A 57,671-nucleotide genomic window follows, 5' to 3' on the forward strand; every position below is an offset into this window, starting at 1 on the left:
GAAGGACGAGTACGCCCCGCTCGACGCGGCGGAGCAGGGCGCGACCACCGGCAACCAGCAGACGGCGAACCGGGAGACCCGGCGCCGGCGACGCGGCAACTGCCGGGACCGCAAGCGAAGGATGCTCACATGACCGGGGCGAACGGCTTCCAGGTCTCCGGCTACGGACCCGAGCGAGCGGGCTGGACCCGCCTGTTCGCCCGGGACTCCGTCGCCCGCCGGCTGGACTGGCCGATACTGCTGGCCGCCACCGCGCTGTCACTGATGGGCACCCTGCTGGTCTACTCCGCGACCCGCAACCGCACCGAACTGAACCAGGGCGACCCCTACTTCTTCCTCCTGCGGCACCTGCTCAACACCGGCATCGGCATCGCCCTGATGATCGGCATCGTCTGGGTCGGCCACCGCACCCTGCGCACGGCCGTACCCCTGCTGTACGGCGCCTCCCTGTTCCTGATCCTGCTGGTGCTCACCCCGCTCGGCTCGACCGTCAACGGCGCGCACTCCTGGATCAAGCTCCCCGGCGGTTTCTCCCTCCAGCCCTCGGAGTTCGTGAAACTCACGATCATCCTCGGCATGGCGATGCTGCTGGCCACCCGCGTCGACGCCGGCGACAAGCAGTACCCCGACCACCGCACGGTCCTCCAGGCGCTGGGCCTTGCCGTCGTCCCCATGCTGATCGTGATGCTCATGCCCGACCTCGGGTCGGTCATGGTCATGGTCATCATCGTGCTGGGCGTCCTGCTCGCCTCCGGAGCCACCAACCGGTGGGTCTTCGGACTGCTCGGCGCCGGCACCCTCGGCGCCCTCGCGGTCTGGCAGCTCGGCATCCTGGACGACTACCAGATCAACCGCTTCGCCGCCTTCGCCAACCCCGAACTCGACCCGGCGGGCGTCGGCTACAACACCAACCAGGCCCGGATCGCCATCGGCTCCGGCGGCCTCACCGGCTCCGGCCTCTTCCACGGCTCGCAGACCACCGGCCAGTTCGTGCCCGAGCAGCAGACCGACTTCGTCTTCACGGTCGCCGGCGAGGAACTCGGCTTCCTCGGCGCCGGACTGATCATCGTGCTGCTGGGCGTGGTGCTCTGGCGCGCCTGCCGCATCGCCCGCGACACGCCCGACCTGTACGGCACGATCGTCGCCGCCGGCATCGTCGCCTGGTTCGCCTTCCAGGCGTTCGAGAACATCGGGATGACCCTCGGCATCATGCCGGTCACCGGCCTGCCACTGCCGTTCGTCTCCTACGGCGGCACATCGATGTTCGCGGTCTGGATGGCGGTGGGCCTGCTGCAGTCGATCACGGTCCAACGGCCCATGTCGGCGTAGCACCCTCCGGCCAGAGGCGCCCGCATCCCGTTTCGGTTCGCGAACCGGGGCTAGATACACCATATGACGAAGACAAAGCGGGAGATCGAGCGGAAGTACGAGACCGACGACGGCGCCCTGCCCGACCTCACCGCGGTGCCCGGCGCGGCGTCCGTCGTCGGCAAGGGCGTCACCCACCTCGACGCCACGTACTACGACACCGCCGACGAACGCCTCGCCGCCGGCGGCATCACCCTGCGCCGCCGCACCGGCGGCCACGACTCCGGCTGGCACCTGAAGCTCCCGGTCGCCCCCGGCGTCCGCGACGAGATCCACGCCCCGCTGAGCGACGAGATCCCCCGCGCCCTCGCCGCCCTGGTCCGCTCCCGCGTCCGTGGCAGCGCCCTGCTGCCCGTCGTCCGGCTCCGCTCCGAGCGCGACGCGCACCACCTCGTCGACGCCGACGGCACCCTGCTGGCCGAGGCGAGCACCGACACCGTCACCGCCGAACGGCTCAACCGCGCCGGCGGGAGCACCCGGTGGACCGAGATCGAGGTGGAACTCGCGGACGACGGCGACCCCGCCTTCCTCGACAAGGTCGAGAAGCGGCTGCGCAAGGCGGGCGCCCGCCGTTCGCAGTCGACGTCGAAACTGGCCCGGGCCCTGGAGGAGACCGGCTCCCCCCGGCCCCGGGCCGCCGGCCGCGCCGAACCCGTGACCGCGGGCGACCACGTCCTCGCCTATGTGCGCGCCCAGCGCGACGCGATCGTCGAGTACGACCCCGCCGTCCGCCGGGACGTACCGGACGCCGTCCACAAGATGCGGGTGGCCACCCGCCGGATGCGCAGCACCTTCCGCAGCTTCGGCACCGTCCTGGACCGGGCCGCCACCGACCCGGTCGCCGCCGAACTGAAGTGGCTGGCCGGGGAGCTGGGCGCCGACCGCGACCAGGAGGTCCTGGCCGAACGGCTCACCACCGCCCTCGCCGGCCTGCCCGCCGTCGTGACCACCGAACCGGCCCGCCGCCGGCTGGCGGCCTGGGCCGGCGCCGAGCACCGCAGCAACCACGCCCACCTGCTCGCCGTCCTGGACTCCGCGCGCTACCTGGCCCTGCTCGACGCCGTCGACGCCCTCCTCGCCGACCCGCCGCTGCTCCCGGCGGGCACCGGGAAACCGCGGAAGGTGCTCGCCAAGGCCGTACGCAAGGACCTCGCCAAGATCTCCCGGCTGGTCACCGAGGCCCTGGAGCTGCCGTCCGGACCGGACCGCGATGTCGCGGTGCACGAGGCCCGCAAGAAGGCCAAGCGCGGCCGGTACGCGGCCGAGGCGACCTCCCCGGCCCTCGGCGGCCCGGCCCGCGCCCTGGGCAAGGCGCTGAAGACCCTGACCGGCGAACTCGGCGACCACCAGGACAGCGTCATGGCCCGCACCACCCTGCGCGAGCTGTCCGCGGTGGCGCACGCGGCGGGGGAGAACGCGTTCCCCTACGGCGTGCTGTACGCCAGGGAGGAGGCCCGCGCGGCGGCCACCGAGAACGAGCTGCCGGCGCTCTGGAAGAAGATCCACACCGGGGCGTCCGTCTGAGCGTACGGGGCACCCCGCCGATCGGGTTAGGCTGGATGGTCACCCGCCCCCAGCCTCCGGCCGGGGGGACCCCAGTCAGCACACGAAGGTTCCGCGAGATGCCTGCCGAAGCCGCCGAGTCCGTGTCGTCTGTGCCGTCCGAGCCGTCCGTGTCATCCATGGCGTCTGTGTTTCCGCAGCTCGAAGCCCTGCTCCCGCATGTGCAGAAGCCGATCCAGTACGTCGGCGGAGAGCTGAACTCCACGGTCAAGGACTGGGACTCCTGCGACGTCCGCTGGGCGCTGATGTACCCGGACGCCTACGAGGTCGGACTCCCCAACCAGGGCGTCATGATCCTCTACGAGGTGCTCAACGAGCAGGAGGGCGTCCTCGCCGAGCGCACCTACAGCGTGTGGCCGGACCTGGAGGCCCTCATGCGGGAGCACGAGGTCCCGCAGTTCACCGTGGACGGCCACCGCCCGGTGAAGGCGTTCGACGTGTTCGGCCTCTCCTTCTCCACGGAGCTGGGCTACACCAACATGCTCGCCGCCCTCGACCTGGCCGGCATCCCGCTGGAGGCCAGGGACCGCGGCCTCGACGACCCGATCGTCATGGCAGGCGGCCACGCGGCGTTCAACCCCGAGCCGATCGCCGACTTCATCGACTGCGCCGTGCTCGGCGACGGCGAGCAGGCCGTCCTGGAGGTCACCGCCCTCGTCCGCGCCTGGAAGGCGGAGGGCCGCCCCGGCGGCCGCGAGGAACTCCTCTTCCGCCTGTCCCGCACCGGCGGCGTCTACGTCCCCCGTTTCTACGACGTCGAGTACCTCCCCGACGGCCGTATCGCCCGCGTCGTCCCGAACCGCTCCGGCGTCCCGTGGCGCGTCTCCAAGCACACCGTCATGGACCTCGACGAGTGGCCCTACCCCAAGCAGCCCCTCGTCCCGCTCGCCGAGACCGTCCACGAGCGCATGTCCGTGGAGATCTTCCGCGGCTGCACCCGGGGCTGCCGCTTCTGCCAGGCCGGCATGATCACCCGCCCGGTGCGCGAGCGCTCGATCACCGGCATCGGCGAGATGGTCGACAAGGGCCTGAAGGCGACCGGCTTCGAGGAGGTCGGCCTGCTCTCCCTGTCCTCCGCCGACCACTCCGAGATCGGTGACGTGGCCAAGGGCCTGGCCGACCGCTACACGGACGACAAGATCGGCCTCTCGCTCCCCTCCACCCGCGTCGACGCCTTCAACATCGACCTCGCCAACGAGCTGACCCGCAACGGCCGCCGCTCCGGCCTCACCTTCGCCCCCGAGGGCGGCTCGGAGCGCATCCGCAAGGTCATCAACAAGATGGTCTCCGAGGACGACCTGATCAGGACCGTCGCCACCGCCTACGGCAACGGCTGGCGGCAGGTGAAGCTGTACTTCATGTGCGGCCTGCCGACCGAGACCGACGACGACGTCCTGCAGATCGCCGACATGGCCACCCGCGTCATCCAGAAGGGCCGCGAGGTCTCCGGCGCCGGCGACATCCGCTGCACGGTCTCCATCGGCGGCTTCGTCCCCAAGCCGCACACCCCCTTCCAGTGGGCCCCGCAGCTCTCCGCCGAGGAGACCGACGCCCGCCTGACCAAGCTCCGCGACAAGATCCGCGGCGACAAGAAGTACGGCCGTTCCATCGGCTTCCGCTACCACGACGGCAAGCCCGGCATCATCGAGGGCCTGCTCTCCCGGGGTGACCGCCGCGTCGGCGCCGTCATCCGCGCCGTCTACGACGACGGCGGCCGTTTCGACGGCTGGCGCGAACACTTCTCCTACGACCGCTGGAGGGCCTGCGCCGGCAAGGCCCTGGAACCGTTCGGCGTCGACGTCGACTGGTACACCACGCGCGAGCGCGGCTACGAGGAGGTCCTCCCCTGGGACCACCTCGACTCCGGCCTCGACAAGGACTGGCTCTGGGAGGACTGGCAGGACTCCCTCGACGAGACGGAGGTCGAGGACTGCCGCTGGACTCCGTGCTTCGACTGCGGGGTGTGCCCGCAGATGGACACGTCCATCCAGATCGGCCCCACCGGCAAGAAGCTGCTGCCGCTGACGGTGAAGCAGCCCGCGGCCGGCGGGCACGCGCACTGAGAGACCGTGGACGCCCGGGAACCTTCCGGTGCCGGCACACGTACTCTTGGTAGTAGTACGACCGCTCTCACGAAGGACTGAACGACACTGGGCAAGCGACAGCCCGAAGGCCCGCCGCCGGTTCCTGCGGTGCAGCGCATCCGACTGCGCTACACCAAGCGTGGCCGCCTCCGGTTCACCAGCCACCGTGACTTCCAGCGCGCCTTCGAGCGTGCGCTGCGCCGCGCCGAGGTGCCGATGGCCTACTCGGCGGGGTTCACCCCGCACCCCAAGGTGTCGTACGCCAATGCCGCACCCACCGGCACGGGCAGTGAGGCCGAGTACCTGGAGATCGCGCTCACCCAGGCGCGCGACCCGGACCAGCTCCGGACGCTCCTCGACGAGTCGCTGCCCACCGGTCTCGACGTCGTCGACGCGGTCGAGGCCCGTACCTCAGGGCTCGCCGACCGGCTGACGGCTTCCGAGTGGGAGCTGCGGCTGGCGGGCGTGGACCCGGCCGACGCGCACCGCGCGGTCGAGGCCTTCAACGAGGCCGGCACGGTCGAGGTCCAGCGCAAGACGAAGAACGGCGTGCGCACCTTCGACGCCCGTTCCGCGGTCGTCCGGCTGGAGAGCACGGAAGGGCTCGGTGGGCCGGCTGATAGGCCGACCGACCTGCCCTGTGCGATACTGCGGCTGGTTGTTCGGCACGTGACGCCTGCCGTACGACCCGACGACGTCCTGTCCGGTCTCCGCGCCGTGGCCGACCTGGCGCCGCCGGTCCCCGTAGCGGTGACCAGGCTGGCGCAGGGGCTGCTCGATGAAGAGACCGGCACGGTGACCGACCCGCTCGCGCCCGACCGCGAGGCAGTGGCGACCGAGCCGCAGACGGCCGCCGCCACTGCCGCCGCGACGGCGCCGGTGTAAGGAAGGTCCCGCGTAGGGACGGATGTCGTAAGCGTCGCCCTCGAACTCGGGAGCCACCTGGGTCGGGCAGCGCACTCCAACACAAGACTTTCGCCAGGCCGTGCACGCCAAGGTGTACGGAACCGGCGAGACAGGACACAGACAGCTCCCGAGTGGCGCTCGCGCCCCGGACGGCGGCACCCGCGCAGCGCGCGAGCCGCGGACGTCACCGGCGGTCGACACAGTCGATGCCGGACCAGGTGCGGCGCCCGGGAGCCCTGACGGGAGCTACGCCCGCATGCTCGAACCGACCACCGAGACCGCGCAGACCGCGACGGGATCCGAATCCGACAACACCCCCAGCGACACCCTGCCGCCGCGACGCCGGCGCCGTGCCGCGTCCCGGCCGGCGGGCCCGCCGGCCGGCCCCTCCGACGTCGCCGCGGAGACCGTGGAGCCGACCGTCGCCGTCGCGGAGCCCGACCCCGGGCCCGACGCCGTCGACGAGACGGAGCAGGCACCCGAGGCCGCGCCCGCGGTCCAGGAGCCGGAACCCGCGCCCGCGGGCCGTCGCCGCCGCGCCGTACGCCGTGCCTCCGCGCCCGCCGGGGCACCCGCCGCGGCGGAGGCCGCCGAGACCGTCGTCCCCGCGACGCCCGCCGCCGAGATCCCCGCCGAGCCCGAGGCCGCCGCGCCCGCCGCCGAGGAGAGCCCGGCCCCGCGCCGCAGCCGCCGCCGCGCGACCCGCAGCGTGTCCGCCCCCGCGGCGGTGGAGAGCGCGCCGGAGACCGACACCGTCGCGCCCCCCGCGACCCCCACGACTTCCGAGGCCGAGGCCGCCGGGACGCCTGCCGTCACCGAGGGCGCCGCCTCGCAGCACCCCGAGACCACTGCGGACGCCGAGACCACCGGGAACGCCGAGGACGCCGCGCCGCGTCGTTCCCGTCGCCGGGCCACCCGCCGCGCGACCGCTCCCGCCGAGACGCCCCAGGGCGCCGAGGCGGTCGAGTCCGCCGGTGCGCGGGAGGCCGCCGTGCCGGAGGCCGCCGCGCCCGCCGAGCCGGAGCGGGCCGCCAGGTCCGACCAGGCCGACGAGGCCCCCGCGCCCGTGGACGAGGCCGCTCCGCGCCGCGGCCGCCGCCGGGCCGTGCGCAAGGCCGCCACCGGCTTCGCCGAGCCCGCCCGGGGTGCCGGCGCCGAGGCCGCCGAGGCGGAGACGCCGTCCCGTCCCAAGCGCCCGGCCGTGGCGCTGTTCCAGGCGCCCGTGTTCGCCGAGCCGAAGTTCCAGTTCCAGACGCCCGAGCGGGCCGCCGCCGAGGCCGCCGCCGTGGCCGCAGGCCCCGCCGAGGAGCCGGAGGAGACCGCGCGGCCCGTAGCCGCCGAGGAGCCCCCGGCCGAGGAGCAGCCCGCCGGTTCGCGCCGCCGCCGGCGCCGTAAGGGCGCCGCCGACGAGACCCCGGAGGCGCCCGCCGTTCCCGAGGTCCCCGCGACGACCCCCGAGGCCGCCGACGCCGACGAGCCGGAGGCCGACGCGGAGGAGCCCGAGGAGCAGGCCGAGGACGCCGACGAGGCCGACGCCGAGGAGGGCGGTTCGCGCCGCCGCCGTCGCCGGGGCGGCCGTCGCCGCCGCCGCGGGGACGCCACCGACGCCGACCTGGCGGACGACTCCGACGGTTACGCCGCCGAGCGGGGCGCGCAGGACACCGACGACGACACCGCCGAGCAGGTCGAGCAGGCCGGCGAAGACGCCGCGGGTGACTCCGAGGAGGACGAGCACGACGGGCGCGGCGAGGAGGGCGGCGGTTCGCTGAGCAGCCGTCGTCGCCGGCGCCGTCGCCGCCGCGCCGGGGACGGCTCGGGCGGCGAGGCCGACCCGTCCGCCGACGACCCCGAGCGCACGGTCGTCAAGGTCCGCGAGCCCCGCAAGGCGGTCGAGTCGTCCTCGGCGGACTTCCAGGACGCCGTGCAGTCCATCAAGGGCTCGACCCGTCTGGAGGCGAAGAAGCAGCGCCGCCGCGAGGGCCGCGAGCAGGGCCGCCGGCGGGTGCCGATCATCACCGAGGCCGAGTTCCTCGCCCGCCGCGAGGCCGTCGAGCGCGTCATGGTCGTGCGCCAGCACGGCGAGCGCACGCAGATCGGCGTCCTGGAGGACGACGTGCTCGTCGAGCACTACGTCAACAAGGAGCAGGCGACCTCGTACGTCGGCAATGTCTACCTCGGCAAGGTGCAGAACGTCCTGCCGTCGATGGAGGCCGCCTTCATCGACATCGGCAAGGGCCGCAACGCCGTGCTCTACGCCGGCGAGGTCAACTTCGAGGCGCTCGGCATGGGCCACGGCCCGCGCCGTATCGAGGCCGCCCTCAAGTCCGGGCAGTCGGTCCTCGTGCAGGTGACGAAGGACCCGATCGGCCACAAGGGCGCCCGCCTCACCAGCCAGGTCTCCCTCCCCGGCCGCTACCTGGTCTACGTGCCCGAGGGCTCGATGACCGGTATCAGCCGCAAGCTGCCCGACACCGAGCGGGCGCGGCTGAAGACCATCCTCAAGAAGATCGTCCCCGAGGACGCGGGCGTCATCGTGCGCACCGCCGCCGAGGGCGCGAGCGAGGACGAGCTGCGCCGGGACGTCGAGCGGCTCCAGGCGCAGTGGGAGGAGATCCAGAAGAAGGCCAAGAGCGGCAACGCCCCGACGGTGCTCTACGGCGAGCCGGACATGACCGTCCGGGTCGTGCGGGACATCTTCAACGAGGACTTCACCAAGGTCGTCGTCAGCGGCGAGGAGGCGTGGCAGACCGTCCACGGTTACGTCGCGCACGTCGCGCCCGACCTGACCGACCGCCTCCAGAAGTGGACGAGCGAGGTCGACGTCTTCGCCACGTACCGGATCGACGAGCAGCTCGCGAAGGCGCTGGACCGCAAGGTCTGGCTGCCCAGCGGCGGTTCGCTGGTGATCGACCGGACCGAGGCGATGATCGTCGTCGACGTCAACACCGGCAAGTTCACCGGCCAGGGCGGCAACCTGGAGGAGACGGTCACCAGGAACAACCTGGAGGCGGCCGAGGAGATCGTGCGCCAGCTCCGGCTGCGCGACCTCGGCGGCATCATCGTGATCGACTTCATCGACATGGTCCTGGAGTCCAACCGGGACCTGGTGCTGCGGCGCCTGCTGGAGGCCCTCGGCCGCGACCGTACGAAGCACCAGGTCGCCGAGGTGACCTCGCTGGGGCTCGTGCAGATGACCCGTAAGCGGGTCGGCCAGGGCCTGCTGGAGTCGTTCTCCGAGACCTGCGTGCACTGCAACGGCCGCGGGGTCATCGTCCACATGGAGCAGCCGACCGCGATCGGCGGCGGCGGTGGCGGCAAGCGCCGCAAGCGCGCCCGTGCCGGTGGCGGCGAGCAGCCGCACGAGCACGAGACGGCTCTGGACAGCGGTCCGACGGCGGAGCAGGAGGCCGAGACCGAGACCGAGTACGAGGTGGCCGCCGAGGCGGCCGAGCCGGCCGCGCTGCCGGCGCCCGACTTCGGGGACGACGAGGAACTGTTCAGCAGCGTCGCCGAGGCGGAGGCCTCCGCCAAGCGCGGACGGACGCGGCGCCGGGCGAGCCGGCGGGCGTCGGCCCCGGCGGGCGCGCCCCGCGGCGAGGCGGCACGGCCGGAGAACGGCCACCGCCGGTCCGAGGACGGGCAGCCGCAGGCCGAGGTGGCGACGGCGCAGGACGTGACGGCCGAGGAGTCCGCCGCGCGTCCGGTGCGTCCGGAGCCGGCCGCCGAGGTGCTGGCCGCGCCCGCGGCCGTCGAGGACGCGGTCGTGGAGACCCCGGTCGCCGCGACCCCGGCCCCCGCGACCTCGGCTGTCGAGGCCCCGGACGCCGAGGTGCCGGAGGCGACGGCGCCCGCCGAGGACGCCGCCGCGCCCAAGGGCCGTGGCCGCCGTCGGGCCACCCGCAAGGTGTCCGCGCCCGCCGGTTCGCCGGCCGGTGCGGAGGCCGCCGTCGTGACGGTCGCGGAGACCGCCCCGGTGGAGCGGGCCGAGGAGCCGGCGCAGCCCGCGCCCGCCGCCCCGGCCGAGCAGCCGGAGCCGGCCGCCGAGGCCGCGCCCCCGGCCCGCCAGCGGCGCCGTGCCGTGCGCAAGGCCACCGCGCCGACCGCTTCGGCGGAGGCGGCCGTCGTGGTCGTCCCGTCGGTGACCGAGGTCCCGGCCGAGACGCTGTCCGAGGTCCCGGCTGCGGCCCCGGCCGAGGTCGCGGCGGCGGCCGCCGAAGCCCCTGCCGAGGCCGTGCAGGCCCCGGAGAGCGCCGACGCGGCCGAGGAGGCAGCCCCGGCGAAGAAGACCGCCCGCAAGGCGGTCAAGAAGGCCCCGGCGAAGAAGGCCGCCACCAAGAAGACGGCGGCCACCAAGACGGCCGCCGCGAAGAAGACGGTGGCCAAGAAGACGACGGCCAAGAAGACGGCGGCGAAGACCACCAAGACGGCCGCCAAGAAGACCACGTCGAAGAAGACCGCGGCGGCCGAGCAGTCGGCGCCGTCCGTGTCCGCCACGACGGAGGACTGACGGGTCCGGTGCCGCGGGCGGGCACCGTGCACCACCGGGGCGCCGGCGGAACCCAGGGTCGAAGACCGACCCCAGGGTCCGCCGGCGCCCCGCGTCGTCCGCCGCGACCAGCGTCCGGCACCCGCGTCCCGCACCCGCCCACGGCACCGCCCGGCCCTGGTCGGACCGGTCCGGTTTGACCGTAGGGCGCGCGCCCTCGTAACCTTGACCGTCGGCGTGTCGAATGACGCGTCACATCCCCGTAAACCTCTTCCTTCCGGGTGCCACGGCGTCCGGGAGAGGTCGTCCGTGTGTCGTGCCGGGTGACTGGCCTGCGGGGGTGCCGTTCTCCGAGCGAAAGAGAGATCCGCGTGTACGCCATCGTGCGCAGCGGTGGCCGCCAGCACAAGGTTGCTGTCGGTGACATCGTTGAGGTTGACAAGATTCCCACTGCCAAGGTTGGCGACACGGTCGAGCTCTCGACCCTGCTCGTTGTCGACGGCGACGCTGTGACCAGCGACCCGTGGGTGCTGGGCGGCATCAAGGTCCAGGCCGAGGTCGTGGACCACCACAAGGGCCAGAAGATCGACATTCTGCGCTACAAGAACAAGACCGGCTACCGCCGTCGTCAGGGCCACCGCCAGCAGTACACGGCGATCAAGGTCACTGAGATCCCCGCGGCTGCGAAGTAAGGGACTGAGGAGAGATGGCACACAAGAAGGGCGCATCGTCCACCCGGAACGGTCGCGACTCGAATGCCCAGCGGCTCGGCGTGAAGCGCTTCGGCGGTCAGGTCGTGAACGCCGGTGAGATCCTGGTCCGTCAGCGTGGCACCCACTTCCACCCGGGCGCGGGCGTCGGCCGTGGCGGCGACGACACGCTGTTCGCGCTGCTGCCGGGTTCGGTGCAGTTCGGCACCAACCGTGGCCGCAAGGTCGTGAACATCGTTCCGGTCGCCTGATCGGAAGCTTTCGCGAGGCGGACCTCACTTCCCTCACGGGAAGCGGGTCCGCCTTTCGCGTGTTGATCCAAGCACCATTCCGTATGTAACTGGAGGCACATCCCATGACCACCTTCGTGGACCGCGTCGAGCTGCATGTCGCCGCGGGTAACGGAGGCCACGGCTGTGCCTCCGTGCACCGGGAGAAGTTCAAGCCGCTGGGCGGCCCGGACGGCGGCAACGGCGGCCGTGGCGGCGACGTCATCCTCACCGTCGACCAGTCCGTGACCACCCTGCTCGACTACCACCACTCCCCGCACCGCAAGGCCACCAACGGCAAGCCCGGCGAGGGCGGCAACCGCTCCGGCAAGGACGGCCAGGACCTGGTCCTGCCGGTGCCGGACGGCACCGTCGTCCTGGACAAGGCGGGCAACGTCCTCGCCGACCTGGTCGGCCACGGCACCTCCTTCGTCGCCGCCCAGGGCGGGCGCGGCGGGCTCGGCAACGCGGCGCTGGCCTCGGCCCGGCGCAAGGCCCCCGGCTTCGCGCTGCTCGGCGTGCCCGGTGACCTCCAGGACGTGGTCCTGGAGCTGAAGACCGTCGCCGACGTGGCGCTCGTGGGCTACCCCAGCGCGGGCAAGTCCTCCCTGATCTCGGTGCTCTCGGCCGCCAAGCCGAAGATCGCCGACTACCCGTTCACGACCCTGGTGCCGAACCTGGGCGTGGTCACCGCCGGCTCCACCGTGTACACGATCGCGGACGTGCCCGGCCTCATCCCCGGCGCCAGCCAGGGCCGCGGCCTGGGCCTGGAGTTCCTGCGGCACGTGGAGCGGTGCAGCGTCCTGGTGCACGTCCTGGACACCGCCACCCTGGAGTCCGACCGCGACCCCACCTCCGACCTCGACACCATCGAGGAGGAGCTGCGGCAGTACGGCGGGCTCGACAACCGGCCCCGGATGGTGGTGCTGAACAAGACCGACGTTCCCGACGGCCGGGAGCTGGCCGAGATGGTGCGGCCCGAGCTGGAGGCGCGCGGCTACCGCGTCTTCGAGGTGTCGGCCGTGGCGCACCTCGGGCTCAAGGAACTCTCCTTCGCGCTCGCCGACCTGGTGGCGACCTCGCGGGCGGCCAAGCCCAAGGAGGAGGCCACCCGGATCGTGATCCGGCCCAAGGCCGTCGACGACTCCGGCTTCACGGTGACCCAGGAGGAGGACGGCCTGTTTCGGGTGCGCGGCGAGAAGCCCGAGCGCTGGGTGCGGCAGACCGACTTCAACAACGACGAGGCCGTGGGCTACCTCGCCGACCGCCTCAACCGGCTCGGCGTCGAGGAGAAGCTGATGAAGGCGGGCGCCCGCAACGGCGACGGCGTCGCCATCGGCCCCGAGGACAACGCGGTCGTCTTCGACTGGGAGCCGACCGTCACGGCCGGCGCCGAGATGCTCGGCCGCCGCGGTGAGGACCACCGCTTCGAGGCTCCGCGCCCCGCGACCCAGCGCCGCCGGGACAAGCAGGCCGAGCGGGACGAGTCGGACCAGGAGTTCGACGGCTTCAAGCCGTTCTGACCCACCGGGCCTGCCCTGCCCCGCCGGGCGCGACCCGCCGGGCCTGCCCTGCCGGGCTGGACCCGCCGGGCCTGGCTCGCACGGGCCCGGTCGCGCCGGCTCTGGCCCGCCCCGGGCCGGTCGCGCTCCGGCGTTTCCCGGCTGACCGTCCGGGCTCCGGCGTTCGCCCGCTGAACACCCTGTGGACCCGTCACGGCAAGGGAGCGTTCCCGTGCCGCGGCGGGTTTCCCGTTGTCTCTCTTCTTGTCATGCCCTCGCCTTGCCTGGTTCAGCGGGCCGTCCGGCCCGGCATGGGAGCTTCCGGTTGTTCAAGAGGCTGCCGCGGCAAGGGAGTTGCGCCGAATGACCGAAGTGACCGGACCTTCCCCCACGTCCACCCCGGGCCCCGGCCGGCGCCGGGTGCTGACCGGCGGCGCCGCCGCGCTCGGCGCCGCGGCCTCGGCCCAGCTCTGGCTGCCGTCCGCCGCCCACGCGGCCGAACCGGCGCTCGCCGAGAACGTGTTCAGCCTGGGCGTCGCCTCCGGTGACCCGCTCCCGGACGGCGTCGTCCTGTGGACGCGGCTCGCCCCCGACCCGCTGACCGGCGGCGGCATGCCCGACCGCCCGGTCTCCGTGCGGTGGCAGGTCGCCGAGGACTCCCGGTTCGCGAAGGTCGTGCGCACCGGTACCGCCCAGGCCCGCCCCGAGTACGGGCACAGCGTCCACGTCGACGTACGCGGGCTGCGTCCGGGCCGCGCCTACTGGTACCGCTTCAAGGCCGGCGGCCGGCTCTCGCCCACCGGCCGCACCCGTACCGCCCCCGAGCCCCTCGCCACCGGCGGCAGCCTGCGCATCGCGCTGGCCTCCTGCCAGAACTGGCAGCACGGGTACTTCACGCCGTACGCCGACATGCTCGACCAGGACCCGGACGTGGTGCTGTTCGTCGGCGACTACATCTACGAGTCCGCGCCGTCGGCGACCGCGGTCCGCCGGCACGAGGGCAGCGGCGAGCCGTACAGCGTGGAGCAGTACCGCAACCGCTACGCCCAGTACCGCAGCGACCCCGACCTCGCCGCGATGCACGCGGCCGCGCCCTTCGTCGTCACCTTCGACGACCACGAGGTCGACAACGACTACGCGGGCCAGGACCCGCAGGACCCCGACAAGCAGGCCCACGACGCCTTCGTGGCCCGGCTGACCGCGGCCTACCAGGCGTACTACGAGCACATGCCGGTCCGGGCCACCGCCGTGCCCGACGGCCCGCACATCCGCATGTACCGCCGCCTGGAGTTCGGGCGTCTGGCCCGGCTGAACGTACTGGACACCCGGCAGTTCCGCAGCGACCAGGCCACCACCCAGGCCGGTGCCCAGGACCCGTCGATGACCATGCTCGGCGCCCGGCAGAAGCAGTGGCTGATCGACGGGCTGCGCCGCTCGCCCGCCCGCTGGAACCTGATCGCCTCGCAGATCATGATGGCCGAGACCGACCTCAAGATCGGCGCGGGCAAGCTCTGGTACTACGACGCCTGGGACGGATACCAGGCCGAACGCAACGCGCTGCTCGCGGAGTTGAAGCGGACGCAGAACCCCGTCGTGCTCACCGGCGACCGCCACCTCACCATGGTCAGCGACCTCAAGGAGGACTACGCGCGGCCCGGTTCCGCGGTGGTCGGCGCCGAGTTCGTCGGCACCTCCATCTCCAGCAACGGCAACCAGGACCAGGCCGCCTTCCGCAAGGAGTGGGACCCGCGCATGGCGGACAACCCGCACTGGAAGCTGCTCGACGCCCACCGCGGCTACCACCTCTTCGACGTCCGCCACGACCGGATCGACGCGCGGGTGCGGGTCGTGGACACCGTGACGAAGCCCACGGCCAGCCCCCGCACGCTGGCCTCGCTGCGGGTACGGGCCGGCCGCCCCGGCGTCGACCTGGTCTGAGACCGCGTCGACCTGGTCCGAGCGACCGGGACGTCACCCCCAGGGCCTGGCACTCATCGGGGTCCCAGGCCCTTCTCAGCTTCCCCTCAGCAACGCCCCTTACCGTCCCTTGACCATGGAGACGGACTGTACGAGAGACGAGAACCGGGTGAACGCGGGCCTCGCGCCGCTGCCCGCCGGCACCCGGCTGCTGCACATCGGGCCGCACAAGACGGGCACCACCGCCGTGCAGGGCGCGCTGTTCGCCGCGAAGGACGTGCTGCCCGGCCACGGCGTCGTCTTCCCGGCGCACACCCGGCACCCGATGGAGGCCGCCCTCGCCGCCTGCGCCCGGCCCGCGATGATGGGCGACACCGCGCCGACCGAACAGCACTGGACGCGCCTCCTCGACCAGGTACGGGCGGCCGGCCGGCGCACCTCGGTGATCAGCAGCGAGTTCTTCGCCGACGCCGAGGACGACGAGACGATCGCCCGGATCGTGGCCCAGCTCGGCGGCGACCGCGTGCACGTCCTGGTGACCCTGCGCCCGCTGGCCCGCGTCATGCCCTCGCAGTGGCAGCAGTACGTGCAGAACGGCCTGCGCATGGGCTACGAGGAGTGGCTGGAGCACATGCTCCGCAGGCCGCCGTACCAGGAGCCGAACCCCAGCTTCTGGCGCCGCCACCGCCACGACCGGCTGGTCGAGCGGTGGGCCCGCGCGGTCGGGCCCGGCCGGGTCACCGTCGTCGTGGTCGACGACCGGGACCGCGGCGCGCTGATGCGGACCTTCGAGACGCTGCTCGGACTTCCGGCGAATCTCCTGCAACCCGTCCCGGACAGTGCGAATCGGTCACTCACGCTCGCCGAAACGGAAATGCTGCGCAGCCTCAACAAGGAATTCCGCAGCAATGACCTCCCGGCAGAGCTGTATTCCCGACTCGTCCGCAATGGTGCCGTCGTCCACATGAAGAATTCGTGCAGTCCCTCGCCCCTCGACGTGCGGATCGCGACGCCCGGGTGGGCCGTCGAGGCCGCGGCCGAGGCCGGCGCCGAGGCGGCCGGGCGGATCGCCGCCTCGGGCGTGCGCGTCGTCGGTGACCTGCGCCTGCTGTCGGCGGTGCCGAAGCCCGCGCCCGCCGTGCCCGGCGAGGCCCGGGTGGCCCCGGAGGTGGCGGCGCAGGCGCTGTACGGAGCGCTCGCCGCGGCGGCTTCGGCGCCCGTGCGGCACACCGCCCCCGCCAAGTCGCGCACCGTGCACCAGACCTCCTCGAAGGAACTGGTGAAGGTGCTCGGACACCGCTGCCTGCGGCGCCTGCGCAGGCGCTGAGAAGACGCCCGGGGCGGGGCTGAGAAGACGCCGGCGGCGGCGCCGGGCCGCGATCGTCCGGCGATCTCCATCGCGAACCGGACTTCTTGTGGACATACTCACAGCAATTACCCCGGTGCGCGGGAACCGTTCCCGCCTTTGCGACCATCACCAGGAGTCCCAGGTGAATGAAGGGTTGCGCGCACATATGCGGCGGTGAAAGCTCACCTTGCACTGCGGTAACCACAAGTGGGACCATCTCGAAGTTCCCTGTCGCCCCAAGGTAGGTCACGCGTGTCACAGCACATAGCCAAGCCCCGTACCACCGCAGTGATCCTGGCCGGTGGCACCGGCCAGCGGGTGGGTCTGTCGATCCCCAAGCAACTGCTGAAGATCGCCGGCAAGGCAGTCATCGAGCACACACTGACCACCTTCGAGAAGGCCGACTCCGTCGACGACGTGATCGTGCTGATGGCGCAGGGATATGTGCCCGACATCGAGAAGATCGTGGCCAAGGCCGGCTTCACGAAGGTGAAGAAGGTCATCGAGGGCGGCTCGACGCGCAACGAGACCACCGAGCGCGCCATCGCCGCCCTCGGCGAGGGCCTGGCCGAGGGCGAGGACGCCAACGTCCTCTTCCACGACGCCGTGCGCCCGCTGCTCTCGCAGCGCGTCATCGACGACTGCGTGGCGGCGCTGGAGCGCTACGAGGCCGTCGACGTCGCCATCCCGTCCGCGGACACCATCATCGTGACCCGCACCCACGGCTCGGACGGCGAGTTCATCACCGACGTCCCGGACCGCGCCCGGCTGCGCCGCGGCCAGACGCCCCAGGCGTTCAAGCTCTCCACGATCCGCCGCGCCTACCAGGTCGCCGCCGGTGACCCCAACTTCCAGGCCACCGACGACTGCTCGGTCGTGCTCAAGTACCTCCCCGACGTGCCGATCCACGTCGTCGCGGGCGACGAGTACAACATGAAGGTCACCCAGCCCGTCGACGTCTTCATCGCCGACAAGCTCTTCCAGCTCGCCTCCGGCGCCGCCCCCGAGCAGGTGAGCGAGGAGGCCTACCGCGACCTGCTCACGGGGAAGACGATGGTGGTCTTCGGCGGTTCCTACGGCATCGGCAAGGACATCGGCGAACTCGCCGAGTCCTACGGCGCCAAGGTGTACGCGCTGGGCCGCTCCACCACCGGCACCCACGTGGAGAACCCGGAGGAGGTCGACGACGCCCTGTCCAAGGCGTACGCCGAGTCCGGGCGGATCGACTACGTGGTCAACACCGCGGGCGTGCTGCGCATAGGCAGGCTCGCGGAGACCGACAACGCCACCATCGAGGAGGCGCTGAAGGTCAACTACCTGGCCCCGGTGCAGATCGCCCGGTCCTCCTACAAGTACCTGGCCGAGACCAACGGCCAGCTCCTGCTGTACACCTCCAGCAGCTACACCCGCGGCCGCGCCGAGTACAGCCTGTACTCCTCCACCAAGGCCGCCATGGTCAACCTCACGCAGGCGCTCTCCGACGAGTGGGCCGGCGACGGCATCCGCGTCAACTGCGTCAACCCCGAGCGCACCGCGACCCCGATGCGCACCAAGGCGTTCGGCCAGGAGCCCGAGGGCAGCCTGCTCTCCTCGGCGGCCGTCGCCCGCGCCTCCCTCGACGTACTGCTCTCCGAGCTGACCGGCCACGTCATCGACGTCCGCCAGCAGGACCCGACGGCCGGCGCGGCCCGCGCCTCCGGGTTCGAGCAGGCGCTCGCCGCCGTCCTGGACCGGCAGGACGGCGTGTAATATTCGTCGATAATAAGATGCACGGAATTCAGGCCCCTGCAGCCGCTCATTCATGGAGCGTTTGCAGGGGCCTGAATCCTTACCTTCACCCGTCGCTCACATTGCGGCAGCGCACCAGCACAAAGCCGAGACTTCTCCTTCACCAAGCAGGTTCTCCGTGATATCCACCGCTCTTCGCGTCGCCCGGGTGGGCAGCGCGGCCGAACTGGCCGCGGCGGTCCTCATGATGCTGGGCTTCCCCTGCCTCATGCTGGCCGCGCTGGTCCCGAGCGTTCCCGCCTTCGCGGCCGCCGCCGCCGTGACGTACCTGGCGGACCACTATCTGCACCGCAGGGGCAGTTACCTGATCAACCGCCTCGGCAAGGTCCGCGCGGGGCTGTCGATCCGGTTCCTGATCCGGCAACTGCTGCTGGTGCTGCTGCTGGCCCGGCTCTCGCTGGCCGACAACCTCATCTCCTACGGCGCCATCGCCTGCTTCATCGCCTTCTTCGGCCTCCAGGCCCCGCACGGCGCCCTGACCACGCTGATCCGCAACCGCCGCCGGATGCCGGTCGCCACCCGCAACATCGACCTGGCCTCGCGCATCCGCATCCCGGACGCGCCCCCGCGCGGCCTGCTGCACCGCTCCTCGGAGAAGATGCTCCACCTCGACCTGGCGGCCGTCGCCGGCGTCCTGGCCGCCGCCTACACCGAGCACCCCGTGATCGGGTTCGCCGGCATCGGCGTCACCATGGTCCTCGCCGTCGGCTACGTCCTGGCGCTGGTGCCCCTGGTCCGCGGCCGGCGCATCCCGCCGAACGCCGAGAAGGTGCTCGCCGCGGTCGACGACTGGCTGGCCGAGTACCGCCCCGAGACGGTCCTGTACTTCTCCGGCTCCAGGGACTCCGCCTACCAGGTCAACATGTGGCTGGAGACGATGGAGCAGCTCGGCTCCCGGCCGCTGGTCGTCCTGCGCGAGCGGGTCATCCTGAGCAACCTGGCGCCCACCACGGTCCCCGTGCTCTGCGTGCCCGGCGGCGTGCACCTGATGAACATGGACCTGTCCTCGGTACGGGTCGCGCTCTACGCGGCCAACGTCGGCAAGAACATCCACCTGCTGCGCGTCCCCACCATGAAGCACGTCTTCATCGGCCACGGCGACAGCGACAAGCTCGCCAGCGTCAACCCGTTCAGCAAGGTCTACGACGAGGTGTGGACGGCCGGCCGCGCGGGCCGCGACCGCTACGCCATCGCCGACGTCGGTGTCCGCGACGACGACATCGTCGAGGTCGGCCGCCCGCAGCTCGCCCCCATCCGGACCGGCGTCCCCGCGGGCCCCGGCCGCTGCCCGACCGTGCTGTACGCCCCCACCTGGGAGGGCTGGGACGACAACCCCGGCAACACCTCGATCCTGCTGGCCGGCGAGAACATCGTCCGCACCCTGGTGACCGCCGACCCGCCGGTCCGGGTCCTGTACAAGCCGCACCCCTTCACCGGCACCCGCAGCGCCCAGGCCAAGGCCGCCCACCGGCGGATCACCGCCCTGGTCGAACAGTCCGCCGCCGCCCGCGCCGGCGACGCCCGCTTCACCGCCGACGCCGCCGCGCAGACCGCCGCCAAGGCCGAGCTGGCCCGGATCGAGGCCCGGATCGCGGAGCTGACCGGCACCGCCGACCGCGGCGACGAGGCCGAGGCCAGCCGCGACGGCGTGGTCGACGTGGCCAAGCACACCGAGGTCGCCCGGCTGCGCGCCGAGTGGGACGACGCCTACTGGCGCTCGTTCCCCGCCTGGGAGCACCGGGTCATCACCGGCGCCCAGCCGCGCCTGTACGACTGCTTCAACGTCTCCGACGCGATGGTCTCCGACATCTCCAGCGTGGTCTCCGACTTCATCGCCAGCGGCAAGCCGTACGCGGTCACCGACTCGGCGGAGCTGGGCGCGGAGGAGTTCAAGCGGCAGAACACCGCCGTGCGCGCCGCGGTGATCCTCAGCAACGACGCCACCGAACTGGGCGGGCTGCTCGCCGCCGTCCGCGACCCGGCCGGCGACGCCCTCGCCGACGACCGCGGGGAGCTGAAGCGCTACCTGCTCGGCCCCGACGAGCCGACCTCCCGGGAGCAGTTCGACGCCGCCGTCGCCGCGCTCGCGGGCAAGGCGGAGACGCGCAACGCCGGGCAGGAGTCGCGGATCGTGGTCGGCGGCCCGGACGTGGAGCCGGCCGACGCGCTGCCCGCCCAGCGGACCGGGTCCGTCGGTGACACGGACAGTGTCGGCGCGGGCTGACCGCCCCGAAGCGCACGGCCCGGCCCCCGAGGATCGCTCCTCGGGGGCCATCTCCTTTTCCCGCGGAAGCGGCCGCCGAAAAGTGAAGCGCGTCACAAGATCGCGCACCGGAAGCAACCCTTCGCCCCCGGTACCCGTCTAACAGGCAGCGAATGAGGTGATACGGGGGAAATGCCGGATGACGAGGGGGAGAACGTGACCGTGACCGAACCGGATGTGACCGTGGTCATCGGGGCGTACGAGGGGATGCCGTACCTGGTCGAGTGCCTGGCCTCGGTCGAGGCGCAGACCCTCGACCCGGCACGCGTCGAGGTCGTCGCCGTGGACGACGGTTCGACGGACGGCACGGGGGAGTACCTGGAGGAGTTCGCCGCCCGCGCGCCGATGGCGGTCACCGTGATCCGGCAGCGGAACTCCGGCGGCCCCAGCGGTCCGCGCAACGTCGGCCTGGCCAGGGCCACCGGGCGGTACGTCTTCTTCCTCGACGCCGACGACCGGCTCGGACCCGAGGCGCTCCAGCGGATGGTCGCGGTCGCCGACCGGGCCGGCACCGATGTGGTCCTCGGCCGCGTCGAGGGCGTCAACCGCGGTGCCCCCAAGTCGATGTGGCACAAGTCGCTGGACCGCACCGACGTCTTCTCCTCCCACATCAAGTACACGCTCAGCGCCCAGAAGCTCTTCCGCCGCGCCCTGCTGGAACGGCACGGCATGCGCTTCGACGAGTCCCTGTTCACGGGCGAGGACGCGCTGTTCACCATGGAGGCGTACCTGCGCGCGGACGGCGTCTCCGTGGTCGCCGACCACACCTGCTACTACCTGGTCGGCCGCGACGACGGCAAGCACGTGACCAAGGGCGGCGGCTACGCCCTGCGCTTCGACTCCGCGCGCTCCCTGATGAGGCTGATCGCCGACCTGGTCCCGGCGGGCGAGCGGCGCGACCTGCTCATGGTCCGCCCCTTCGTCGTCACCCTGCTGCCCCAGTTCGGCCCCCGCTGGCTCAAGGACAGCGAGGAGGTCCGGCGCCACAAACTCGAACTGGCGAAGCCGCTCATGGACGCCTACTGGTCCGCGGGCGTCTCCCGGCTGCTGAAGGTCCACGAGCGGCTGCGGCTGCACCTGGTGGCCGCCGGACGCCCGGACCTGCTGACCGACGTCGTCAAGTTCCTCCGCGCCGACAAGCAGGCGGCCGCCCTCCTGGAGAAGGGCGGCCGGCACCTCTACCTCGTCTACCCGCACTTCCGGGACCGGAAGGCGGGCGTCCCCGACGAGGTCTACCGCGCCGGGGAACGCGAGGCGCGCCCCTTCCTCGGCTGGGTCGAACAGCCCGCCGGCTCGCTGCTGCGCCGGGCGGTGCGCAAGGCCCGCCAGGCCCTGCCGGCCGCCCGTGACCTCAACCGGGACGACCGGACCGCGGCGGCCTGACGGCGCCGGGGCCCGCCGCGACCCCCTGCCGCTGACCGGGGAGCTGCCCGGGGTGTCGGCCGGGAAGCTCCCCGGGAGGCTCCGCGGCCGGCCGCCCGTCCCGGCGTGCCCGGCGCTCCGCGGCCGCCGCGCACAGCGCCCGCACGGCCGCGCCGAACCGCTCCCGCGCGGGCGGCTCGGCCGGGCCGAGCAGCCGCCGCGCCAGCGCCGCCCGGGCCTCGGCGTACCCGTCCTCACGTGGGTGCCGCACCGCCCGCAGCAGGGCCGGCACCCCGGCCGCGTCCGGTGTCAGCACGGTCGCCGCCGCCACCGTCGGGAAGGCCGCGCGGAACGCCTTCTCGTCCAGCGGCCCGGTGTTGGCGACCGCGTACGGCTTCCCGCTGGCCAGGAAGTCGCTGATCACGCTCGACACATCGCTGATCAGCAGGTCGGCCCGGTTGAAACAGGAGTACAGGGCGGGCCGGGCACCGGTGACGACCCGGTGCTCCCCGGCGGGCAGCGCCGCCCAGTACGCCTCGTCCCAGGCCGCCGCCGCCCGCGCCACCGCCTGGGCCCGGCCCGGCTCCGGCGCCGTCCGGGTGAGCATCCGCTCCACCTGGTCGGCCCCGGCCCGGGAGACGGACCTGGTGAGCCGGTCCCACTCCGCCGCGCACCGGACCAGTTCGGCGGCGGCTGCGGGCCGCGCTCCGGGCCGCTGCCGGCCGGCCGCCCGGATCAGCTCCCGGATCCGCAGGTCGGCGGCGCCGGCCCGGGGGTCCACCGACCCGGTCAGCGGGTGCGGCTTGTACAGCAGCCGCACCCCGGGGTCGGCCAGCAGCGCCCGCACCAGGTTCTCGCCGGCCGTGACCACCGAGGTGTTGCCGGGGACGCCGTCCCAGCCCTCCCAGGTCGGCGCGTACAGCACGGTCGTGTACGGGCCGGCCGGCGGTCCCGCGTACGGCCGCACCGCGTCCAGTTGCGGGCGGCCGATCTCGACCACGTCCTTGTCCTCGACGCCGACCTCGGCCAGCGCGTACCGCTCCCGCGCCGCGGGCCCGGCCACCCACACCTGGTCGTACGCCTTCGCGTACGGGTTGCACGAGGACGGCTTGTCGCTCTCGCCGTGGTTGACGAAGGCGTGCTTGAGGGTGGGGATGCGCAGCACCTGCGAGGTCTTCCCGGAGTTCGAGGGGTGCAGGAGGACCTGGAGCGAGGAGTGTTCCAGGCGCATCAGCGTGGACACCTTCGGCAGGCACACGATCGGGAGGTCGGTCGCCGCGAGCCGGTGCACCATGGACCGCTCCCGCAGCACGACCACCGGCCGGCCGCCGAGCCGGGCCAGCGGCTCCAGCCACATGTCCGCCTGGTACGCGGAGGCGGCGCCGCCGGAGAAGTACAGCCCGACGGTCGGCCGGTACGCCGCCAGCCACGCGTCGAACCAGTCGAGGACCTCCCGCTCACCGGCCGGCCGCCGGCCCGGCAGCAGCCGCAGCAGCAGCGCGCCGAGCCCGGCCCCCGAGAGCGCCAGTGTCACGGACAGGCCCGCCGCGCCGTACACCGGGGCGTCGGCCGCCACCGTGGCCAGCAGCCCGGCCGTCGCCGGCAGGCCGAAGACGAGCAGGCGGTGGCCGGGGCGGCGCAGCAGGACGGGCGCGGCGGGGGAGAGCCGCAGCGCCGAGGCGTCGATGTTCCGGGTCACCACCGGCAGCGTCCGGCTGCGCCGGACCAGGACGGAGACCGCCTGGATCGCGCAGTGCAGCGCGTAGCAGGCGAGCAGTCCGGCGACCAGCGGCGCGTACACCGTCTCGCGCGGCTGCTCGCCCAGCCGCAGCAGGCCCACCACGAGCAGCAGGTCGCGCAGGACGTGCCGGACGGTGATGTCCGCGTGCGACTTGGCGAACAGCGACACCATGGAACGCTGCCACCGGTACAGCACCCCCTCGGCGGCCAGCGCGGCGGCGGTGGCGCCCAGCAGCAGCGGAACGTGCGGCAGCAGCGCGCCGACGGCCTGGGCGGCGAAGGCCGCCGCCAGCCCGGCGAGGACGAGCAGCTTGACGGTGATCCGGCGGCGGCGGGGCCGCGCCGTGCGCGACCGGCGGGAGGAGGGTTCGGGCACGGCGGTCGCTCCAGGGTCGTCTAGGACGGACGCCCGGGTTAACGCGCGCCGCCCTCACGACGACACGCGCGTGTCCCGGACCCTGGAGCGCCCGGACCGGCTGGAGCGCCCGGACCGGCTGTGGACTTTCCCGCCGGGGCCGGGGGCTACTTGCCGCCCTGGAGGGCGCGGCGCAGCGGCCGGCCCACCACCCGCCGGGCGCGGCGGATCACCGAGGACCTCGACTGCGCCGGCGCGACGGCCTTCTTGGCCGCGGGCTTGGCCGCGCCCGTCCTCGCCTTGGCCAGGTCCTGCTTCAGCTTGGCGTTGGCGGCGGTCAGCTCCGAGACCCGGCCGTAGAGCCAGCCCGTCCGCGCCGCCATGGCGGCGGGGTCGGAGTCGATCCAGGGGCGGACGCCCGCCGGGAACGACAGCGTGCGCATCCGCTCCTCGAAGGCCGCGCCCTGGTCGCCGTGGGTGAAGGTGTTCTCCAGGCCGTTGCTGTCCAGGAACGCGGCGAACCGCTCGAAGCGCTCCGGGTGGTTGCCGCAGAGCGGGCCGAAGTCCGCCTCCTCGTACAGCTCCGCCGGGTCGAGGTCCTCGGTCAGCTTGTCGATGCGCCGGTGCGGGATCTCGAAGTACCGGCACAGCTCCAGCGTCCGGGAGTCGCCGGTCAGCACGGTCGCGGGGGTGCCGGCCAGCAGGGCGGCGATGTTGCCGTGGATCCGGGAGCCGAAGGAGAAGTCGAACTCGCGCAGGTCGTCGATCCAGGTGACCGGGTCGATGTAGACCCGCGCCTTGTCCTCGCCGTACATCGGGTGGTCCGGGTGGGTCGGCATGTCGGTGACGCGGGCGTTCGGGTCCGACAGGTCCCGCCAGTGCAACTGCTTGGCGTCGCTGAGGTTCTGGCCTATGTAGCGCAGGTGGGGGTAGCGCGCGTGGGTGCGCCGGATCAGCTTGTTCAGGCCCTGCTTCTCGACCGCGTTGTGGGAGCCGTTGATCGCGATCCGCGACTCGGCCGTGAGCGCGGGGACCCGCTTCTCCACGACCAGTTCCTTGCCCCACATGAACATCGACGGGCAGCCGATGACCTCGACGTCCCTGAAGCCCATGTCCTTCAGGTACTGCTCGGTGAACTCGCCGCGCACGCCGATCGAGGCGCTGTGGTCGAGCACCGCCGAGACGAACTCGCGCACCGCCGGCTCCATCGGCTTCAGCCGCGCCGGGTCGTAACCCAGTCCGGTCTGCGCGCCGACGCCCACCACCACGACGGGGATGCGGAGCTTGCCGATCAGCCGGGACAGCCGCCGCAACTGCGGTTCGAAGGACGGCCGGAAGGCGTTCGCCAGGGGGACGACGAAGGCGTCGTACTGCTCGTTGATCCGCGCCGCCGCGTTCACATCGGTCCTGATCCCGTTGGAGACCACTTCGGTGTGCGGCGTCTGCAGGATCTTGTGCGCGGCGTCGCTGAAGATCAGGTTGCCGGAGTTGGTGGCGATGACGTCCCGGTGGAGGGCTTCCTCGACGGGAACCGCGTCGAAGGGGCTCTTCCCCGAACGGAGCAGGATGCGCTTCACGGGGCGGGCTGGGCGGGCTGCGGGGTCTGATGGTGACACAGGGTTCACCATATGTTTATCCGACCTTTGATTTCTACGGGCAACCAATACAGCGATTTTGCCATAAGCGTTACGTAAGCGGTCACTTACTCACTGAGCGTCGCCGGATGTCGCGGGCCGGTGCGGTGGCGGCCCGGGAGCTGTCCGGGGACTGGACCGTCCGGCACCGCCCGTCCCGGTTCGCGTAGATTGCGGACAGAACCGGGACCGAGGGGAAGAGTGCAGGTGGCAGGCGTGAGGCAGGCCGTGGGCGAAGCCCGCAGGATCGTCGTCAAGGTCGGCTCCTCCTCGCTGACGACCGCGGCGGGCGGCCTGGACGCCGACCGGGTGGACGCCCTCGTGGACGTCCTCGCCAAGGTGCGCGGCCAGGGTGAGCGGGAGGTGATCCTCGTCTCCTCCGGCGCCATCGCCGCGGGCCTGGCGCCGCTGGGCCTGAGCCGGCGCCCCCGCGACCTGGCCCGCCAGCAGGCCGCCGCCAGTGTCGGACAGGGCCTCCTGGTCGCCCGCTACACCGCCTCCTTCGCCCGCTACGGCGTCCGCGTCGGCCAGGTCCTCCTCACCTCCTACGACATGAGTCACCGCTCCCACCACCGCAACGCCGCGCGCACCCTGGACAAGCTCCTCGCGATGGGCGCGTTCCCGGTCGTCAACGAGAACGACACCGTCGCCACCGACGAGATCCGCTTCGGCGACAACGACCGGCTCGCCGCCCTCGTCGCCCACCTCGTCCGCGCCGACCTGCTGGTCCTCCTCTCCGACGTGGACGGCGTCTACGACGGCGACCCGGCCCGCCCCGGCACCTCCCGGATCGCCGAGGTGCGCGGCCCGGCCGACCTGGCGGACGTCGAGATCGGCAGCGCCGGCAAGGCCGGGGTCGGCACCGGCGGCATGGTCACCAAGGTCGAGGCGGCCCGGATCGCCGCCGCCGCCGGCATCCCGGTGGTGCTCACCAGCGCGGTGCACGCCGCCGACGCCCTCACCGGCGCGGACACCGGCACCCACTTCCACCCCACCGGCAGGCGCTCCGCCGACCGGCTGCTCTGGCTCCAGCACGCCTCCGCCCCGCAGGGCGCCCTCACCCTGGACGACGGGGCGGTACGGGCCGTGGTGGAGGGCCGCAAGTCGCTGCTGCCGGCCGGGATCGACGCGGTCGAGGGCGAGTTCAACGCCGGCGACCCGGTCGAACTGCGGGACGGCCGGGGCCGCGCGGTCGCCCGTGGCCTGGTCACCTTCGACGCCCGGGAGATCCCGAAGCTGATCGGCCGCTCCACCCGCGAACTGGCCCGCGAACTCGGACCCGCGTACGAACGAGAGGTCGTACACAGGGACGATCTGGTGATCCTTCACCCGTAATGGGTCGAAACGTCCCCGCACCGGTGGTGGACGTTCCGAAAAAACCGCCACGCGATCCCTGTCGGCCTGCTCAACTTTGTCCGAGGGACGACAATCCCGTGTGTTCGACGGGCGACGCTCCCGGCCGACCGCCGGGAGCGGACGCGTGCGAGAAGGAGGCCGTCGTGAGGCGAGTGCGCTCGGGGGCGACGGCGTCCTGCGGCGGTCCCGGCTCCCGCACGTCCGGCGCCCTGACCAGCGTCGCGGCCGGGGAACGGTTCCGGGGCGAGGAACCCGAGGACACCCCGCGCCTGTGGCACGTCACCCTCAGCGTCTCCGGCACGCGCTCCCCGCTCCCCGAGGTGCGGCGCGCCCTGGAACAGCTCGCCCACGACCATCCCTTCCTCCTGACCAGCAGATACGCCGAGGACCACGCCGAGATCCGGTACTGGGAGGAGGCCCGCGACCTGCACGACGCCGCCGCCGTCGCGCTGCGCCTGTGGGGCGAGCACCGGCAGACCGCGGGACTGCCGCCCTGGGAGATCGTCGGCCTGGAGGTCATCGACCGCGTCACCTACCACCAGCGCATCGCCGCCGGCTACGGCCCGGCACCGGCCACCCCCGTCGGCGTGCACCCCTTCTGAAAACCGCCCCGGGCCTCCCGTTCCACGGGGCGGCAAGGGCCGTCTCGGGCTCTGGGACAGCCGGTGGACGCCCTGCGACGGCGCATTACGCTTCCCCCATGACCACGCTCTCGCCGTACGACTCGATGTCCCCGGTCGCCCGGGCCGCCTACCGGTCCAAGGCCGCCGCCGCCGACCTCGCGCCGCTGCCGCGGGCCGCCAAGGACGACGCGCTGCTCGCCGTCGCGGACGCCCTGGAGGTCCGTACCAGCGAGATCGTCGAGGCGAACGCCCAGGACGTGGCCAAGGCCCGGGCCGCCGGGATCTCCGAGGCGATCGTCGACCGGCTGACCCTGACCCCCGAGCGGGTCCGGGCCATCGCCTCCGACGTGCGGGACGTGGCCGCGCTGCCCGACCCGGTCGGCGAGGTCGTCCGCGGCTCCACCCTCCCCAACGGCATCGACCTGCGCCAGGTCCGCGTCCCGCTCGGCGTGGTCGGCATCATCTACGAGGGCCGGCCCAACGTCACCGTCGACGCCGCCGCCCTCTGCCTGAAGTCCGGCAACGCGGTGCTGCTGCGCGGCTCCTCCTCCGCCTACCGGTCGAACACCGCTCTCGTCCGGGTGATCCGCGACGCCGTCGGCGGCGCCGGACTGCCCGCCGACGCCGTACAGCTCGTGCCCGGGGAGAGCCGGGAGAGCGTGCGCGAGCTGATGCGCGCCCGCGGCCTGGTCGACGTGATCGTCCCGCGCGGCGGCGCCTCCCTGATCAACACGGTCGTCCAGGAGTCCACCGTCCCCGTCATCGAGACCGGCACCGGCAACTGCCACGTCTACGTCGACGCCGCCGCCGACCTCGACATGGCCGTCGACATCCTGGTCAACTCCAAGGCCCAGCGGGTCGGTGTCTGCAACGCCGCCGAGACCCTCCTGGTCCACCAGGACATCGCCGCCGCGTTCCTGCCCCGCGCCCTGGACGCGCTCGCCGAGGCCGGGGTCACCGTCCACGCCGACGAGCGGGTGCGGGCCCACGCCCAGGGCTCCAAGGCCACCGTGGTCGAGGCGACGCCGGAGGACTGGGAGACCGAGTACCTGTCCCACGACATCGCCGCCGCGGTCGTCGACTCCCTGGACAAGGCCGTCGAGCACATCCGGCTGTGGACCTCCGGCCACACCGAGGCCATCGTCACCACCTCGCAGCAGGCCGCCCGCCGCTTCACCCAGTTGGTCGACTCCACCACGGTCGCCGTGAACGCCTCCACGCGCTTCACCGACGGCGGCCAGTTCGGCTTCGGCGCCGAGATCGGCATCTCCACCCAGAAGCTGCACGCGAGGGGCCCGATGGGCCTGCCGGAACTGACCAGCACCAAGTACATCGTCACCGGCGACGGGCACGTACGGCGCTGACCGGACCGGGCGCCCGGCCGGCCGCGGGGCAGATGAATTTCCCTGCCGTCTGCCCAGAACGACCCCCCAGGTCTACTCTGGATCCGTGCCGGAGGACGTGGGGGGTTCGCCGTTCCCTGACGGCTGGGAGCCCGACGACGACCACGACCGCGGGGTGTCGGACGAAGAGTTCGCCTCCGTGGTCTTCGACGAGGACTTCGTACGGGCGGCCGAGGTCCACGAACCGACCGCGGTCGAACGCCTCCTCGCCGCCGCCCGGGCCCGCGCCGAGGCGTCCGAGGCGGAGGCCCGCCGGACCCACACCCGGGGCGAGCGCCGGGACGACGGGTACGGCGGCTTCGGCCACGACCCGGACGGCTACGACGACGCCGACCCGCTCGACCGGCCGTACGGCGCCCCCGCTTCCTACGGCAAGCAGGTCCGCTGGCACCGTCCCGTCGCCTGGCTGCTCGCCCTCGTGATGGGCATCGGCATGGTCGCGCTGGCCTTCGCGGCCGTCTACCGGGGCGCTTCCTCGACCCCCGACCGGGACCAGGGCCCCCCGCCCGCCTCCACCGTCCCCGAGCAGAGCGGCACCGCCCGCGCCCCCTCCGCCTCGGCGGACCACCCCCAGCCGGCCGTCCCGGTGCTTCCGCGCAGCCCCTGACCGGCGCGCTCACCGCCTCTCCCGCCCCGGCCGCCCCGGCGGGAAACCGCCGCAACTTGACGCGTACCGGGGCGTTTACCGGAGCGTCCGGCGACCTACTCTGAAGATATGGGAGGGCCTTCGGACCCGCCTGAGGGGCCACCCGAGGGCGCCTCCGCGGGCGGAGAGGACGAGTACCGGTCCGTCGTCTTCGACGAATCGTTCGTCCGCGCTGCCCGGCTCCAGGAGTTCTCCGCCCGGGAGCGCATCACCGACCACGCGCCCGCCGTCCGCCGCCTGCCGCCGCTGCGCCGGGGACTGCCCCGGCAGGCCCTCCTGCTCGTCGTGCTGATCGCCCTCGCCTTCGGCACCGCGCTCTACATGGGCGTACGGGACCCCTACGAGACCCGGGCCGCGCGGCTGCGCGCCGACCCGCTGCGGACGACCGTCGTCCCGCTGGCCCCGCCCGGCCGGGTGCCCGGCGCCGCCGACGTCGAACAGCTCTACGCGCACAGCCCGGCGGCGGCCTTCCGGGCCGGCGCCGCGGGCGTCCCGCTGCCGCCCGCCCGCTCCACCGCCCACTTCGCGGACGAGCAGGTCATGAGCGCCCTGACGACGGCCCAGAGCTACGTCGTCCGCTCGGCGCTCGACCCGGAGGTGCTGGTCGGCGGGGAGACCCGGTCCGTGCGGGTGCTGCTCGATCCCGAACAGCTCGCCCAGTTCGACGAGAGCCTGGCGAGCCCCGCCGCCGACGGGCACCACGCGGTCACCGGCTGGCTGGTGCGCCTCGATCCCTCCCGGGCCGCTCTGGCCGCCTCCGAGATCCGGGTCCGCGGCTCCCTGCGGGTGGTGGAGAGCGACTCCGCCACCCTGGAGGTCGTCGCCGACCACACCGTCGTCTACCCGCTGCGGCCCGCCGGCGACGACCGGGCCGAGGCGTCCTTGTTCACCGTCCGGCGCGAGCTGCACTTCCGCTTCGACCGGGACGACCTGCGGCTGCGCCAGGCCCGGCTCACCCTCTCCTACGTCCAGGCCGGGCCGCTGTCCTGCGCCGAGGACTCCGCGGGGTACCTGCGCCCGCTGCTCGCCGGCCAGACCGCCAAGGAGGGCGGCCCGGCGGGCACCGACCCGTACACCAGCGAGAGCGCCACGGCGCTGTGCGGCTCCCTGGCGGGCGGCGCGCAGCCGACGCCGTGAGCCGCCGCCCGGCCGGCGGATCAGACCCCGTCGCGCGGGGGCGAGTCCGGGCCGCCCCGCGGACCGCCACTCCCGTCCGGGCCGCCCGGCCCGCCCGCCGAGCCGTTCGAACGGCCGTCCGTGCCGTCCGTGCCGTCCGTGCCGTCGGGGTCTCGCGGCGGCTTCGGCTGCGCGGCCGTGAACCCGCCGAAGCCCCGCCGCATCCGCTCGCCGAGGTCGCCGGCGCCGCCCGCGATGTCGTTCACCAGCCGCATCAGCGGGTCCTTGGAGCCGCGCACGTGGGTGGCGTAGCTGGAGGCCGACTCGCGGAAGGAGTCCCGGACCGAGGTGTCCTTGTCCTCCTCGCGCCGCGGATAGTGGCCGTCCATGATCCGCTGGTAGTCGCGGGACGCCTCCCACTTCTTCAGCTCGGCGGCGCGCACCGTGGTGAAGGGGTGGGAGCGGGGCAGTACGTTCAGGATCTTCAGCACCGAGTCGCGCAGGTCGCCCCCGGCCTCGTACTCCTCGGCCTGCTCCAGGAAGGCGTCCACGTTCATCTCGTGCAGGTGGTTGCCGCCCGCGATCTTCATCAGGCCGCGCATGGACGCCTGGAGGTCCTGGCCCACCAGCAGCCCCGCCCGGTCGGCGGACAGCTCCGACTTGCGGAACCACTCACGCAGCGCGGTCACCACCGCCATGATCGCCACATTGCCCAGCGGGATCCAGGCGACCCGGACGGCGAGCGAGGTCAGGAAGAGCAGAATGGTCCGGTAGACCGAGTGACCGGACAGCGCGTGCCCGACCTCGTGCCCGACGACCGCCCGCATCTCCTCCTCGTCGAGCAGCTCCACCAGCCCCGTGGTCACGACGATGATCGGCTCGTCCAGGCCGATGCACATCGCGTTCGGCGTCGGGTCCTGGTTGACGTACATCGGGGGGACCTTCGCCAGGTCCAGCAGGTAGCAGGCGTCCCGCAGCATGTCGTTCAGATGGGCGAACTGGCGGTCCGAGACGCGCACCGAGTCGGAGAGGAACAGCAGCCGGAGACTGCGCTCGGGCAGCAGACCGCTGAGCGCCTTGAACACCGTGTCGAACCCGCTCAGCTTCCGCAGCGCGACCAGGGCGCTGCGGTCGGCCGGATGCTCGTACGCCCGTGAGGAGATCCCGGGGAAGCGCCTGCGTGACCTGCCGGGCACCCGCTCGTGCCCGTGGTGCTGGTGGCCGTCGGACATGTCTTCCCCCATGTGCGTGTGTGTGGCCCTTTGCCAACCCTTGTGCGGCCCTTTGTGCCCCCGAAGCAAGCCCCAGCCTAGGCGGGGATACGGTGGACGGGCAGTACAGCTAAGGAGTCCGCGCCATGCAGCACATCCCCCACCCCGCCCGCCTCGCCGAGGCACTGGCCGCCGCCGAACCGCAGGGGACGGGCAACCTGCTCCGGATCGTCCTGGTCGTGATGGTGCTGGGCTGTGCGCTGGCGGCCTGGTTCCTGCTGCGTGGCTACAAGAAGGACGACTGAGGCCACCGGAAGGTTCCTCCGGCAGTTCCGGGACCTCCGGTCCCTCCCCAACGGCGGAGTCGGCGTGATCGTCAGCCGGGCGCCCGCATACGATGAGGCGACGTTTTTATCCCGCCCACACGCGAGAGGCCCTGCCGCAGATGAGCCTTCACAGCACCGCAGCCCAGATCGTCACGCTCGCCGCCGAGGGCGGCGAGGAGCACGGCGGCAACCACGAGAGCCTCAGCCCCTACCTCACCGGCATCGGCGCCTTCGTCATCCTGCTGCTCCTGCTGTTCATCACCACCCGCTTCAACCGCGACCGCTGAGCGGGTCCGCGGGGCAACTGGCGGCCGAGGCCCACCGTTCGGGCCGGTAGGGTCTGCACGCATGGGAGAGCAGGACATGCCTACCGGTCCGGCGCACGGCACGGAGAGCGGCGCGGAGAACAGCACGGAGAGCAGTACGAGGAGCGCATCCGCCGGCGGCACGCGGCACCGCCCGTCGCCCGGTCTCGGCAACCATCCGTCACGGTCGGGAAGACGCCGGCTCGGCGTCATGGGCGGCACCTTCGACCCGATCCACCACGGGCACCTCGTGGCGGCCAGTGAGGTCGCCTCGCAGTTTCACCTGGACGAGGTGGTCTTCGTCCCCACCGGGCAGCCCTGGCAGAAGAGCCACCGCGCGGTCTCCGCCGCCGAGGACCGCTATCTGATGACCGTCGTCGCCACCGTCGAGAACCCGCAGTTCTCCGTGAGCCGCATCGACATCGACCGCGGCGGCCCCACCTACACCGTGGACACCCTGCGCGACCTGAAAGCGCTCAACCCGGACACGGACCTGTTCTTCATCACCGGCGCGGACGCCCTCGCCCAGATCCTGACCTGGCGCGACAGCGAGGAACTGTTCTCCCTGGCACACTTCATCGGCGTCACCCGGCCCGGCCACACCCTGACCGACGCCGGGCTGCCCAAGGGCGGCGTCTCCCTCGTGGAGGTTCCCGCTCTGGCCATCTCCTCGACGGACTGCCGTGCGAGAGTCGCCAAGGGCGATCCCGTCTGGTACCTGGTGCCGGACGGTGTGGTGCGCTACATCGACAAGCGCGAGCTGTACCGCGGCGAGTGAGCCGAGAGGGGCACCGGTGAACGACCGATACGACGCGGGGTACGGCAGCGGGCACGACGACCGGTACGAACTCGTCGGTTACGACGAGTACGGCCGGCCGGTGTACCGCCAGGCCCCGGCAGACCAGCCCGCCCAGCAGCAGACGTACGACCCGTACGCGCAGCAGGGACACCACGGGCAGCAGGGATACCCCCAGCAGGGGCAGGGGCAGGGACAGGGACAGCAGGGTTACGTCCAGGGCGGCCCGTACGCCACCGGAGGGCAGCAGTCCGCCCCGGGCTACGACCTCTACGGCGGCGGCTACGACACGGGACCGCAGCCCCCCGTCCCGGGCCACGGCGCCGGCTACGAGACCTACCCCACGGGCACCACGGGTACCGCGGGCACCACGGGCGCGGGCGGGCAGGCGTACGGCGGTCAGCCGCGGGTCGCCGAGCAGACCGCGCACATCCCGCAGCAGGCGGGCCCCCGCGAGGCAGCACCCGGCCCGCCCGGGGCGGACGTCCCGGACCACGGCGGCGCGGCGCCGGACTACCGCACCGAGCAGTTCGCCTTCGTGGAGGAGCCGGACGGCGACTCCGAGGACGTCATCGACTGGATGGCGTTCACCGAGAACCGCACCGAGCGCCGCGAGGAGGCCCGCCGCCGCGCCCGCGCGCGAGTCGTCGCCCTCGTCGTCGTCCTCGCCCTGGTCGCGGTCGGCGGCGTCGGCTACCTCTGGTACGCCGGGAAGCTGCCCGGCCTGTCCTCCGCCGACTCCGCCACCGGCGGTACGACCGCGGCGGGCGCCCAGAAACGCGACGTGATCGCCGTGCACCTGCACGACACCAAGGGCGGCACCACCTCCACCGCGCTGCTCGTGGACAACACCACCACCGAGCAGGGCACCGCCGTCCTCGTACCCAACTCCCTCGGCCTGACCGGCGACGACGGCAACCCCACCACGCTGGCCAAGTCCGTCGACACCGGCCCCGACTCGGCGCGCACCGCGCTCGACTCGGCGCTCGGCACCGACATCGAGGGCAGTTGGCGCCTGGACACCCCCTACCTCCAGGTCCTCGTCGACCTCGTCGGCAACATCGAGGTCGACACCGACACCGACGTCCCCGACCCGGAGTCCAAGAAGAGCACCGCCCTGGTCCGCAAGGGCGAGGGCCAGACCCTCAGCGGCAAGACGGCCGTCGCCTACGCCACCTACCAGGGCGCGCAGGAGACGCAGGACGCCCAGCTCGAACGGTTCGGGCAGGTCCTGCAGGGGGTGCTGCGCAAGCTCTCCTCGGACGCGCGGGGAGCGACGACCACCGTCCAGACCCTGGGGATGATCCTCGACCCGCCGCTCACCGACAAGGACCTCGGCTCCTTCCTCGCCGGGCTCGCCGAACGCGCCAAGGGCGGCGACTTCAAGACCGCGACGCTGCCCGTCCAGGACGACGGCACACTCAGTGCGGAGGCGAGCGCCGGCGTCGTCAAGGACGTCCTCGGCGGCACCGCCAAGAGCCCCGACAAGGACGCGGCGGTCAGCGTCTCCGTCCAGAACGCCAGCGGCGTCGACAGCAACACCGACAAGGTCCGCGTCGTCCTGCTCAACGGCGGCTTCACCTTCCTGGAGAGCTCCGCCGCCGCCTCCGACCGGGCCACCTCCCAGGTGCTCTACGCGGACGCCGGCGACAAGGAGAACGCCACCGAGGTCGCCAAGACGCTCGGGCTGCCCACCAGCAGTGTCGCGAAGGGAGAGGTGTCCGCGAACGCGCGGGTGTCGGTCGTCCTCGGGCAGGACTACCGACCCGCCACGTGACCGGGAGTGACCGCACGGGGTGAGGTCGGCGGTCGTGAGACCCTTGGGGTCAAGCAACCGTCGACCGAAAGCCTCTCCGTGACCGCGACCGACCGCTCTCTCGAACTCATCAACAAGGCCGCCCAGGCGGCTGCCGACAAGCTCGCCCACGACGTCATCGCCTACGACGTCAGCGACGTCCTGTCGATCACGGACGCCTTCCTGCTGGCCTCCGCGCCCAACGACCGCCAGGTCAAGTCGATCGTCGACGAGATCGAGGAGCGGCTCAGCAAGGAGCTCGGCGCCAAGCCGGTGCGCCGCGAGGGCGACCGCGAGGCCCGCTGGGTCCTGCTCGACTACGTCGACATCGTCGTCCACGTCCAGCACAGCGAGGAGCGCGTCTTCTACGCCCTGGAGCGGCTCTGGAAGGACTGCCCCGAGCTGGAGCTGCCCGCCGACGCCCAGGCGACCCGCGGCAAGGGCGAGGAGCACGCCCGCGCCCGGTCCGCCGAGGAGGCGAACGAGTCCGGCGGGGAGTGGTGATGACCACCACCGATGACGCGGGCGCCCACCCGGCCGGGCGGGGCCGCCGCATCATTCTCTGGCGCCACGGCCAGACCTCGTGGAACGTGGAGCGCCGCTTCCAGGGCACCACCGACGTCGAGCTGACCGAGACCGGCGTCGCCCAGGCCCGCCGCGCGGCCCGCCTGCTGGCCGGCCTCCAGCCCGACGCGATCATCGCCTCCGACCTGAAGCGGGCCGTCGTCACGGCGGCCGAGCTGGCCGCCCTCACCGGCCTGGAGGTCTCGTACGACGAGGCCCTGCGGGAGACCTACGCGGGCGCCTGGCAGGGCCTGACGCACCAGGAGATCATCGCCCGGCACGGCGAGGAGTACGCCGCCTGGAAGCGCGGTGAGCCGGTCCGCCGGGGCGGTGGCGAACTGGAGACCGAGGTCGCCGACCGCGCCGCCCCCGTGGTGCTCCGCCACGCGGAGAAGCTCCCGGAGGACGGCACCCTCGTCGTCACCAGCCACGGCGGCACCATCCGCACCACCATCGGCCGCCTGCTCGGGCTCGACCCGCTCAACTGGGAGAGCCTGGGCGGTCTGACCAACTGCTGCTGGTCCGTCCTCGGCGAGGGCGCCCGCGGCTGGCGGCTGCTGGAGCACAACGCCGGCACGCTGCCCGAGCCGGTGCTCGGCGACGACGACTGAGCCGCGGCCCGGCCGAGGCCCGGATTTCACTTTCCGGCAGGTCGCAGGCTAAAGTTCTTCTTGTTCGCCCCGCCGAGCGGGGCGAGCCAGACACGCGGCCCAAGTCGCGTGGGACCTGGGGCTATAGCTCAGTTGGTAGAGCGCCTGCATGGCATGCAGGAGGTCAGGAGTTCAATTCTCCTTAGCTCCACGGACGAATCCCGTCCCCCTCGGGGGGCGGGATTTTTCGTTCTTCTCCGTTTGAGCGGTCCGGCCCCGACGGGCGTATACCTCCGTGGCGGCCGTACCGACGGCCGCCTCCGGACGGCCGTGTCCGGACTGGTACTGAGGCGTCGCTGACCGTATTGGCCGGGTCGTGGCAGAATCAAACGGCCGGAAGGGGGCGCGGCCCGACTGGGAGGGAGTAGCGATGCCTGCGAGCATCCTCAAGGAGGGCGACGGCCCCCTCGACGCGGTGTCGACACGGAACACCGCCACCCGTCTCCGCTGCCCTTCCTGCGGCTCCGCGCACGTCGCCCAGGTCCTCGGGGACAACGGCGGCATCTCGTACGTGTGTACGGCCTGCGGCCGTAACTGGAGCTGATCGATGGGTGCACACAGGCGGAAGTGCGACTGGTGCGGCAGCGGCACCCCCATCGTCCGGGACATGGAACCGCTCAACCCCGAGTACCAGTACTGGTGCGAGGAGTGCGCGCGGGCGCTGATCATAAAAGGCGACCCCATCGAGACGTACCGCGAACTCGAAGGCGAACCGATCTACGGCCGGCTCCTGGAGGAGCACTGCACGCTCAAACGGTTCTACTCGTTCGTCACCGCTTGACCCGCTGACCCGCTGACCCGCTCACACTGCTTGCCGGCGCTTGACCCGACGGCGAAAGAGGTCGAACCGGGCAGATCGGAAACGATTTGGTGTGCGGCCCGGGTGACCGTGTAATGTTGGCGTCGCCGCCGGGGAAACCGGGCGGACCGCAACAAGGGGCTATAGCTCAGTTGGTAGAGCGCCTGCATGGCATGCAGGAGGTCAGGAGTTCAATTCTCCTTAGCTCCACAGTTTCTTGAAAAGATCCCCCGGGTCCTCGGACCCGGGGGATCTTTTCCGTACCCGGCCTGCCTTGTGCCCGTTCAGCGGCCGAGGGCGCGGCGGCCCCGGCCCGGGGAGAGGACCGGCAGGTTGTTGCGGGGCGGCGTCTGCGCGCGCAGGTCCTCCTCGACGCGCAGCGCGAGCGCCGGGCAACGGCGCACCGCCCGCAGGGCCTTGGCCTCCGCGTAGCGCGGCACCTGGGCCTGCGCCACCGTCGGGAAGCCGTCGGCGCCGAGCTGGAAGACCTCCGGGAGGATGTCCGCGCACAGCCCGTGGCCCCGGCACAGCGTCCAGTCCACGTAGATCTTCTGCCGGCTGGGCCCGTCGTCCCCGGCCGATCCGCCGCCGGGAACGCCCGTCGGGCCGGCGCCGCCCTCGAAGAGCGGCAGGACGCCCCGCACGGGCCGTCCGCAGCCGTTGCCCAGGACATGGGCGGCGAGGTCGTCCGTGAACGCCGCGACGGTCGACTCCAGGAACATCGCCGAGCCGTCCGGGTGCGAGCAGGCGCCGCGCCGCTTCACGTTCCTGGCGACCTGCCTGACCGCCTCCAGGGCGGCCGGACCACCGCCGTTCAGGATGTCCTCCAGGCCGCGCGCGGCGGCCGGCAGCCCCAGGTAGCAGGGGCCGCACTGGCCCGCGCTCTCCTGCGCCAGCCACTGGGCCACCCGCAGCGACTCGCCCAGCGGGCACGTCTCCTGGCCGATCGGCAGGATCGCGCCGGCGCCCAGCGAACCGCCCACCGCGTCCAGCGAGTTGCGCGAGACGATCGCCTCGTCGACGGTGGCCGCGTCGATCCACTTGCCGTGATAGCCGCCGGTGAGCACGCCCTGCAAGGCCGGCGGGGCCCCCGCGAGCTGGAGGACGTAGCGCATCGGCACGCCGGTCGGCACCTCGATCACCATGGGCCGGGCGACCGCCCCGGAGACGGTCAGCATGACCGTGCCCGGCTCGTCGTACAGGCCCGTGTTGCCGTAGCGCTCCGGGCCGATGCGGGCGGCGATGGCGAGCTGCGCGAAGGTCTCGGCGTTGGAGAGCAGCGTGGGCGCGCCGCCGACACCGCTCTTCGACGCGCTGATCTTGCGGCCGGGCGGGACCGCAGGGCCGCCGTCGATGGAACGGATCAGCGAGGCGGCGGCGCCGGTCACCATCCGTACGGGATTGCGCTGCACGCGTGCCCGCAGGGCGGACCGGCGGCCGTTGCTCAGGCCGCGTTCGGCGAGCGCGGCCTCCATGGAGCGCTGCGTGGACTCGCGCGTGACCCCGATCACCAGGGTGCGCGCGCCCATCGCCTCGGCACACAGCAGCGCGCCGTCCAGGATGAGGTGCGGGGCGCGGTTGATCAGGACGGTGTCCTTGCGGCAGGCCGGTTCGTCCTCGCTGCCGTTGACGACGACGACCGGCCGTACGCCGCGCTTGATCGCCGCCTCGGCGACCGAGCGCAGCTTCTTGTGGAAGGGGAAGCCCGCGCCGCCGCGGCCCCTGAGGTTGACACGTTCGGCGAGCTGCGCGAGCTGCTCGCCGCCCATGGGGTCCAGCGGCCCGTGCACCTTCAGGTGCATGGGCAGATCCAGTCGTTCGACAAGGTCGAAACCCGACGTGAGCTGGGGAAGTCCGACCACGCGGACTTCGGGGACGTCAGGCAGGGCCTCGTTCACTCAGAGCCTCCGGAGGGCGTGTTCCAAGGTTCACCGGAACCCGGTGCGCCGAAGTCGTAGGACGCACCGGGGGTCGTACCCGTGGCGGGACCGCTGTCGTACGGGTCACCCGGGTAGTACGGGCCGCGGACACCGTTCGTCTCACCGGTGTCGTACAGGTCACTCGGACCCGGCCCGAAGGTGCCCGGAACGCCCTGGACCGGGATGGTGTGTCCGGTGTCGGTGAGGGGGTCGTAGGCCGACGGGGGCGCCTCACCGACCGGCGGCGGCGACGGCACCGGCCAGCTGCCCGGGGCGGCGGCGTCCGCGTAGGGCATGGTCCGCGCGGCCCGCGGGTCCGGGGGCAGCCCGGGGCCGGTGGACGCGAAGGGCTGCCGCGCGCGGGGCGGTCCGGCGACGGCACGGTAGGCGGCGGCGAAGCCGTTCGCGGGCTCCTGGGGAGCGGGGCCGCCCCCGGGCTCGTACGGCGGCGGCACGTAGGAGGCGTAGGAGGAGTAGGAGGAGTAGGAGTCGTACGGGGGCCCCGGGGTGCCGGGGACGTCCTGGGTTTGCGGGGCGTATGAGCGCTGCTGTGGGACGCCCGAGTCCGCGCGGCTCGCGCGGTCCGACGACGGCCGTGCGGACCCGGCCCGGGCGCGGGAGCCACTCGGCTGCGCCTCTTCGCGCTCCTCACGCTCCTCACGCCCCTCGCGTTCCGCGCGGCCGGTGTCGGTGCCGAAGAGGGTGGTGACGCGGTCGGCGATCCGTCGCTTGACCTGGGCCGGTGCCGAACGCAGCGCGAGCGCCGCCATCACGGCGACCAGGGAGAGGCCGTAGAGGAGCATGAAGACCGGCTTCGCCGCGCGGCCCGCGTAGAGCCCGTGGAGCAGGGCCAGGCACCAGGCCGGATAGGCCAGCATGTGCATGGCCCGCCAGCGGGCCGCGACGGGCGCGGGGGAGGCGAAGCGGTTGCGCAGCGCGCCGGTGACGGCCACGAAGACCATGAGCAGCCCGGCCAGCGTGCCGAAGCCGATCAGGACGGCCCGGCCGCCGAACTGCTCGTCCTCCGTGGCGAGCAGCCCGAAGGGGACGAGGGCGGCGACCCAGGTGGTGTGGGCCAGCCCCAGCTTGACCCCGACGTGGATCAGCAGGAGGACGAGCGAGGCGACGGCGGTGCTCCGGTGCACCGCCTGGGCCAGGATGCGCTGACGCGCCACGAGCAGGAAGCGGTCCTGGGCGACGAGACCCCAGATCACCGAGGCGCTGAGGCAGACCAGCGACAGTACGCCGGCGCCGAAGTCGAGGAACGACGCGAACGAGTCGTCCGCCGTGGTGGCGAGAGGTGGGTTCATGGGGGCACTCCGAGCGGTTCGGGGAAGCGGTCCCGATGCCGCACTTTAAGTGGCGCCAACCCCATGGGTACGAGGATTGAGTTATTGCGTTGTTATCAAACGACAATACGGTTGTTGTGATGTCCCTTAGCGGTTGTTACGCGAAGTAACGCTCCGTCTCCCTTCTCGCTCGCGACTCCGGCGACTCCGGCGACGTCGGCCGCTCCCCGCCCTCGCCGGAAGTCCCTCGCGGCCCGATCGGCGACTGCGGTACCCTGACGCCATGCGTGCCGTACGCCTTCTGCTTAGCGAGCCGCGCTGATCAGTCCCGACCGCCGGTGCTCCGGAATGGTTCGGAATCGGCGCGGCGTCCCCTCCTGTGCGAGGGGATTTTTCATTTCTGGAAGTCGCAGCCGCAGGCGAAGACGATCGATGGAGCTTTGAGGATCATGAGCGAGACCCACGCCGCCGCCACCGCCGAGGTGGCCGCGCCGCACCGCTACACGGCCGCCCTGGCGACCGAGATCGAGGCACGCTGGCAGGACTTCTGGGACGCCGAGGGCACCTACGCCGCCCCCAACCCGAGCGGTGACCTGGCGGGCGATCCGGAGACGGTCGCCAAGCCCAAGAAGTTCATCATGGACATGTTCCCGTACCCCTCCGGCGCCGGACTGCACGTCGGCCACCCCCTGGGGTACATCGCCACCGACGTCACCGCCCGCTTCCAGCGGATGACCGGCCACAACGTCCTGCACACCCTGGGCTTCGACGCCTTCGGCCTGCCCGCCGAGCAGTACGCCGTGCAGACCGGCACGCACCCGCGCGTGTCCACCGAGGCCAACATCAACAACATGCGGAGCCAGCTCCGCCGGCTGGGCCTGGGCCACGACCGGCGCCGGTCGTTCGCCACGATCGACCCCGAGTACTACAAGTGGACCCAGTGGATCTTCCTGCAGATCTTCAACTCCTGGTACGACGTCGAGGCGCGCCGGGCCCGCCCGATCGCCGAGCTGATCGACCTGTTCGAGTCCGGTGAGCGGCCGGTACCCGGCCACACGCGCGCGTGGGGCGAACTGACCGCCGCCGAGCGCGCCGAGGTGCTGGGCGAGTTCCGCCTGGCCTACGCCTCCGACGCGCCGGTCAACTGGTGCCCCGGTCTGGGCACCGTCCTGGCCAACGAGGAGGTCACCGCCGACGGCCGCTCCGAGCGCGGCAACTTCCCCGTCTTCAAGGCCAAGCTGCGCCAGTGGAACATGCGCATCACCGCCTACGCCGACCGGCTGATCGACGACCTGGACGAGCTGGACTGGCCCGAGGCCATCAAGCTGCAGCAGCGCAACTGGATCGGCCGCTCCGAGGGCGCCCGCGTCGGCTTCCCCATCGACGGCGAGCGCATCACCGTGTTCACCACGCGTCCCGACACCCTGTTCGGCGCCACCTACATGGTGCTGGCCCCCGAGCACCCGCTGGTGGAGAAGTTCACCGCCGGCGCCTGGCCCGAGGGCACCCACGCGGCCTGGACCGGCGGCCACGCCACCCCGGCCGAGGCCGTCGCCGCCTACCGCGCGCAGGCCGCCGCCAAGTCCGACGTGGAGCGGCAGGCCGAGGCCAAGGACAAGACCGGTGTCTTCATCGGCGCCTACGCCACCAACCCGGTCAACGGCGAGCGGGTCCCCGTCTTCATCGCCGACTACGTGCTGATGGGCTACGGCACCGGCGCGATCATGGCCGTCCCGGCGCACGACACGCGTGACTTCGCGTTCGCGCGCGCCTTCGAGCTGCCGATCCGCTGCGTCGTGGAGCCGACCGACGGCCGGAGCACGGACACCTCCACCTGGGAGGACGCCTTCGCCTCCCACGACGCGAAGATCGTCAACTCCTCGGGTGACGGCGTCCGCCTGGACGGCCTGGGCGTCGTCGACGCCAAGGCGCGCATCACCGAGTGGCTGGCCGCCGAGGGCGCCGGCGAGGGCACGGTCAACTTCCGGCTGCGCGACTGGCTGTTCAGCCGCCAGCGCTACTGGGGCGAGCCCTTCCCGATCGTCTACGACGAGGAGGGCATCGCCCGCGCCCTGCCCGAGTCGATGCTGCCGCTGGAGCTGCCCGAGGTCGAGGACTACTCGCCGCGCACCTTCGACCCGGACGACGCGGACACCTCGCCGGAGACCCCGCTCTCCCGCAACGAGGACTGGGTCCACGTCACCCTGGACCTGGGCGACGGCCCGAAGAAGTACCGCCGCGAGACCAACACCATGCCCAACTGGGCGGGTTCCTGCTGGTACGAGCTGCGCTACCTGGATCCGCACAACTCCGAGAAGCTGGTCGACCCGGAGATCGAGCGGTACTGGATGGGCCCGCGCGAGGGGCAGCCGCACGGCGGCGTCGACCTGTACGTCGGCGGCGCCGAGCACGCCGTGCTGCACCTGCTGTACGCCCGCTTCTGGTCCAAGGTCCTGTTCGACCTGGGGCACGTCTCCTCGGCCGAACCGTTCCACCGGCTGTTCAACCAGGGCATGATCCAGGCGTACGTCTACCGGGACGCGCGCGGCATCGCCGTACCGGCCGCCGAGGTGGAGGAGCGCGACGGCGCCTGGTTCCACCAGGGTGAGAAGGTCAGCCGCCTGCTGGGCAAGATGGGCAAGTCCCTGAAGAACGCGGTCACCCCGGACGAGATCTGCGCCGAGTACGGCGCCGACACGCTGCGCCTGTACGAGATGGCGATGGGCCCGCTGGACGTCTCCCGGCCGTGGGACACCCGCGCGGTGGTGGGCCAGTTCCGGCTGCTGCAGCGGCTGTGGCGCAACGTCGTGGACGAGGCGACCGGCGACCTGGCCGTGGTGGACGCCGAACCCGACGAGGCGACCCTGCGCGCGCTGCACAAGACGATCGACGGGGTCCGCGGCGACCTGGAGGGCATGCGGTTCAACACGGCGATCGCCAAGGTCACCGAGGTGAACAACCACCTGACCAAGGCGGGCGGGCCGGTACCCCGCTCCGTCGCCGAGGCCCTGGTGCTGATGGTCGCGCCGCTGGCCCCGCACGTCGCCGAGGAACTGTGGCGCAAGCTGGGCCACACCGACTCGGTCGTCCACCAGGACTTCCCGGTCGCCGACCCGGCGTACGTGGTGGACGAGACGGTCACCTGCGTCGTCCAGATCAAGGGCAAGGTCAAGGCGCGGCTGGAGGTCGCCCCGTCCATCTCCGACGAGGAGCTGGAGAAGGTGGCCCTGGCCGACGAGAAGGTCGTGGCGGCGCTGGACGGCGCCGGCATCCGGAAGGTGATCGTGCGGGCGCCGAAGCTGGTGAACATCGTTCCGGCGTGACGTCCGCCCCTCGGGGAGGGAGCGGGGGAGGGGGAGGGACCGGGGGCGGTCCGCTCTGGGCGGTCCGTTCGGGGTAGTCCCCTACGGGCAGGTTCGGGGTTCTTCCGGAACTCCGGGCCTGCCCGTTGCGTTTACCGTGGAAGAGCGGCGCGGTGTGCGTCGCGGACGCCCCCGGGGCTCAGGAGGATCACCGTGGAAGCAGCGGTCGCAGTGGTGGCACTGCTCTTCGTGCTCCTCGTCGTCCTGGGCGTCTACGCCACGGTCAAGGCCGTCGGCGCCGCCAAGCGCGGCGTGGACCGCACCCTCACCCAGGCCCGCCGCACGGTCGAGGACCACACCCTGCGGGCCAAGTCCTTCGTCCAGCCGGGCGCGACCGGCGAGCTGGCGCAGTTGCGGCTGAGCCTGCGCACCTCGATGCGGGCCACGCAGGACGCGCTGCAGGCGGGCGCGGCCGAGGACACCTCCCTGAAGGAGTCCGTCGGCCTCTTCGAGCGGCTCAGCGCCCACGGCCACGAACTCGACGGCGAACTGCGGCGCCTGGAGTCCGAACCCGACCGCACCACCCTCGCCGAGCGCCTCCCGGCGCTGCGCGAACGCACCGGGCGCATCACCCGGGCCGCCGACTCCCTGCGCTGGGCGGCCCGCGACCGGGCCCACCGCTTCGCCGGCGACGACCTGGACTCGCTGAGCGCGCAGATCGACGTCGAGGCGGGCGCCCTGCGGCACTGGACGGTGTCGTCCGACCCCGCCACCTCGTCCACCTCACCGCCGCCACCGCCGTGGCCCGAGGCTCCCGCCCACGAGGCCCCGACCACCGAGGCACCGGTCACCATGGGGCCGGTCGCGGGGCGGACCCGGCCGAGGTCGCGGCGGCCGGCACCGGCCGAGGAGCGGGCCCGCGCGGCCATCGACCCGACTCGGCCGCGTCCGGCCCAGCCCTGGCGGAAGAAGCCCCGTCCGGAGAGCACGACCTGACAGGTCGGCGCTGGTGAGAGGGGTGGGCTGCCGCCCGGACGCTACGCCAGGTAACCTCCAGCTCATGTCCCGCCATGTCGCGATCGTCACCGATTCCACGGCCTACCTGCCGCCCCGGACGATGGAGCGTCACGGCATCACCGCGGTACCCCTGACCGTGGTCCTGGGCGACCGGGCCCTGGAGGAGGGCACCGAGATCTCGACCCGTTCACTGGCCCAGGCACTGCAGAAGCGGCGGCCGGTGACGACCTCGCGCCCCAGCCCGGAGCTGTTCGCCGAGACCTACCGGGAGGCGGCCGAGTCCGGCGCCACCGGCATCGTCTCCCTGCACCTGTCCGCCGAACTCTCCGGTACGCACGACGCGGCGGTGCTGGCCGCGCGCGAGGCACCGATCCCGGTACATGTCGTGGACACCGGGATGATCGCGATGGCACTGGGCTTCTGCGCCCTCGCCGCCGCCTCGGCGGCGGAGGCCGGCGGCACGGTGGACGAGGCCGTCACCGCGGCCGAGAAGCGAGCGGCCGGCACCTCCGCCTTCTTCTACGTCGACACCCTGGACTACCTGCGCCGCGGCGGCCGGATCGGTGCCGCGCAAGCGCTGTTCGGCTCCGCCCTCGCGGTGAAACCGCTGCTCCAGTTGTCCGGGGGACGCATCGAACCCCTGGAGAAGGTACGTACGGCGTCCAAGGCGATCGCCCGCCTGGAGGAGATCGTCGCCGACCGGGCGGGCGCCGCCGAGGTGGACATCGCCGTCCACCATCTCGCCGCCCCCGACCGGGCGTCGGCCCTGGCGGACCGGTTGCGGACCCGGGTCCCCGGGCTGGCCGACCTGCACGTCAGCGAGGTGGGGGCGGTGATCGGGGCGCACACGGGACCCGGGTTGCTGGGGGTCGTGGTCTCGCCTCGGTGAGGTGGGGCGGACCCTCCTTCGGGTGAGGGCGTTGTCCACAACCCGTCGGCGGTCCACGGATCCAGACCATGATCATCGCGGGTGTGCCGAGGTGCCCCATCCTCGTCGCATGGCACTTCGATCAGGTTCCCGCACCTCGGCCCCGACCAGTGGTCCCGGCCGCGCTCCCGCCTCCGACGGCCGCTTCCGCCGCCGACGTCCGCCGCGTGTCGGCGGTGTCGGCTACGTCGGCGGCCGGGTGCGGAGAGGGCCCCACGGCTCGGCGGAGGAGCTGAGGCGACGGGCGGAGGCGTTGTTCGCTGAGGGCGCTGAGGGCGCTGAGGGCGCTGGGGGCGCTGAGGGCGCTGGGGGCGCTGAGGGCGCTGGGGGCGCTGCGTCTGCGGGGGTAAGGCCCGGGCGGGGTGGACTCGCGGAACGGGCCGAGAAGCGGCAGGAGTCGGGGACGGGGCAGCAGCCCGCCGCCTCCGGGGGACCGGGAGCCGCTCGGGAAGCCGTACGGGAAACCGTTCGGGAAGCCGCTCGGGAGGCGGATCTTGTCCCCGGAGCGGGTTCGCGACGGGAGCGGGTCGGGCTCGCCCTGCGGGAGAGGATGCCCGTGTGGCTGCAGACGAGGTGCGGGCTGGAGCGGCGGAGCGCGCTGGCACTGACGGTGGTACTCGTCGTCGCCGTAGGCTTCGCGGCCCAGCACTTCTGGTCCGGCCGGACCCTGCCCGTGCGCGCGCCGGAAGTGGTGTCGGCGGCGACGCCGTACACCGCGGGGGCGGTGGAGGAACAGGGTGCGGAGGCGACGGCCGGACCCGGGGCGGCCTCGGGCGGACCGGCGCCCCCGCCCGACGCCGGTGCCGCCACCGCCGGCGTCGGCACCGAGATCGTGGTGGACGTCGGCGGCAAGGTCCGCGAGCCGGGGATCCATCGCCTGCCCGCGGGTGCACGCGTCGCGGACGCCCTGCGGGCGGCCGGTGGCGTACGCCCCGGCACGAACACCGACGCGCTCAACCGGGCCAGGTTTTTGGTGGACGGCGAACAGGTGCTGGTGGGAACACCCGCGCCCGCACCCCTTCCCGCGTCCGGCGGCGAAGGCACGGCAGGCGGCGGGCCGGCCGGGACGCCGCCGGGACCGGCGGCGCCCACCACTCCCCTCTCCCTCAACACCGCGACCGTCGACCAGCTCGACACCCTGCCCGGGGTGGGCCCGGTGCTGGCCGGCCACATCGTCGACTACCGCACCCGGCACGGCGGTTTCCGTTCGGTGGACGAACTGCGCGAGGTCAACGGCATCGGCGACCGGCGCTTCGCCGACCTGCGCGACCTCGTACGGCCATGAGGCGCCGCACGACCCCGGCAGGCGGAGTGCGGGATCAGCCCGGTGAGCCGGAGCCGGAGCCGAACGAGGACGGGGGCGATGGACCGACCGAGGGCGAGGGCTCCGCGGTCACTTCCACCAGGACGGCTGTGCACGCCGCATCCGGAACACGGCTCGGCGCGGCCCTGCCCCGGCAGGAGGGACCGGCCGATCTGCGCCTGGTACCGCCCGCCCTGGCGACCTGGGCGACGGCGGCGCTGACCCTGGGCGCGCCGCCCGGGTGGGCGTTCCGGACAGCGGCCGGCTGCGTCGCCGTCGTCGTCGCCTGCGTGCTGGTGCCGTCGGCGGCGCGACGGCCGGGGCGGGCGGGCCGGCGGCTGGGGCAGCCGGGGCAATGGCCGGGGCGCCCGGGTGCCGCAGGCCCGGGAGGCGGCGTACTGCCGAGCCGGCTCCGGCGCCGACTCCGGTACCGGCCCGCCGTCGCCGCTCTGCTGCTCTGCGTCGCGGCGGCCGCGGCGGTGGCCGGCCTGCACGGCGCCGACCTGCGCCGGGGCCCGGTGCCGGAGCTGGCGCGGCGGTACGCCACCGTGACCACCGAGGTGGTGGTCACCTCCGACCCGCGCCTCACCCGGTCCCGCGTCCGGGGCAACCGGGCGGCGCCGCCCGTCGTACTGATCGACGCCGACGTACGACGGGTACGACAGGCGGACGGGACGGCGGTGGAGACCCGGACGCCGGTACTGCTGATCGTGGACGCGGTCACTGAGGGAACCGTGGGCGGCGGCCCGCCGACGACGGCCGCGCGGGCCCGCACCTCACCGTGGCTCGGTCTCCTGCCGACCACCCGGTTGCGCGTCACGGCCCGGTCGTCGCCCCCGCTGGTGAACGGTGAGCGGACCGCGGCCGTGTTGCGCGTGCGGGGCACGGCGGCGCCGGACGTCGTGGCCGGGCCCTCGGGGGCCCAGCGGTTGGCGGGCCGGCTGCGCGCGGGTCTGCGGGAGGCCACCGACCCTCTGCCCGCGGACGCGCGGGCGCTGCTGCCGGGCCTGGTCGTCGGGGACACCTCGCGGATCACCTCCGAGTTGGACGAGGCGTTCAAGGAGACCGACCTCGCGCACGTTCTGGCCGTGAGCGGGGCGAACTTCACGATCCTGCTCTCCCTGCTGCTCGGACCGCCCGGCCTGGCCGCGCGCAGTGAGCGCAGGGGGCTGGCGCCGCGACTCGGTGTCTCGCTGCGGTCGACCGCGCTGCTCGGCGGGGCGCTCGCGCTGGGGTTCGTCGTCGTGTGCCGGCCCGACCCGAGTGTGCTGCGGGCCGCGGCCTGCGGGACGGTCGCGTTGCTCGCCCTGGCCACCGGGCGCCGCAGGTCGCTGATCCCCGCCCTCGCGACCGCTGTGGTGCTGCTGGTGCTGTACGACCCGTGGCTCGCCCGCAGTTACGGCTTCCTGCTCTCGGTGCTGGCCACCGGCGCCCTGCTGACACTGGCGCCGCGCTGGAGCACCGCCCTGCGAGGCCGCGGGGTGCCTCCCCGGTTCGCCGAGGCGCTGGCCGCGGCGGGCGCCGCGCAGGCGGTGTGCGCGCCGGTCGTCGCCGTGCTGTCGGCGCGGGTCAGCCTGGTGGCGGTGCCGTGCAACCTGCTGGCGGAGTTCGCGGTCGCGCCGGCCACGGTGCTGGGTTTCGGCGCGCTGGCGGCCGCGCCGGTGATGATGCCGGTGGCGAAGGCGCTGGCGTGGTGCGCGAGTTGGCCGGCGGGTTGGCTCGCGGGGGTGGCCCGTACCGGGGCGGCGCTGCCCGGGGCCGGGGTGGACTGGCCCGGAAGCTGGGCGGGGGCGGCGTCCCTGGCACTGCTCACCGCCGGTGTGCTGCTCGTCGGCCGGCGGCTGGTACGGCACCCGTGGTGGTGTGGGGTCTGTGCGGTGCTGCTGGTGCTCGCGGTGCTGCGGCCGGCGCCCCTGACCCGGGTGGTCACCGGCTGGCCGCCGCCCGACTGGCGGCTGGTGATGTGCGATGTGGGACAGGGCGACGCCCTGGTGCTCGCGGCGGGGGAGGGGACGGGGGTGGTCGTGGATGCCGGACCCGACCCGGCGCTGGTCGACCACTGTCTGCGCTCGCTCGGAATCACCAGAGTCCCGCTGGTCGTACTGACCCATTTCCACGCCGACCACGTCACAGGGCTGCCGGGAGTACTGAGAGGGCGTTCGGTGGGTGCGATCGAGACGACCGGCTTCGAGGAGCCCGCCGCCCAGGTGGACTCCGTCCGAGCCCAGGCGGCGGCACGGAACATCCCGCTACGGCACGCCGCCACCGGAGAGCACCGGCGCTCCGGTGCGCTGACCTGGGAGGTGGTGTGGCCACCACCGGGCACCCGGGATCCCTCGGCCCGGGAGGACCGAGAGGACCGGAGGCCGCCACCCTCCCCGCCACCCTCCCCGCCACCCTCCCCGGCTCCCGCGTCGCACCCGGAGGGCCCCAACGACGCCAGTGTCACCTTGCTGGTCAGAACGGCCGGCCTGCGCATCCTGCTGCTCGGCGACCTCGAACCACCGGCCCAGCGGGCGCTGGCCAGATCGCCGGCCGCCCCGGCGCTGGACACGGTGGACGTGCTCAAGGTGGCCCACCACGGCTCGGCCCACCAGGACCCCGGCCTGCTGGGCAGGGCCGCTCCCCGGGTGGCGCTGATCTCCACGGGCGAGGACAACCCCTATGGCCACCCGGCCCCGGGCACACTAGCGGCCCTGCAAGCCACGGGAGCGGCGGTACTGCGGACCGACCGGGACGGCGCGCTGGCGGTCACCGGCACGAGGGAGGAACTGCGGGTGAGCGGGGAGGACCGGTGACGACCGCGCCGGCCTGCGGGCGGTGACACCGTCGTAGGGCGCAAGATCGCCGGAGGGGAGGGGAGGGGAGGGGAGGGGAGGGGAGGGGAGGGACGACGCGAATGCCATGAACGGCATGAGCGTCACGGATCTCCACGGCACTCGCCGGATTCTCTCCATCCTCGGCTGACTATCAAGGAGACGACCGCCACCCTTGCGAGCCAACCGCAGAGGGCCGTTAAGCGGTTCAGACGACGCGCAGAGCGTTGGGGGGCGCCGTCCACTCCACACCCCCGCCCACAGGCCGGACAAACGCCGTGGGTTCCGTTATGCGCGCCCAGCGGGGCTTCGCCGGATCGGTCCAGCGACGGTCAACAGCCGTAAGCACGCCGACCCGTTCGCCGTCCGTGACACGCTGGCCGACCACTGAATTGGTGACCATCACGCATCCTCCTGCCTTTCGGCGGGGCTCACAGGGAACGCGAGCAAGTGGGACAGGCGCAATTCCCTGACGAAGTGGTCAGATTGCACCAGCACGGCCAACATGGACGGGCCGATGTATTCCCAGTCGCACTTGCCAGGGTGACCACGGAAGATCGTGCACCCCGGGGCCATCGGGTTCTCCACCTTGAGGCAGACCTCGACGTCCTCAAGCCATTGAGGGCCCGACTCGTCACGCCAGCAGAGGTAGACGTCAGTACAGGGTTCCCGACTGGTTCCGTTACGGAGGAACGCCGCGTGGTGGTCGTGCGGTACGTCTTCCAGCTCGCAGTGAAACAGGTTCTCCCCTACGTAATCCGACACCCATTCGATACTGTCGAACGCGGTGGGCATCAGCTCCGCAGTCGCCTGCACGTCGTTGTCGAGCCGGGTTCTTGCCTCGCAGCGGTACATCACTTGCTCCCTCCCCAGAATGAGTCGCACATCCAGCACTGATCGGGCGGAAAGGGTCCGTGCGGTTCGGAGTCCAGGACGAATCGATAGGACCGTCATGCGGAACCTCATGGGCGCTCATCAGCGCGTGTCGTCCAGGTGTCGGCGCAACCGGACGTTGCAGTCACTCACGCCGCTTGCGTCGCCGTTCGCCTTGGCTCGGTCTCGGTCCTGCGCCACCTTGCCGCAGTGCGCACACCCGGGACGGGCTCGGGGTCAGGCTCAAGCCTCAAGGGGTGGTTTACGGCGTTCTCCTGTGCCGTGTGCGTCGTGGTCGCCATGGTCACCCTCCCGCTCGGTCTGTCACATCCGTTGCTGTGTGATGCCTCAGAGAAGCGCTACTCGGGGCCGCACACCACGGCAGAAAGGCCGCAGTCCTGCCGCACGATGGCCGCACTGGCTACGCTCACCAGGGCAGACGCGTTCCCGAGAGGAGGCCGGCCACGATGACCAGCAGGCGGCGAAGGTTGGCGCAGCGCCGGAAAGCGTGCGGGTACAACCAAGAGGAATTTGGGGAAGCGGTCGGCGCTGATCGCTCAACGGTCCAACGCTGGGAAAGCGGAAAAACCGACCCACAACCTTGGCAGCGCCCGAAGATTGCGAAGGCGCTATCGATCACGACAGGGGAACTGGCCGCACTGCTAGCCCCCGACGCTTTCGCACCGCCGCAGTCCCCTAATGAATGGATCGCTGACGTATCGCCTAACGGCGAGGACGAATTCGATGCGCTCGAATTGGCGCGACGAGTGTCGGCAAGCGACGTGGGGAAAGAGACCTTGGGGGGACTGGAACGAACGTTCGATGAGTTGGCAATGGGATACCCTGTGTTGCCGCCGCAAGACTTGCTCGAGAGAGTACGCAAGTATTCCGCTTATGTGGCCCATCTCATGGATGCGCGTATGACCCTCGCAGAACAGCGCCGACTTTATGCGGTCGGGGGTTGGTTCCAACTTCTAGGGGCCACGCTGCATATCGACTTGAACCAGGAGCATGCAGCCACGGCCCGTTTGCGGGCAGCGGCCACCCTCGCGCAGCACGCAGATCACCGCGAAATTGAGGCGTGGTGCTACGAGACTGACGCTTGGCGAGTGCTCACGGATGGCGATTACGCCCGCGCCCTGGAACTCTCCCAGATTGCACAGGATTTGGCACCCGCCGGAACCTCGGTTGCGATCCAGGCAACCGCACAAGAGGGACGAGCAAGAGCGCGACTGGGGGAAGGGCCCGAAACCTATGCGGCCATAGACCGAGTTCAGCACATGTCGGCCGCAATGGTTCCGCGCAAGGGGACTGAGCATCACTACCAATACGACCCCGGTAAGGCGCTGGCCTACGCGGCAACGACGCTGGCATGGGTTGGGGATCCCGCAGCCGAGGGCTATGCACGACAGGTGATCGCTCGGCTCGCTCCCGCTGACGACGTGGAGAAATGGCCGCGCCGGGTGGCATCCGCGAACATTGATTTGGCGCTGGCACTGCTCGGCGGTGACCGGCTGGATGAGGCGTGCAACGCGGCACAGCGAGCCATACTGTCCGGCCGTATCGTCCCGTCGAATCACTGGCGTGCACTGGAAGTCGTCAGGGCTGTTGAGCGGCGACAGCTACCGGAAGCGTCAGACCTGCGAGAGGCGTACCAGGGATTGAAAGCACTCCCGAGCGGGAGCTGAGGGCCTGCCGGAGAGCGCCCAACAGCCAGGAAGGACATCAGGGGTTCAGCAGCCACCTTGGTCTCGTCGGTGAGGACTGACAGGCGGATCGAGGACAGCTCGCCGTGCCGGACAATGTCGGTGTGAGTGAGGCGAGACATGTCCTGGTGCTGCCCGACCGCGATGCCGCCGAGGCGGTGGTGGAGGCGCTCGGGGAGCGGTTCGGTGTCGGCGAGGAGCCGCTGCTCGTGCGGGACGCGCTGGCCGGTGAGGACGACGCCGAGGATGCCCAGTGGCTCGTCGTCCTGTGGGACGAGGACGAGCGGCTCGACCCCGTGGCACTGGACGAGTTCGTGGCCGAGTGGGAGGGCTGGCGGGAGGAGCCCTGAGGGCTGTCCACGGGCCGGGCCCGTTGTCGGTGCCGCGTGCGATGCTTGTCGCGATGGCCAGGAAGACTGCGAACGACGATCCCCTCGCCCCGGTGTCCCTTGCCGTGGGCCAGGAGGACCTCCTGCTCGACCGTGCCGTGCGGGAGGTGGTGGCCGCCGCCCGGGCCGCCGACGCCGACACGGATGTGCGTGATCTCACGCCGGACCAGTTGCAGCCCGGCACGCTCGCCGAGCTGACCAGTCCCTCGCTCTTCGCCGAGCGCAAGGTCGTGGTCGTGCGCAACGCGCAGGACCTGTCGGCCGACACCGTCAAGGACGTCAAGAACTACCTCGGCGCACCCGCCGAGGAGATCACCCTCGTGCTGCTGCACGCCGGCGGCGCCAAGGGCAAGGGGTTGCTGGACGCCGCGCGCAAGGCCGGGGCGCGGGAGGTGGCGTGCCCGAAGATGACCAAGCCGGCGGACCGGCTGGCCTTCGTCCGCGCCGAGTTCCGTACCTCCGGGCGGTCCGCCACGCCCGAGGCGTGCCAGACGCTGGTCGACGCCATCGGCAGCGACCTGCGGGAGCTGGCGGCGGCGGTGTCCCAGTTGATCGCGGACGTCGAGGGGACGATCGACGAGGCCGTCGTCGGCCGGTACTACACCGGGCGGGCCGAGGCGTCCAGCTTCACGGTCGCGGACCGGGCGGTGGAGGGGCGGGCCGCCGAGGCGCTGGAAGCGCTGCGGTGGTCGCTGGCCACGGGGGTGGCGCCGGTGCTGATCACGAGCGCGCTGGCGCAGGGCGTGCGGGCGATCGGGAAGCTGTCCTCCGCGCGAGGCGGCCGGCCCGCCGATCTCGCCCGTGAGCTGGGGATGCCGCCGTGGAAGATCGACCGGGTGCGGCAGCAGATGCGCGGGTGGACGCCCGATGGGGTGTCCGTGGCGTTGCGGGCGGTGGCCGAGGCGGACGCGGGCGTCAAGGGGGGCGGGGACGACCCCGAGTACGCACTGGAGAAGGCGGTCGTCATCATCGCGCGGGCGGCACGGTCGCGCGGCCGGTAGGAGCCGCCCCACCGCCCCACCGCCCCACCGCCCCACCGCCCCACCGACCCACCGACCCACCGACCCACCGACCCACCGTCCCAGCACCTCACCACCTCACCACCCACCCGCCCCCGTCCCGGCCCCTCCCCGCCGGTCCGGTCAGGCCGGGTACGCCAAAAACCCCGCCTCGGAAGGCGGGGTCTCGGGTCACGCGTCAGGTGAGTCCGCACCCGCGTGGCGAACGCAGTCGCGTGCGGACTCGGGGTGCCGGTCGGGAGCGGATGAGAGAGGGCCCGCTCTGGGTCCTTCCGGCGGTCAGACCAGATAAAGGGTTCAGCCCTTGACGGCCGCGACCTTCCGCGCCAGCGCCGACTTCTTGTTGGCGGCCTGGTTCTTGTGGATGACGCCCTTCGAGACGGCCTTGTCGAGCTGACGCGCGGCGACGCGCTGGTACTCGGTGGCCTTCTCGACGTCACCCGCGGCAGCGGCCTCGCGGGCCTTGCGGACCGCGGTCTTCAGAGAGGACTTGACGGCCTTGTTGCGCAGCCGGGCCTTCTCGTTGGTCTTGATCCGCTTGATCTGGGACTTGATGTTCGCCACGAATGAGCCTCTACAGGTTCAGGCACGGTCCCCGAGGGTCCCGTACCGGTGATTTTCCAGAAGTCGTGTCCCATGCTGAGAGGGCAAGAGACACAGCCCCCCACAGTACCAGCGGCCCGAGGGGAGGCCCAAACCGGTCCGGAACCCACCCGCGCCCCACCCGCAAACGGCCCGCACCCCGCCCGCAACCGGCCCCCGCACCGGCCGGCAACCCGTCCGCCGTCCCTCCCAGAACCCTTCGCGCTCCCCGCCCGTGGGACGATGGAGGCTACGTATAGATCCGACCCGAGACCGCAGACACTGCGGACGCCTCAAGAATCAGGACCCTGCGTGCCCGCGATCCCCAGCCATGTGCCCGAGCCGAGCCGTACCGCCCCTGCTCTGATCCGCAACTTCTGCATCATCGCGCACATCGACCACGGCAAGTCCACGCTCGCCGACCGGATGCTCCAGCTCACCGGTGTGGTCGAGCAGCGGCAGATGCGCGCCCAGTACCTCGACCGCATGGACATCGAGCGCGAGCGCGGCATCACGATCAAGTCCCAGGCGGTGCGTCTGCCGTGGGCCCCGACGACGGGCCCCGACCAGGGCACCACGCACATCCTCAACATGATCGACACCCCCGGGCACGTCGACTTCACCTATGAGGTGTCCCGGTCGCTCGCCGCCTGCGAGGGGACCGTCCTGCTCGTCGACGCCGCCCAGGGGATCGAGGCCCAGACCCTCGCCAACCTCTACCTGGCGATGGAGAACGAGCTGACGATCATCCCCGTGCTGAACAAGATCGACCTGCCGGCCGCGCAGCCCGAGAAGTTCGCCGAGGAGCTGGCCAACCTGGTCGGGTGCGACCCCGACGACGTGCTGCGGGTCTCCGCCAAGACGGGTCTGGGCGTCGAGGCGCTGCTGGACAAGGCCGTCGCCGACATCCCGGCGCCGGTCGGTGTCGCCGACGCCCCCGCCCGCGCGATGATCTTCGACTCGGTCTACGACTCGTACCGCGGTGTCGTGACGTACGTCCGTGTCATCGACGGCCAGCTCAACAAGCGCGAGCGGATCCGGATGATGTCCACCGGCGCCACGCACGAGCTGCTGGAGATCGGCACCAACTCGCCGGAGATGCTGTCGGCCGACGGTCTCGGCGTCGGCGAGGTGGGCTACCTCATCACCGGTGTGAAGGACGTCCGTCAGTCCAAGGTCGGCGACACCGTCACCAGCCAGCACAAGGGCGCCACCGAGGCGCTCGGCGGTTACAAGGACCCCAGGCCCATGGTGTTCTCCGGCCTGTACCCCCTGGACGGCTCGGACTACCCGGAGCTGCGCGAGGCGCTGGACAAGCTCCAGCTCAACGACGCCGCCCTGGTCTACGAGCCGGAGACCTCCGCCGCGCTCGGCTTCGGCTTCCGCGTCGGCTTCCTCGGCCTGCTCCACCTCGACGTGATCCGGGAGCGGCTGGAGCGCGAGTTCGGGCTCGACCTGATCGCCACCGCGCCCAACGTGGTCTACCGCGTGGTCATGGAGGACGGCACCGAGCACACCGTCACCAACCCGAGCGAGTTCCCCGAGGGCAAGATCAACGACGTGTACGAGCCGGTCGTACGCGCCACCGTGCTGGCGCCGACCGAGTTCATCGGCGCGATCATGGAGCTGTGCCAGACCCGGCGCGGCACGCTGCTCGGCATGGACTACCTCTCCGAGGACCGGGTGGAGATCCGCTACACCCTCCCCCTCGCGGAGATCGTCTTCGACTTCTTCGACCAGCTCAAGTCGAAGACGCGCGGCTACGCCTCGCTGGACTACGAGCCCACCGGCGAGATGAGCAGCTCACTTGTCAAGGTCGACATCCTGCTCCACGGCGACAAGGTCGACGCTTTCTCCGCGATCACGCACAAGGACGCGGCGTACGCGTACGGCGTGCGGCTCGTGGCCAAGCTGCGCGAGCTGATCCCGCGGCAGGCGTTCGAGGTGCCCATCCAGGCCGCCATCGGCTCCCGGGTCATCGCCCGCGAGACCATCCGCGCCATCCGCAAGGACGTCCTCGCCAAGTGCTACGGCGGTGACATCTCCCGCAAGCGGAAACTGCTGGAGAAGCAGAAGGAAGGCAAGAAGCGGATGAAGATGGTGGGTTCCGTGGAGGTTCCCCAGGAAGCGTTCATCGCCGTCCTCTCCAGCGATGACAGTGCGGGATCGGGCAAGGGCAAGAAGTAACCGCTGGTCACACCACCCGGCCACGCCGAACCGGTTCGAATCGGCACCAAAGGGGCCCCTCGTACGAAAGTACGGCGGGCCCCTTCGTGTGGACGCGGCATGGGCGCGGCATGGACGGGGCAGGGGTGCGGCGCGGGCGGGGCAGGGGTCCGGCACGGATGCGGCCGGGATGTGGCGCGGAGGTGGCCGCTGTCTGTGGGAAGTGACAGGGCACGGGCTCTTACATACCGGCCGGTCGGGCCTTACCCTGATGCCTGCTCCATAGTTACTCGTGAGTTAACAACGGCGCGCGAGTGGAAACCAGCCGCACCTGAGCCAGCCGCACTGTCGCGGGCCCGGAGGATGTCGTGAGCGACGCACAGACCCTGATCGAGAACCGTCCGCCGTCCGTGGCGAACCTCTTCCTGGAGCGCGTGGCGGCCACGCCGGACGCCGAGGCGTACCGCTACCCCGTGCCGTCCGCCTCGGGCGAGGGACCGGACGAGTGGAAGTCGCTGACCTGGGCGCAGGCCGCCGAACGGGTGTACGCGATCGCGGCCGGCCTGATCGAACTGGGCGCGGAGCCCGAGCAGCGGGTGGCGCTCGCCTCCGCGACCCGGCTGGAGTGGATCCTCGCCGACCTCGGCATCATGTGCGCGGGCGCGGCCACGACCACGGTCTATCCGCAGACCAACGCCGAGGAGTCGGCGTACATCCTCGCCGACTCCGGGAGCCGGGTGCTGATCGCGGAGGACGCCGCCCAGCTCGCCAAGGCGCGGGAGAAGCGGGCCGAGCTGCCCGACCTGACCCACGTCGTGGTGATCGACGCGACCGGCGCCGACACCGACGAGGAGTGGATCCTCACCCTCGACGAGCTGGAGCGCCGGGGCGCGGCGCGGCTGGAGAGGGACCCGGAGCTGATCGGGAAGCGGGTCGGCGCGCTCACCGGGGACCAGCTCGCCACCCTCATCTACACCTCCGGCACCACCGGCCGGCCCAAGGGCGTACGGCTGCCGCACGACTGCTGGTCCTACATGGCCAGGGCGATCTCCGCGACCGGCCTGGTCGGCGCCGACGACGTGCAGTACCTGTGGCTGCCGCTCGCGCACGTCTTCGGCAAGGTGCTCACCTCCGGCCAGATCGAGGTCGGCCACGTCACCGCCGTGGACGGCCGCGTCGACAAGATCATCGAGAATCTGCCGGTGGTGCGGCCGACGTACATGGCGGCCGTGCCGCGCATCTTCGAGAAGGTCTACAACGGGGTCGCGGCCAAGGCCCGGGCCGCCGGCGGTGCCAAGTACAAGATCTTCCAGTGGGCCGCCGAGGTGGCGCGCGAGTACGCCAAGGTCACCCAGGACAACTTCCGGCGCACCGGCACCGCGAGCGCCCCCTTCGGCCTGAGCGCCAAGCACAAGACCGCCGACGCCCTCGTCTACGCCAAGATCCGCGAGGCGTTCGGCGGCAACCTGCGCGCCTG

At 72.3% G+C, this 57,671-nt stretch carries 44 protein-coding genes and 2 tRNA genes (2 of these 46 cut by a window edge); 39 read left to right on the forward strand and 7 right to left on the reverse strand.

The window, feature by feature from the left end; translation table 11 throughout:
* The 14 genes from mrdA to ABEB00_RS16255 all read left to right on the forward strand — a co-directional run.
* Nucleotides 1-133: the 3' end of a penicillin-binding protein 2 gene (mrdA, locus tag ABEB00_RS16190; protein WP_345620364.1), read on the forward strand. 2,123 nt of this gene lie to the left of the window's left edge; 133 of the gene's 2,256 nt are visible here — the last part of the coding sequence; the start codon falls outside the window, past its left edge; the stop codon is at nucleotides 131-133.
* Entirely contained in the window at nucleotides 130-1,329 is a 1,200-nt protein-coding gene (rodA, locus tag ABEB00_RS16195; RefSeq protein WP_345620366.1) for a rod shape-determining protein RodA, read from the forward strand. Before mrdA ends, rodA begins: the two co-directional genes overlap by 4 nt.
* Before the next feature lie 63 nt (nucleotides 1,330-1,392).
* Nucleotides 1,393-2,892: a CYTH and CHAD domain-containing protein gene (locus tag ABEB00_RS16200; protein WP_345620367.1), complete on the forward strand. Its 1,500-nt coding sequence runs from the start codon at nucleotides 1,393-1,395 to the stop codon at nucleotides 2,890-2,892.
* A gap of 158 nt (nucleotides 2,893-3,050) precedes the next feature.
* On the forward strand, nucleotides 3,051-4,994 hold the full coding sequence (locus ABEB00_RS16205; protein WP_345620368.1) for a TIGR03960 family B12-binding radical SAM protein: 1,944 nt from the start codon (nucleotides 3,051-3,053) through the stop codon (nucleotides 4,992-4,994).
* Between the two features lie 129 nt (nucleotides 4,995-5,123).
* Nucleotides 5,124-5,900, forward strand: a complete 777-nt coding sequence (locus ABEB00_RS16210) for a TIGR03936 family radical SAM-associated protein (protein ID WP_345620370.1) — start codon at nucleotides 5,124-5,126, stop codon at nucleotides 5,898-5,900.
* Between the two features lie 277 nt (nucleotides 5,901-6,177).
* On the forward strand, nucleotides 6,178-10,428 hold the full coding sequence (locus ABEB00_RS16215) for an Rne/Rng family ribonuclease (RefSeq protein ID WP_345620371.1): 4,251 nt from the start codon (nucleotides 6,178-6,180) through the stop codon (nucleotides 10,426-10,428).
* Between the two features lie 350 nt (nucleotides 10,429-10,778).
* On the forward strand, nucleotides 10,779-11,099 hold the full coding sequence (gene rplU / locus ABEB00_RS16220) for a 50S ribosomal protein L21 (RefSeq protein WP_345620372.1): 321 nt from the start codon (nucleotides 10,779-10,781) through the stop codon (nucleotides 11,097-11,099).
* Nucleotides 11,100-11,113: 14 nt separating this feature from the next.
* Nucleotides 11,114-11,368: a 50S ribosomal protein L27 gene (gene rpmA / locus ABEB00_RS16225; RefSeq protein WP_345620373.1), complete on the forward strand. Its 255-nt coding sequence runs from the start codon at nucleotides 11,114-11,116 to the stop codon at nucleotides 11,366-11,368.
* 104 nt (nucleotides 11,369-11,472) lie between these two features.
* Entirely contained in the window at nucleotides 11,473-12,909 is a 1,437-nt protein-coding gene (gene obgE, locus ABEB00_RS16230) for a GTPase ObgE (protein WP_345620374.1), read from the forward strand.
* A 342-nt stretch (nucleotides 12,910-13,251) separates the two neighbouring features.
* Entirely contained in the window at nucleotides 13,252-14,826 is a 1,575-nt protein-coding gene (locus tag ABEB00_RS16235; protein WP_345620375.1) for an alkaline phosphatase D family protein, read from the forward strand.
* A gap of 115 nt (nucleotides 14,827-14,941) precedes the next feature.
* Entirely contained in the window at nucleotides 14,942-16,132 is a 1,191-nt protein-coding gene (locus ABEB00_RS16240) for a hypothetical protein (protein ID WP_345620377.1), read from the forward strand.
* Nucleotides 16,133-16,405: 273 nt separating this feature from the next.
* Nucleotides 16,406-17,902, forward strand: a complete 1,497-nt coding sequence (locus tag ABEB00_RS16245; protein ID WP_345620378.1) for a D-ribitol-5-phosphate cytidylyltransferase — start codon at nucleotides 16,406-16,408, stop codon at nucleotides 17,900-17,902.
* Between the two features lie 187 nt (nucleotides 17,903-18,089).
* A complete protein-coding gene (locus ABEB00_RS16250) occupies nucleotides 18,090-20,165 on the forward strand; it encodes a hypothetical protein (protein ID WP_345620482.1) in 2,076 nt (691 codons plus the stop codon).
* A 195-nt stretch (nucleotides 20,166-20,360) separates the two neighbouring features.
* The gene (locus ABEB00_RS16255; RefSeq protein ID WP_345620483.1) at nucleotides 20,361-21,587 is read left to right on the forward strand and encodes a glycosyltransferase family 2 protein; all 1,227 of its coding nucleotides are present in this window, start codon (nucleotides 20,361-20,363) and stop codon (nucleotides 21,585-21,587) included.
* Here ABEB00_RS16255 and ABEB00_RS16260 read toward each other — a convergent pair.
* Entirely contained in the window at nucleotides 21,556-23,682 is a 2,127-nt protein-coding gene (locus ABEB00_RS16260; RefSeq protein WP_425586504.1) for a hypothetical protein, read from the reverse strand. The two genes, ABEB00_RS16255 and ABEB00_RS16260, sit on opposite strands and share 32 nt — an antisense overlap.
* Before the next feature lie 146 nt (nucleotides 23,683-23,828).
* Nucleotides 23,829-25,238 (reverse strand): polysaccharide pyruvyl transferase family protein, encoded by a 1,410-nt coding sequence (locus ABEB00_RS16265; RefSeq protein ID WP_425586505.1) that lies wholly within the window; start codon nucleotides 25,236-25,238, stop codon nucleotides 23,829-23,831.
* A 264-nt stretch (nucleotides 25,239-25,502) separates the two neighbouring features.
* Here ABEB00_RS16265 and proB point away from each other — a divergent pair, with 264 nt between their 5' ends.
* The 5 genes from proB to ABEB00_RS16290 all read left to right on the forward strand — a co-directional run bounded on the left by proB (nucleotide 25,503) and on the right by ABEB00_RS16290 (nucleotide 30,460).
* The gene (gene proB, locus ABEB00_RS16270) at nucleotides 25,503-26,630 is read left to right on the forward strand and encodes a glutamate 5-kinase (RefSeq protein WP_345620382.1); all 1,128 of its coding nucleotides are present in this window, start codon (nucleotides 25,503-25,505) and stop codon (nucleotides 26,628-26,630) included.
* Nucleotides 26,631-26,803: 173 nt separating this feature from the next.
* Nucleotides 26,804-27,253, forward strand: a complete 450-nt coding sequence (locus ABEB00_RS16275) for a hypothetical protein (protein WP_345620485.1) — start codon at nucleotides 26,804-26,806, stop codon at nucleotides 27,251-27,253.
* A gap of 98 nt (nucleotides 27,254-27,351) precedes the next feature.
* On the forward strand, nucleotides 27,352-28,638 hold the full coding sequence (locus tag ABEB00_RS16280) for a glutamate-5-semialdehyde dehydrogenase (RefSeq protein WP_345620384.1): 1,287 nt from the start codon (nucleotides 27,352-27,354) through the stop codon (nucleotides 28,636-28,638).
* Between the two features lie 85 nt (nucleotides 28,639-28,723).
* Nucleotides 28,724-29,284, forward strand: coding sequence for an SCO2584 family spore wall biosynthesis protein (locus ABEB00_RS16285; protein WP_345620386.1), 561 nt, complete (start codon nucleotides 28,724-28,726; stop codon nucleotides 29,282-29,284).
* A gap of 108 nt (nucleotides 29,285-29,392) precedes the next feature.
* The gene (locus ABEB00_RS16290) at nucleotides 29,393-30,460 is read left to right on the forward strand and encodes an SCO2583 family membrane protein (protein ID WP_345620388.1); all 1,068 of its coding nucleotides are present in this window, start codon (nucleotides 29,393-29,395) and stop codon (nucleotides 30,458-30,460) included.
* A 20-nt stretch (nucleotides 30,461-30,480) separates the two neighbouring features.
* Here the strand turns inward: ABEB00_RS16290 and ABEB00_RS16295 are convergent, their stop codons facing one another.
* A complete protein-coding gene (locus ABEB00_RS16295; RefSeq protein ID WP_345620486.1) occupies nucleotides 30,481-31,671 on the reverse strand; it encodes a M48 family metallopeptidase in 1,191 nt (396 codons plus the stop codon).
* Nucleotides 31,672-31,796: 125 nt separating this feature from the next.
* On the opposite strand from ABEB00_RS16295, the gene ABEB00_RS16300 reads away from it, so the two are divergent.
* The 10 genes from ABEB00_RS16300 (at nucleotide 31,797) to ABEB00_RS16345 (ending at nucleotide 37,095) form a co-directional block, all read left to right on the forward strand.
* Nucleotides 31,797-31,955, forward strand: a complete 159-nt coding sequence (locus ABEB00_RS16300) for a hypothetical protein (RefSeq protein WP_345620389.1) — start codon at nucleotides 31,797-31,799, stop codon at nucleotides 31,953-31,955.
* 140 nt (nucleotides 31,956-32,095) lie between these two features.
* Nucleotides 32,096-32,263 (forward strand): hypothetical protein, encoded by a 168-nt coding sequence (locus ABEB00_RS16305; RefSeq protein WP_345620390.1) that lies wholly within the window; start codon nucleotides 32,096-32,098, stop codon nucleotides 32,261-32,263.
* Between the two features lie 61 nt (nucleotides 32,264-32,324).
* Nucleotides 32,325-33,059, forward strand: coding sequence for a nicotinate-nucleotide adenylyltransferase (nadD, locus tag ABEB00_RS16310; protein ID WP_345620392.1), 735 nt, complete (start codon nucleotides 32,325-32,327; stop codon nucleotides 33,057-33,059).
* 16 nt (nucleotides 33,060-33,075) lie between these two features.
* On the forward strand, nucleotides 33,076-34,854 hold the full coding sequence (locus ABEB00_RS16315) for an LCP family protein (protein ID WP_345620394.1): 1,779 nt from the start codon (nucleotides 33,076-33,078) through the stop codon (nucleotides 34,852-34,854).
* 78 nt (nucleotides 34,855-34,932) lie between these two features.
* On the forward strand, nucleotides 34,933-35,376 hold the full coding sequence (gene rsfS, locus ABEB00_RS16320) for a ribosome silencing factor (protein WP_345620395.1): 444 nt from the start codon (nucleotides 34,933-34,935) through the stop codon (nucleotides 35,374-35,376).
* Nucleotides 35,376-36,047: a histidine phosphatase family protein gene (locus ABEB00_RS16325; RefSeq protein ID WP_345620396.1), complete on the forward strand. Its 672-nt coding sequence runs from the start codon at nucleotides 35,376-35,378 to the stop codon at nucleotides 36,045-36,047. Before rsfS ends, ABEB00_RS16325 begins: the two co-directional genes overlap by 1 nt.
* A 117-nt stretch (nucleotides 36,048-36,164) precedes the next feature.
* Nucleotides 36,165-36,237, forward strand: a tRNA-Ala gene (locus ABEB00_RS16330).
* A gap of 219 nt (nucleotides 36,238-36,456) precedes the next feature.
* The gene (locus ABEB00_RS16335; protein ID WP_345620397.1) at nucleotides 36,457-36,630 is read left to right on the forward strand and encodes a hypothetical protein; all 174 of its coding nucleotides are present in this window, start codon (nucleotides 36,457-36,459) and stop codon (nucleotides 36,628-36,630) included.
* A gap of 3 nt (nucleotides 36,631-36,633) precedes the next feature.
* A complete protein-coding gene (locus ABEB00_RS16340) occupies nucleotides 36,634-36,867 on the forward strand; it encodes a hypothetical protein (protein ID WP_004988233.1) in 234 nt (77 codons plus the stop codon).
* Between the two features lie 155 nt (nucleotides 36,868-37,022).
* Nucleotides 37,023-37,095 (forward strand) — tRNA-Ala (locus tag ABEB00_RS16345).
* A 74-nt stretch (nucleotides 37,096-37,169) separates the two neighbouring features.
* Here the strand turns inward: ABEB00_RS16345 and ABEB00_RS16350 are convergent.
* Entirely contained in the window at nucleotides 37,170-38,783 is a 1,614-nt protein-coding gene (locus ABEB00_RS16350) for an NADH-ubiquinone oxidoreductase-F iron-sulfur binding region domain-containing protein (RefSeq protein WP_345620399.1), read from the reverse strand.
* Nucleotides 38,780-40,114 carry a cytochrome b/b6 domain-containing protein gene (locus ABEB00_RS16355; protein WP_345620400.1) on the reverse strand — a complete coding sequence of 445 codons (1,335 nt, stop codon included), beginning with the start codon at nucleotides 40,112-40,114 and terminating at the stop codon, nucleotides 38,780-38,782. The genes ABEB00_RS16350 and ABEB00_RS16355 overlap by 4 nt, the downstream gene beginning before the upstream one ends.
* Nucleotides 40,115-40,542: 428 nt before the next feature.
* Between ABEB00_RS16355 and leuS the strand changes: the two genes are divergently transcribed.
* The 5 genes from leuS (at nucleotide 40,543) to ABEB00_RS16380 (ending at nucleotide 49,441) form a co-directional block, all read left to right on the forward strand.
* The gene (gene leuS / locus ABEB00_RS16360) at nucleotides 40,543-43,416 is read left to right on the forward strand and encodes a leucine--tRNA ligase (RefSeq protein WP_345620402.1); all 2,874 of its coding nucleotides are present in this window, start codon (nucleotides 40,543-40,545) and stop codon (nucleotides 43,414-43,416) included.
* A gap of 192 nt (nucleotides 43,417-43,608) precedes the next feature.
* Entirely contained in the window at nucleotides 43,609-44,391 is a 783-nt protein-coding gene (locus tag ABEB00_RS16365) for a hypothetical protein (protein ID WP_345620403.1), read from the forward strand.
* 64 nt (nucleotides 44,392-44,455) lie between these two features.
* On the forward strand, nucleotides 44,456-45,301 hold the full coding sequence (locus ABEB00_RS16370; RefSeq protein ID WP_345620404.1) for a DegV family protein: 846 nt from the start codon (nucleotides 44,456-44,458) through the stop codon (nucleotides 45,299-45,301).
* A gap of 109 nt (nucleotides 45,302-45,410) precedes the next feature.
* Complete coding sequence (locus ABEB00_RS16375) at nucleotides 45,411-46,625, forward strand: ComEA family DNA-binding protein (protein ID WP_345620406.1); 1,215 nt, start codon at nucleotides 45,411-45,413, stop codon at nucleotides 46,623-46,625.
* 128 nt (nucleotides 46,626-46,753) lie between these two features.
* Entirely contained in the window at nucleotides 46,754-49,441 is a 2,688-nt protein-coding gene (locus ABEB00_RS16380) for a ComEC/Rec2 family competence protein (RefSeq protein WP_425586506.1), read from the forward strand.
* 420 nt (nucleotides 49,442-49,861) lie between these two features.
* Here ABEB00_RS16380 and ABEB00_RS16385 read toward each other — a convergent pair whose 3' ends face one another.
* Complete coding sequence (locus ABEB00_RS16385) at nucleotides 49,862-50,314, reverse strand: hypothetical protein (protein WP_345620408.1); 453 nt, start codon at nucleotides 50,312-50,314, stop codon at nucleotides 49,862-49,864.
* Between the two features lie 485 nt (nucleotides 50,315-50,799).
* Between ABEB00_RS16385 and ABEB00_RS16390 the strand changes: the two genes are divergently transcribed.
* From ABEB00_RS16390 to holA, 3 genes are all read left to right on the forward strand, one after another.
* Nucleotides 50,800-52,020 carry a helix-turn-helix transcriptional regulator gene (locus ABEB00_RS16390; RefSeq protein ID WP_345620409.1) on the forward strand — a complete coding sequence of 407 codons (1,221 nt, stop codon included), beginning with the start codon at nucleotides 50,800-50,802 and terminating at the stop codon, nucleotides 52,018-52,020.
* A 122-nt stretch (nucleotides 52,021-52,142) separates the two neighbouring features.
* Complete coding sequence (locus tag ABEB00_RS16395; protein WP_345620411.1) at nucleotides 52,143-52,388, forward strand: hypothetical protein; 246 nt, start codon at nucleotides 52,143-52,145, stop codon at nucleotides 52,386-52,388.
* A 53-nt stretch (nucleotides 52,389-52,441) separates the two neighbouring features.
* Nucleotides 52,442-53,428, forward strand: coding sequence for a DNA polymerase III subunit delta (holA, locus tag ABEB00_RS16400; protein WP_345620412.1), 987 nt, complete (start codon nucleotides 52,442-52,444; stop codon nucleotides 53,426-53,428).
* Between the two features lie 315 nt (nucleotides 53,429-53,743).
* Here holA and rpsT read toward each other — a convergent pair whose 3' ends face one another.
* Nucleotides 53,744-54,010: a 30S ribosomal protein S20 gene (rpsT, locus tag ABEB00_RS16405; protein ID WP_345620413.1), complete on the reverse strand. Its 267-nt coding sequence runs from the start codon at nucleotides 54,008-54,010 to the stop codon at nucleotides 53,744-53,746.
* Between the two features lie 330 nt (nucleotides 54,011-54,340).
* Between rpsT and lepA the strand changes: the two genes are divergently transcribed.
* Nucleotides 54,341-56,215 carry a translation elongation factor 4 gene (gene lepA, locus ABEB00_RS16410; RefSeq protein ID WP_345620414.1) on the forward strand — a complete coding sequence of 625 codons (1,875 nt, stop codon included), beginning with the start codon at nucleotides 54,341-54,343 and terminating at the stop codon, nucleotides 56,213-56,215.
* A gap of 347 nt (nucleotides 56,216-56,562) precedes the next feature.
* Nucleotides 56,563-57,671, forward strand: the 5' portion of a protein-coding gene (locus tag ABEB00_RS16415) for an AMP-dependent synthetase/ligase (protein WP_345620415.1). Its footprint extends 769 nt past the window's final position; the window shows 1,109 of its 1,878 coding nt (coding positions 1-1,109); its start codon is at nucleotides 56,563-56,565; its stop codon lies off the right edge, out of view.

The organism is Streptomyces ziwulingensis (assembly GCF_039542605.1).
GTDB classification, from domain to species: domain Bacteria; phylum Actinomycetota; class Actinomycetes; order Streptomycetales; family Streptomycetaceae; genus Streptomyces; species Streptomyces ziwulingensis.

Coding starts and splice junctions, on each gene's coding strand:
- rodA (WP_345620366.1), top strand. CDS start 130: ATGACCGGGGCGAACGGCTTCCAGGTCTCCGGCTACGGACCCGAGCGA.
- ABEB00_RS16200 (WP_345620367.1), top strand. CDS start 1,393: ATGACGAAGACAAAGCGGGAGATCGAGCGGAAGTACGAGACCGACGAC.
- ABEB00_RS16205 (WP_345620368.1), top strand. CDS start 3,051: ATGGCGTCTGTGTTTCCGCAGCTCGAAGCCCTGCTCCCGCATGTGCAG.
- ABEB00_RS16215 (WP_345620371.1), top strand. CDS start 6,178: ATGCTCGAACCGACCACCGAGACCGCGCAGACCGCGACGGGATCCGAA.
- rpmA (WP_345620373.1), top strand. CDS start 11,114: ATGGCACACAAGAAGGGCGCATCGTCCACCCGGAACGGTCGCGACTCG.
- obgE (WP_345620374.1), top strand. CDS start 11,473: ATGACCACCTTCGTGGACCGCGTCGAGCTGCATGTCGCCGCGGGTAAC.
- ABEB00_RS16235 (WP_345620375.1), top strand. CDS start 13,252: ATGACCGAAGTGACCGGACCTTCCCCCACGTCCACCCCGGGCCCCGGC.
- ABEB00_RS16240 (WP_345620377.1), top strand. CDS start 14,942: ATGGAGACGGACTGTACGAGAGACGAGAACCGGGTGAACGCGGGCCTC.
- ABEB00_RS16280 (WP_345620384.1), top strand. CDS start 27,352: ATGACCACGCTCTCGCCGTACGACTCGATGTCCCCGGTCGCCCGGGCC.
- ABEB00_RS16290 (WP_345620388.1), top strand. CDS start 29,393: ATGGGAGGGCCTTCGGACCCGCCTGAGGGGCCACCCGAGGGCGCCTCC.
- ABEB00_RS16295 (WP_345620486.1), bottom strand. CDS start 31,671: ATGTCCGACGGCCACCAGCACCACGGGCACGAGCGGGTGCCCGGCAGG.
- ABEB00_RS16300 (WP_345620389.1), top strand. CDS start 31,797: ATGCAGCACATCCCCCACCCCGCCCGCCTCGCCGAGGCACTGGCCGCC.
- ABEB00_RS16305 (WP_345620390.1), top strand. CDS start 32,096: ATGAGCCTTCACAGCACCGCAGCCCAGATCGTCACGCTCGCCGCCGAG.
- nadD (WP_345620392.1), top strand. CDS start 32,325: ATGGGAGAGCAGGACATGCCTACCGGTCCGGCGCACGGCACGGAGAGC.
- ABEB00_RS16325 (WP_345620396.1), top strand. CDS start 35,376: ATGACCACCACCGATGACGCGGGCGCCCACCCGGCCGGGCGGGGCCGC.
- ABEB00_RS16335 (WP_345620397.1), top strand. CDS start 36,457: ATGCCTGCGAGCATCCTCAAGGAGGGCGACGGCCCCCTCGACGCGGTG.
- ABEB00_RS16340 (WP_004988233.1), top strand. CDS start 36,634: ATGGGTGCACACAGGCGGAAGTGCGACTGGTGCGGCAGCGGCACCCCC.
- ABEB00_RS16355 (WP_345620400.1), bottom strand. CDS start 40,114: ATGAACCCACCTCTCGCCACCACGGCGGACGACTCGTTCGCGTCGTTC.
- leuS (WP_345620402.1), top strand. CDS start 40,543: ATGAGCGAGACCCACGCCGCCGCCACCGCCGAGGTGGCCGCGCCGCAC.
- ABEB00_RS16370 (WP_345620404.1), top strand. CDS start 44,456: ATGTCCCGCCATGTCGCGATCGTCACCGATTCCACGGCCTACCTGCCG.
- ABEB00_RS16375 (WP_345620406.1), top strand. CDS start 45,411: ATGGCACTTCGATCAGGTTCCCGCACCTCGGCCCCGACCAGTGGTCCC.
- ABEB00_RS16385 (WP_345620408.1), bottom strand. CDS start 50,314: ATGTACCGCTGCGAGGCAAGAACCCGGCTCGACAACGACGTGCAGGCG.
- ABEB00_RS16390 (WP_345620409.1), top strand. CDS start 50,800: ATGACCAGCAGGCGGCGAAGGTTGGCGCAGCGCCGGAAAGCGTGCGGG.
- holA (WP_345620412.1), top strand. CDS start 52,442: ATGGCCAGGAAGACTGCGAACGACGATCCCCTCGCCCCGGTGTCCCTT.